General features: G+C 67.2%; 53 protein-coding genes and 2 pseudogenes (1 of these 55 only partly in view). 27 read left to right on the top strand and 28 right to left on the bottom strand.

What is annotated here, in order from left to right; all coding sequences use genetic code 11:
- The first annotated feature begins 783 nt into the window (after window positions 1-783).
- Window positions 784-1,965: a DNA-binding protein gene (locus tag SY91_RS26480; RefSeq protein ID WP_023476147.1), complete on the top strand. Its 1,182-nt coding sequence runs from the start codon at window positions 784-786 to the stop codon at window positions 1,963-1,965.
- Window positions 1,966-2,100: 135 nt separating this feature from the next.
- On the opposite strand, the gene SY91_RS26485 is transcribed toward SY91_RS26480, so the two are convergent.
- The 3 genes from SY91_RS26485 to SY91_RS26495 form a co-directional block, all read right to left on the bottom strand.
- Entirely contained in the window at window positions 2,101-3,120 is a 1,020-nt protein-coding gene (locus SY91_RS26485; RefSeq protein WP_011548750.1) for a tyrosine-type recombinase/integrase, read from the bottom strand.
- Between the two features lie 102 nt (window positions 3,121-3,222).
- The gene (locus tag SY91_RS26490) at window positions 3,223-3,600 is read right to left on the bottom strand and encodes a DUF2471 family protein (RefSeq protein ID WP_023476146.1); all 378 of its coding nucleotides are present in this window, start codon (window positions 3,598-3,600) and stop codon (window positions 3,223-3,225) included.
- Window positions 3,601-3,741: 141 nt separating this feature from the next.
- Window positions 3,742-4,353: a helix-turn-helix domain-containing protein gene (locus SY91_RS26495; RefSeq protein WP_012339069.1), complete on the bottom strand. Its 612-nt coding sequence runs from the start codon at window positions 4,351-4,353 to the stop codon at window positions 3,742-3,744.
- Between the two features lie 158 nt (window positions 4,354-4,511).
- On the opposite strand from SY91_RS26495, the gene SY91_RS26500 reads away from it, so the two are divergent.
- Window positions 4,512-5,711, top strand: a complete 1,200-nt coding sequence (locus tag SY91_RS26500) for a glycine C-acetyltransferase (protein ID WP_023476145.1) — start codon at window positions 4,512-4,514, stop codon at window positions 5,709-5,711.
- A 13-nt stretch (window positions 5,712-5,724) separates the two neighbouring features.
- Window positions 5,725-6,753, top strand: a complete 1,029-nt coding sequence (gene tdh, locus SY91_RS26505; protein ID WP_011548747.1) for an L-threonine 3-dehydrogenase — start codon at window positions 5,725-5,727, stop codon at window positions 6,751-6,753.
- 184 nt (window positions 6,754-6,937) lie between these two features.
- Here tdh and SY91_RS26510 read toward each other — a convergent pair whose 3' ends face one another.
- Window positions 6,938-7,144, bottom strand: a complete 207-nt coding sequence (locus SY91_RS26510) for a hypothetical protein (protein ID WP_260632448.1) — start codon at window positions 7,142-7,144, stop codon at window positions 6,938-6,940.
- A 179-nt stretch (window positions 7,145-7,323) separates the two neighbouring features.
- On the opposite strand from SY91_RS26510, the gene SY91_RS26515 reads away from it, so the two are divergent.
- Window positions 7,324-7,929 (top strand): TetR/AcrR family transcriptional regulator, encoded by a 606-nt coding sequence (locus SY91_RS26515; protein WP_011694925.1) that lies wholly within the window; start codon window positions 7,324-7,326, stop codon window positions 7,927-7,929.
- A gap of 63 nt (window positions 7,930-7,992) precedes the next feature.
- Complete coding sequence (locus SY91_RS26520; RefSeq protein ID WP_023476144.1) at window positions 7,993-8,472, top strand: DUF1348 family protein; 480 nt, start codon at window positions 7,993-7,995, stop codon at window positions 8,470-8,472.
- A gap of 36 nt (window positions 8,473-8,508) precedes the next feature.
- On the opposite strand, the gene SY91_RS26525 is transcribed toward SY91_RS26520, so the two are convergent.
- Both SY91_RS26525 and SY91_RS26530 read right to left on the bottom strand, forming a co-directional pair.
- Window positions 8,509-8,712: a hypothetical protein gene (locus tag SY91_RS26525; protein WP_185921230.1), complete on the bottom strand. Its 204-nt coding sequence runs from the start codon at window positions 8,710-8,712 to the stop codon at window positions 8,509-8,511.
- 236 nt (window positions 8,713-8,948) lie between these two features.
- Entirely contained in the window at window positions 8,949-10,034 is a 1,086-nt protein-coding gene (locus SY91_RS26530; protein WP_006480184.1) for a tartrate dehydrogenase, read from the bottom strand.
- 115 nt (window positions 10,035-10,149) lie between these two features.
- On the opposite strand from SY91_RS26530, the gene SY91_RS26535 reads away from it, so the two are divergent.
- The gene (locus SY91_RS26535) at window positions 10,150-11,073 is read left to right on the top strand and encodes a LysR substrate-binding domain-containing protein (protein WP_023476143.1); all 924 of its coding nucleotides are present in this window, start codon (window positions 10,150-10,152) and stop codon (window positions 11,071-11,073) included.
- 64 nt (window positions 11,074-11,137) lie between these two features.
- Here SY91_RS26535 and argC read toward each other — a convergent pair whose 3' ends face one another.
- The gene (gene argC, locus SY91_RS26540) at window positions 11,138-12,079 is read right to left on the bottom strand and encodes an N-acetyl-gamma-glutamyl-phosphate reductase (protein WP_023476142.1); all 942 of its coding nucleotides are present in this window, start codon (window positions 12,077-12,079) and stop codon (window positions 11,138-11,140) included.
- 121 nt (window positions 12,080-12,200) lie between these two features.
- Between argC and SY91_RS26545 the strand changes: the two genes are divergently transcribed.
- Complete coding sequence (locus tag SY91_RS26545) at window positions 12,201-13,085, top strand: LysR family transcriptional regulator (RefSeq protein ID WP_027808505.1); 885 nt, start codon at window positions 12,201-12,203, stop codon at window positions 13,083-13,085.
- 32 nt (window positions 13,086-13,117) lie between these two features.
- Here SY91_RS26545 and SY91_RS26550 read toward each other — a convergent pair whose 3' ends face one another.
- Genes SY91_RS26550 through SY91_RS26565 form a run of 4 tightly spaced genes read right to left on the bottom strand, consistent with a single transcriptional unit; the run spans window position 13,118 to window position 16,435 of the window.
- A complete protein-coding gene (locus SY91_RS26550) occupies window positions 13,118-13,582 on the bottom strand; it encodes a hypothetical protein (RefSeq protein WP_012339064.1) in 465 nt (154 codons plus the stop codon).
- 60 nt (window positions 13,583-13,642) lie between these two features.
- The gene (locus tag SY91_RS26555; RefSeq protein WP_023476140.1) at window positions 13,643-14,860 is read right to left on the bottom strand and encodes a patatin-like phospholipase family protein; all 1,218 of its coding nucleotides are present in this window, start codon (window positions 14,858-14,860) and stop codon (window positions 13,643-13,645) included.
- A complete protein-coding gene (locus SY91_RS26560) occupies window positions 14,857-15,642 on the bottom strand; it encodes a 3-hydroxybutyrate dehydrogenase (protein ID WP_006480179.1) in 786 nt (261 codons plus the stop codon). The genes SY91_RS26555 and SY91_RS26560 overlap by 4 nt, the downstream gene beginning before the upstream one ends.
- 52 nt (window positions 15,643-15,694) lie before the next feature.
- A complete protein-coding gene (locus SY91_RS26565; RefSeq protein ID WP_011548736.1) occupies window positions 15,695-16,435 on the bottom strand; it encodes an acetoacetate decarboxylase in 741 nt (246 codons plus the stop codon).
- A 432-nt stretch (window positions 16,436-16,867) separates the two neighbouring features.
- Here SY91_RS26565 and SY91_RS26570 point away from each other — a divergent pair, with 432 nt between their 5' ends.
- Window positions 16,868-17,449 carry an undecaprenyl-diphosphatase gene (locus tag SY91_RS26570; protein WP_023478020.1) on the top strand — a complete coding sequence of 194 codons (582 nt, stop codon included), beginning with the start codon at window positions 16,868-16,870 and terminating at the stop codon, window positions 17,447-17,449.
- 35 nt (window positions 17,450-17,484) lie between these two features.
- Here the strand turns inward: SY91_RS26570 and SY91_RS26575 are convergent, their stop codons facing one another.
- The 3 genes from SY91_RS26575 to SY91_RS26585 all read right to left on the bottom strand — a co-directional run bounded on the left by SY91_RS26575 (window position 17,485) and on the right by SY91_RS26585 (window position 19,439).
- A complete protein-coding gene (locus SY91_RS26575; RefSeq protein WP_011548734.1) occupies window positions 17,485-17,718 on the bottom strand; it encodes a hypothetical protein in 234 nt (77 codons plus the stop codon).
- A 147-nt stretch (window positions 17,719-17,865) separates the two neighbouring features.
- Complete coding sequence (locus SY91_RS26580) at window positions 17,866-18,687, bottom strand: siderophore-interacting protein (protein ID WP_011548733.1); 822 nt, start codon at window positions 18,685-18,687, stop codon at window positions 17,866-17,868.
- Between the two features lie 38 nt (window positions 18,688-18,725).
- Window positions 18,726-19,439, bottom strand: coding sequence for a PadR family transcriptional regulator (locus SY91_RS26585; protein WP_023478019.1), 714 nt, complete (start codon window positions 19,437-19,439; stop codon window positions 18,726-18,728).
- Window positions 19,440-20,261: 822 nt separating this feature from the next.
- Here SY91_RS26585 and SY91_RS26590 point away from each other — a divergent pair.
- From SY91_RS26590 to SY91_RS26610, 5 genes are all read left to right on the top strand, one after another.
- Window positions 20,262-21,263 (top strand): FHA domain-containing protein, encoded by a 1,002-nt coding sequence (locus tag SY91_RS26590; RefSeq protein WP_043888653.1) that lies wholly within the window; start codon window positions 20,262-20,264, stop codon window positions 21,261-21,263.
- Entirely contained in the window at window positions 21,260-25,309 is a 4,050-nt protein-coding gene (locus tag SY91_RS26595; RefSeq protein ID WP_185921231.1) for a TOMM system kinase/cyclase fusion protein, read from the top strand. The genes SY91_RS26590 and SY91_RS26595 overlap by 4 nt, the downstream gene beginning before the upstream one ends.
- 33 nt (window positions 25,310-25,342) lie before the next feature.
- Window positions 25,343-25,687: a BMA_0021/BMA_0022 family TOMM bacteriocin gene (locus SY91_RS26600; protein WP_012339049.1), complete on the top strand. Its 345-nt coding sequence runs from the start codon at window positions 25,343-25,345 to the stop codon at window positions 25,685-25,687.
- Window positions 25,688-25,703: 16 nt separating this feature from the next.
- On the top strand, window positions 25,704-26,066 hold the full coding sequence (locus SY91_RS26605) for a BMA_0021/BMA_0022 family TOMM bacteriocin (RefSeq protein ID WP_023474948.1): 363 nt from the start codon (window positions 25,704-25,706) through the stop codon (window positions 26,064-26,066).
- 94 nt (window positions 26,067-26,160) lie between these two features.
- Entirely contained in the window at window positions 26,161-28,401 is a 2,241-nt protein-coding gene (locus SY91_RS26610) for a TOMM precursor leader peptide-binding protein (RefSeq protein ID WP_023474947.1), read from the top strand.
- Window positions 28,402-28,468: 67 nt separating this feature from the next.
- Here the strand turns inward: SY91_RS26610 and SY91_RS26615 are convergent, their stop codons facing one another.
- The 5 genes from SY91_RS26615 to SY91_RS26635 all read right to left on the bottom strand — a co-directional run bounded on the left by SY91_RS26615 (window position 28,469) and on the right by SY91_RS26635 (window position 33,420).
- Window positions 28,469-29,560, bottom strand: a complete 1,092-nt coding sequence (locus SY91_RS26615) for a porin (protein WP_023474946.1) — start codon at window positions 29,558-29,560, stop codon at window positions 28,469-28,471.
- A 182-nt stretch (window positions 29,561-29,742) separates the two neighbouring features.
- The gene (locus SY91_RS26620; protein WP_023474944.1) at window positions 29,743-30,465 is read right to left on the bottom strand and encodes an SDR family NAD(P)-dependent oxidoreductase; all 723 of its coding nucleotides are present in this window, start codon (window positions 30,463-30,465) and stop codon (window positions 29,743-29,745) included.
- Window positions 30,443-31,564, bottom strand: coding sequence for a 2,3-butanediol dehydrogenase (locus tag SY91_RS26625; protein WP_023474943.1), 1,122 nt, complete (start codon window positions 31,562-31,564; stop codon window positions 30,443-30,445). The genes SY91_RS26620 and SY91_RS26625 overlap by 23 nt, the downstream gene beginning before the upstream one ends.
- 1 nt (window position 31,565) lies before the next feature.
- On the bottom strand, window positions 31,566-32,870 hold the full coding sequence (locus SY91_RS26630) for an MFS transporter (RefSeq protein WP_023474942.1): 1,305 nt from the start codon (window positions 32,868-32,870) through the stop codon (window positions 31,566-31,568).
- Between the two features lie 16 nt (window positions 32,871-32,886).
- Window positions 32,887-33,420: a 2,4'-dihydroxyacetophenone dioxygenase family protein gene (locus SY91_RS26635; protein ID WP_006480150.1), complete on the bottom strand. Its 534-nt coding sequence runs from the start codon at window positions 33,418-33,420 to the stop codon at window positions 32,887-32,889.
- Between the two features lie 174 nt (window positions 33,421-33,594).
- On the opposite strand from SY91_RS26635, the gene SY91_RS26640 reads away from it, so the two are divergent.
- Window positions 33,595-34,575, top strand: coding sequence for a helix-turn-helix domain-containing protein (locus SY91_RS26640; RefSeq protein ID WP_023474941.1), 981 nt, complete (start codon window positions 33,595-33,597; stop codon window positions 34,573-34,575).
- Window positions 34,576-34,791: 216 nt separating this feature from the next.
- On the opposite strand, the gene SY91_RS26645 is transcribed toward SY91_RS26640, so the two are convergent.
- Window positions 34,792-35,739 (bottom strand): aldo/keto reductase, encoded by a 948-nt coding sequence (locus SY91_RS26645; RefSeq protein WP_023474940.1) that lies wholly within the window; start codon window positions 35,737-35,739, stop codon window positions 34,792-34,794.
- 355 nt (window positions 35,740-36,094) lie between these two features.
- On the opposite strand from SY91_RS26645, the gene SY91_RS26650 reads away from it, so the two are divergent.
- From SY91_RS26650 to SY91_RS35215, 4 genes and pseudogenes are all read left to right on the top strand, one after another.
- Window positions 36,095-38,599, top strand: coding sequence for a type VI secretion system Vgr family protein (locus tag SY91_RS26650; protein WP_023474939.1), 2,505 nt, complete (start codon window positions 36,095-36,097; stop codon window positions 38,597-38,599).
- A gap of 13 nt (window positions 38,600-38,612) precedes the next feature.
- Entirely contained in the window at window positions 38,613-39,524 is a 912-nt protein-coding gene (locus tag SY91_RS26655) for a DUF4123 domain-containing protein (protein WP_023474938.1), read from the top strand.
- A 122-nt stretch (window positions 39,525-39,646) separates the two neighbouring features.
- The gene (locus SY91_RS26660; RefSeq protein ID WP_226240837.1) at window positions 39,647-40,258 is read left to right on the top strand and encodes a DUF3304 domain-containing protein; all 612 of its coding nucleotides are present in this window, start codon (window positions 39,647-39,649) and stop codon (window positions 40,256-40,258) included.
- 161 nt (window positions 40,259-40,419) lie between these two features.
- Window positions 40,420-41,208, top strand: a pseudogene (locus tag SY91_RS35215) (T6SS phospholipase effector Tle1-like catalytic domain-containing protein); the annotation flags it as partial.
- 65 nt (window positions 41,209-41,273) lie between these two features.
- On the opposite strand, the gene SY91_RS35220 reads toward SY91_RS35215, so the two are convergent.
- Entirely contained in the window at window positions 41,274-41,465 is a 192-nt protein-coding gene (locus SY91_RS35220; protein WP_260632449.1) for a hypothetical protein, read from the bottom strand.
- Between the two features lie 273 nt (window positions 41,466-41,738).
- Between SY91_RS35220 and SY91_RS35225 the strand changes: the two genes are divergently transcribed.
- Window positions 41,739-42,026, top strand: a complete 288-nt coding sequence (locus SY91_RS35225) for a hypothetical protein (protein ID WP_260632450.1) — start codon at window positions 41,739-41,741, stop codon at window positions 42,024-42,026.
- A 79-nt stretch (window positions 42,027-42,105) separates the two neighbouring features.
- Here SY91_RS35225 and SY91_RS26670 read toward each other — a convergent pair whose 3' ends face one another.
- Window positions 42,106-42,726: a LysE/ArgO family amino acid transporter gene (locus SY91_RS26670; RefSeq protein WP_023474935.1), complete on the bottom strand. Its 621-nt coding sequence runs from the start codon at window positions 42,724-42,726 to the stop codon at window positions 42,106-42,108.
- Window positions 42,727-42,835: 109 nt separating this feature from the next.
- Here SY91_RS26670 and SY91_RS26675 point away from each other — a divergent pair, with 109 nt between their 5' ends.
- Window positions 42,836-43,729: a LysR family transcriptional regulator ArgP gene (locus SY91_RS26675; protein WP_006480142.1), complete on the top strand. Its 894-nt coding sequence runs from the start codon at window positions 42,836-42,838 to the stop codon at window positions 43,727-43,729.
- 48 nt (window positions 43,730-43,777) lie between these two features.
- Here the strand turns inward: SY91_RS26675 and fnr are convergent, their stop codons facing one another.
- The 3 genes from fnr to SY91_RS26690 form a co-directional block, all read right to left on the bottom strand.
- Window positions 43,778-44,524, bottom strand: a complete 747-nt coding sequence (fnr, locus tag SY91_RS26680) for a fumarate/nitrate reduction transcriptional regulator Fnr (protein WP_027809557.1) — start codon at window positions 44,522-44,524, stop codon at window positions 43,778-43,780.
- A gap of 103 nt (window positions 44,525-44,627) precedes the next feature.
- Window positions 44,628-45,095 carry a universal stress protein gene (locus SY91_RS26685; RefSeq protein ID WP_006480140.1) on the bottom strand — a complete coding sequence of 156 codons (468 nt, stop codon included), beginning with the start codon at window positions 45,093-45,095 and terminating at the stop codon, window positions 44,628-44,630.
- A 528-nt stretch (window positions 45,096-45,623) separates the two neighbouring features.
- Window positions 45,624-46,031, bottom strand: coding sequence for a DUF3005 domain-containing protein (locus tag SY91_RS26690; RefSeq protein ID WP_043886575.1), 408 nt, complete (start codon window positions 46,029-46,031; stop codon window positions 45,624-45,626).
- 278 nt (window positions 46,032-46,309) lie between these two features.
- Between SY91_RS26690 and SY91_RS26695 the strand changes: the two genes are divergently transcribed.
- Both SY91_RS26695 and epsC read left to right on the top strand, forming a co-directional pair.
- Window positions 46,310-46,543 carry a hypothetical protein gene (locus tag SY91_RS26695; RefSeq protein ID WP_043886573.1) on the top strand — a complete coding sequence of 78 codons (234 nt, stop codon included), beginning with the start codon at window positions 46,310-46,312 and terminating at the stop codon, window positions 46,541-46,543.
- Between the two features lie 137 nt (window positions 46,544-46,680).
- Window positions 46,681-47,601, top strand: a complete 921-nt coding sequence (gene epsC / locus SY91_RS26700) for a serine O-acetyltransferase EpsC (RefSeq protein WP_023474928.1) — start codon at window positions 46,681-46,683, stop codon at window positions 47,599-47,601.
- 163 nt (window positions 47,602-47,764) lie between these two features.
- Here the strand turns inward: epsC and SY91_RS26705 are convergent, their stop codons facing one another.
- The 3 genes from SY91_RS26705 to SY91_RS26715 all read right to left on the bottom strand — a co-directional run bounded on the left by SY91_RS26705 (window position 47,765) and on the right by SY91_RS26715 (window position 50,226).
- Window positions 47,765-48,568: an SDR family oxidoreductase gene (locus SY91_RS26705; RefSeq protein WP_023474927.1), complete on the bottom strand. Its 804-nt coding sequence runs from the start codon at window positions 48,566-48,568 to the stop codon at window positions 47,765-47,767.
- The gene (gene folE / locus SY91_RS26710) at window positions 48,568-49,203 is read right to left on the bottom strand and encodes a GTP cyclohydrolase I FolE (RefSeq protein WP_023474926.1); all 636 of its coding nucleotides are present in this window, start codon (window positions 49,201-49,203) and stop codon (window positions 48,568-48,570) included. The genes SY91_RS26705 and folE overlap by 1 nt, the downstream gene beginning before the upstream one ends.
- Window positions 49,204-49,299: 96 nt before the next feature.
- Window positions 49,300-50,226: a LysR family transcriptional regulator gene (locus SY91_RS26715; RefSeq protein WP_011694929.1), complete on the bottom strand. Its 927-nt coding sequence runs from the start codon at window positions 50,224-50,226 to the stop codon at window positions 49,300-49,302.
- A 116-nt stretch (window positions 50,227-50,342) separates the two neighbouring features.
- Between SY91_RS26715 and pobA the strand changes: the two genes are divergently transcribed.
- The 5 genes and pseudogenes from pobA to pcaD form a co-directional block, all read left to right on the top strand.
- A complete protein-coding gene (pobA, locus tag SY91_RS26720) occupies window positions 50,343-51,575 on the top strand; it encodes a 4-hydroxybenzoate 3-monooxygenase (protein WP_043886568.1) in 1,233 nt (410 codons plus the stop codon).
- Between the two features lie 144 nt (window positions 51,576-51,719).
- Window positions 51,720-52,436: a 3-oxoacid CoA-transferase subunit A gene (locus SY91_RS26725; RefSeq protein ID WP_023474924.1), complete on the top strand. Its 717-nt coding sequence runs from the start codon at window positions 51,720-51,722 to the stop codon at window positions 52,434-52,436.
- Window positions 52,437-52,456: 20 nt separating this feature from the next.
- Window positions 52,457-53,112: pseudogene (locus tag SY91_RS26730) on the top strand (CoA transferase subunit B).
- Window positions 53,113-53,200: 88 nt separating this feature from the next.
- Window positions 53,201-54,559 (top strand): 3-carboxy-cis,cis-muconate cycloisomerase, encoded by a 1,359-nt coding sequence (locus SY91_RS26735; RefSeq protein WP_023474923.1) that lies wholly within the window; start codon window positions 53,201-53,203, stop codon window positions 54,557-54,559.
- A 16-nt stretch (window positions 54,560-54,575) separates the two neighbouring features.
- Window positions 54,576-55,146, top strand: the 5' portion of a protein-coding gene (pcaD, locus tag SY91_RS26740; protein ID WP_011548708.1) for a 3-oxoadipate enol-lactonase. Its footprint extends 215 nt past the window's final position; 571 of the gene's 786 nt are visible here — the first part of the coding sequence; the start codon lies at window positions 54,576-54,578; its stop codon lies off the right edge, out of view.

Genomic DNA, 55,146 nt, shown 5'->3' on the forward strand with positions numbered 1-55,146 from the left:
CTCACCTTTGGGGCATCACAGGCCCAGGAGAGCACTTTTGCTGTGCAAAATGGCGTCCACTTCCCGGAAATCCTCACGGCAAATTCCCGTGGAGTCCCGTGGAACCTCACCTTTCGCCAAATCTGCCCAAAAGATGGGCAGAATCGGGGCGCGAAGCAGGTCCTGCAAATTCTCACCTATGTCTGCACAGGCAGAAAACTGTGAAGTCAGGCACAGCGCGGCTTCTACGGCTGTGTGGCCCCGAAAACCCTCACCTTTAGGAAAACGTGTGTTTTACTGTGATCCCGAATCCGCTCACGACCCTTCCTGCAACGGCTCACGCAGCTCCCTGAACCCCATCACGTCAGCTCCCGCAGAAGATCACCTTGGCTCCCGTAAAACTTCACCTTGTCGGCCGGAGAGCCTTGCACCATAAGGCTGTGCCGTGGCGTTAACGTTTTTAACTAAGGGTTCAAGGGTGTTTACTTCTAATACTCTCAAGACATCGGGCTGACGAGTTTTCCACAGACACCTCAACCCCAGAACACCCACGGGCGAACAGCTCCGCTGTCATGTGAAACAAAGGCCAAAATTCGGGGTCCGCTGAAAAATACTTATGCGACAAGGACTTGGCTAACTTTCTTCGCTTTGTTTCACGGAATTCCGGCTCACCTTCGGCAAGATCGGCTCCCTGATCCGGTTTCTGTGCAAAACGACGTAAATTCACAACGGACCCTCGAAAAAAGTATCAAGTGATACGTATTTCGTTATGATTGCCACAATTCATTGTCTGTGAGCGTGGTCATGACCCTGGACGAAATGCGTCAAGTCATTCGGGAAGAACTGGAATCGCTGCGTGCAAGCGGTGCTCGGCGCCAGGAATTGTCGCTGCACGCATGCAAGCGGCTGTTTTTCGATCTCGGCATTCGGCCGTCGGCCGCCAACGTCCGCGATCTCACCCAGACCGGCAGCGCCAGCGACATCCCGAAAGACATCGACCATTTCTGGGAACGCATCCGTTCCGCCTCCAAGATCCGGCTCGACGGCGCGGCGATCCCGAAAGCCGTCGAGGAAAAAGCCGGCGCGTTGCTCGGCGCACTCTATGAAGAGGCATTGAAAGCCGCGCGCGACAGCCTCGACGCCGACCGCGAACAGGTTCGCGCCGACATGGCCGACGCCGAACAGCGCTTGCGCGACGCGACCATCCGCCAGGAAACGCTTGAAGGTGCGCTCGCGCGCGGTGAAGCGAGAAACGAGCAATTGCAGGCGCGGGTGACCGAACTCGAAGTTCAGCTCGCGTCGCAAACGACCCACGGTTCGGCAAGCGAAGCAACCTTGCTCACCACAGTCACCCGACTCGAAAAGGAGCTGGCCGCGGCCGCCGGCCGCATCGATGCCGAACAGGCACAGAACGCCGCGCTGCGCGACCGCATCGATGCTTTGCAAGCCGAATTGCAACAGCGCACCGAGCACTACGCGCAGCAAATCAAGGATGCGGTGGCCGAAGCCGAACGCCGCGTCAAGCCGATGCTGGTTGAACTGGACTCATTGCGCAGCATGGCGTCGACCTACCAGAGCGGGTTGCGCGACGTTCAGCGCAAGGAATTCGATTTCCTGCAGCAGTTGAGTTCTGCCAAGGCGCGTGCTGATCGGCTCGAGGAACAGTTGCGCAGCCAGAGCGACGAACTGGAACGCGCCACGCGCGACGTGAATTCGTTGCGCGCGAACCGCGGGATGAATCCGGAAATCGCCGCGCTGCTGCGGCGCTTGGCCGATGCCGGACAACTGGACGCGGACGCGTATGCCGCAATCGGCACCTCGCTGGATCAGGAGATTCCGGCGCCGACGCGGTGCCCGCATTGCGACGGCGAACCGGAGCTGTCACATGGCGACGAGGGTTTTGAAGTCGCGTGCCCTGAGTGCGAGCACGCTTCGGGCGCGTGGCCGTCCCGCTTCGAAGCCGTCGCCCGTTTTACGCAAACCTGACCGGGAAGCCGGCGATGCGCACAGGTGAGATGATTCGGGAAGCTTGAGGTGAGGTTTTTCGGGAGCTGTGAAACGGTGAGGCTGCGCCACGCAAGGCTGCTCACGGATCGCGTCGCGCGAGCAGCCGTTTCCTGATCAGTGAGTTTCGTCGCGGTCGGACGCGTCACCGTTGCTGTCGGCCAGCCCGTCGCGCCAGTTTTTCCACGCGCGATGCAGGCGATTCGACGAGATCGGCCGCATGAAGCCGAGCCATTTGCCGACCCGCTCGGGCGGCACGTCGTGCTCGAACAGTTCCGCCGCGTAGGTATTGCGCAAGGTTTGCGGGCTGGTGCGTGCAGTGCGCGACGACGTGAGCCCGGCCGATTCGACGATCGCGTCGATCGCGCGCAGCATCGTCGCCTTGTGCATCGGCCGTCCGGCGTGCGACGCAGGGAAGACGAGCTCCCCCGGAATCTCCTGGCGTTTGCGTTCGGTGAGCCAGGCTTCCAGCAACGCGATCGCGAACGAGGCCAGATGAGTTTCGCGTGCGTAATCCGGATGCGTCGATTCGATCCGCAGCGACGTGTTGCTCGTATTGATGCAACTAATCGTAAGCGCGCGCGCTTCGCCGGTTTTGATGCCGGCGCCGAGAAATGCGGCGACGAGTGCGCGGTCGCGACGCTCCTTCCAGTACGCGGAACCCGACACGCCGATCGGCGAAAACAGATACGCGAGCAACGTCGCGCGTTCCGCCGGTGTGAGGAAACCGGTCGGTTCGTTGTCGCGGGCCTTGCGCCAGGTCGCTTCGCCATCCTGAGCAATGAAGCGGGCCGGATTGGTCGATGCATATTCGGTGCGGCGAATATGGTCGAGCACGCGCTCGATCAGCCGCAGATAGCGCATTCGCTGCGTTTTCTTGATCGGCAACTCGCCGACGAAGTTCGCGATGGTCGGTGTATCGACCGTCGCCAGGTTCTTTTGATGCGCGCGCATCCACGCGAGAAACGCGCCCCATTGCGCGCGATAGACATCGGCCGACGAGCGACGATAGTCCTGCATTGCCAGCCATGCGTCGAACGCGGCTTCGGGCGAAAGAACCCAGTCGGACGCATCGCGGTCGAACAGGTCCTTTTCTTCCGGCGGGGCGGCGGTGTCGGGAGAGGCGGGAAGGGACATGGTATTAATTCCGTTAGTTGCGTATATGGTAGCCCTTTCCGCAACGTCTCGGGCAGCAAAAGGGTGAAGCGGCCGCCCTGCGCGGCGGTCGCGGTTGAGCCGTCAGTCGCCCCACGCCTTGGACGGGCGGTGAGGGCGCGACGGACGCACGGTATCGTGTGTCGTTGCCGCGGCTTCGTACGCGAGAACGGCGAATGAAAAGACCGCGGGCAGCGCGTTCGAGCGCCCGAAGTCGATCGGATCGTCGGTCTCGGGAAACGTCATGTCCGACGGCCGTTCGAACAGTTGACGCATGCCGGCGTCGTGCCGGCTCGCAAAGCCGAGATCGGCGAGCGCCTCGGCTTCGATTGCGTGCAGCAGGCGCCACGTCAGCGGCACGCGCTGACGGATGTAGCGCCCGGCGATATGGCGAACGATCAATTCGAGGTCATGCGCGGCAGCCTTGAAGCTGAGCGCGGCCAAATCTTGTTCTTCTGTCATTGCAGGCTCCTGTCGACCGGAGCGGGCGCCTCGGTGCGCCGGCTCCGGCCCATGCATGGCGGAATGTCCGTATACTGTACAAACATACAGTGCTTTCCGCAACTGGCCTGCAACTGACCTTTTGGCCGACTACCCGTGCCGTCAGCGATGGATCACGATCAACAAGGCCCGCGCTTCTGCCTTGCCGGGGTTGCGGATTGCATGCGGCTCATCGGCCGGGTAACGCGCGGTGTCACCTGCCTTCAGGCGTCTGCTCGCCGCGGCGGCCTCGATTTCCATTGCGCCCTGCAGCACGGTGAGGTGCTCGCGCGTGCCCGGTTCGTGCGCGTTCGATACCAGTGCGCCGCCGCCCGGCAGCGTCAGCTCGTACCACTCGAACTTGCCGGCGAGGTCGATCGGGCCCCATACGCGCAACTGGTACCGGCCGTCGTGGCCGGCGAGCGTCGGAATGTCGTGCGGGCCGTCCACGCGGATCGTCTCGGGCGTCTTCGGCTGCGAGAACAATTCGTCGAGCGTGATGCCGAGCGCGTTCGTCAGCCGCCATGCCACGGCGATGGTCGGGTTGGCCTTGTCGCGTTCGATCTCGGAGAGCATCGATTTCGATACGCCGGCTGCGCGCGACAAGTCATCGAGCGTCAGCTTGCGCTCGTTGCGCAGGCGCTGGATCTGCTCGCCCACACGCGGCGGGGTCGCGGCCGGCGGCTGCGGGGCGGCGTCGGCGGCCGGGCGCCGCGATCCGGAGGAACTTGCCATTTGGATTCCGTTCGCTTAGAGTTGTTCGATATTTCGAATTCTAGTTCGGAATATCGGATAAATGCGGTCAACCGAACGACCGACTATAACAGTAGCAGGCCGTCGCGCCGCCACGAGCGGTGCGCTGCGGAATGCGAAACCCTGTCAGGAGCTTTGCGATGCGTGATGCCTTTCTCGCCCAGGTGCGCGGGACGCTCGACCAGATCCGCGCGGACGGTTTTTACAAGACCGAGCGCGAGATCGCGAGTCCCCAGGCGGCAGCCGTGCGGCTCGCCGGCGGTGCCGGCGTGCTCAATTTCTGCGCGAACAACTATCTGGGTCTGGCGAACGATCCGCGCCTGATCGACGCGGCGAAGGCCGGCCTCGACCAGGACGGCTTCGGCATGGCATCGGTGCGCTTCATCTGCGGCACGCAAACCGTCCACAAGCAACTGGAAAGCGCGCTGGCCACGTTTCTCGGCACCGAGGACAGCATCCTCTATTCGAGCTGCTTCGACGCGAACGGCGGGCTGTTCGAAACATTGCTCGACGAGAACGACGCGGTGATCAGCGACGAACTGAATCACGCGAGCATCATCGACGGCATTCGCCTGTGCAAGGCGAAGCGTTTTCGCTACAAGAACAACGATCTGTCCGACCTCGAGGCGAAGCTCAAGGAAGCCGACGCCGCGGGCGCGCGCCACAAGCTGATCGCGACCGACGGCGTGTTTTCGATGGACGGCATCATCGCCGATCTCAAAGGCATCTGCGATCTCGCCGATCGCTACGGCGCGCTCGTGATGGTCGACGATTCGCATGCGGTCGGCTTCATCGGCACGCACGGCCGCGGCACGCCCGAGCACTGCGGCGTCGAAGGTCGCGTGGACATCATCACGGGCACGCTCGGCAAGGCGCTCGGGGGTGCCTCGGGCGGCTATGTCGCCGCGCGTCGCGAGGTGATCGAGCTGCTGCGCCAGCGCTCGCGTCCGTATCTGTTCTCGAACACGCTCACGCCGAGCATCGCCGCGGCGTCGCTGAAGGTGCTGGAGCTGCTCGGCAGCGACGAAGGCGCGAAGCTGCGCGAGCGCGTGCGCGAGAACGGCGCGCGGTTCCGCAAGCAGATGACCGAAGCCGGCTTCACGCTCGTGCCCGGCGCGCATCCGATCATCCCGGTGATGCTCGGCGACGCGCAGCTCGCGACGAACATGGCCGACAAGCTGCTCGGCGAAGGGGTCTACGTGATCGGCTTCTCGTTCCCCGTCGTGCCGCGCGGCCGTGCGCGCATCCGCACGCAGATGAGCGCCGCGCATACGCCCGAACAGATCGACCAGACGGTCGCCGCATTCGTGCGCGTCGGCAAGTCGCTCGGCATCATCTGACGGAGGCGCGACCATGAAAGCACTGGCAAAGCTCGAACGCGGCCCCGGCCTCACGCTTACGCGCGTGAAGCGTCCCGAAGTCGGCCACAACGACGTGCTGATCAAGATCCGCCGCACGGCGATCTGCGGCACCGACATCCATATCTGGAAGTGGGACGACTGGGCGCAGAAGACGATTCCGGTGCCGATGCACGTCGGCCATGAATACGTCGGCGAGATCGTCGAGATGGGGCAGGAAGTGCGCGGCTTCGCGATCGGCGATCGTGTGTCCGGCGAAGGTCACATCACGTGCGGTTTCTGCCGAAACTGTCGCGCCGGGCGCCGGCATCTGTGCCGCAACACGGTGGGCGTCGGCGTGAACCGCGAAGGCGCATTCGCCGAATACCTGGCGATTCCGGCGTTCAACGCGTTCAAGATCCCGCCGGAGATCTCCGACGATCTCGCGTCGATCTTCGATCCGTTCGGCAACGCGACGCATACGGCGCTGTCGTTCAACCTCGTCGGCGAAGACGTGCTGATCACCGGCGCGGGCCCGATCGGCATCATGGCCGTCGCGATCGCGAAGCACGTCGGCGCGCGCAACGTCGTCATCACCGACATCAACGACTATCGGCTGGAACTCGCACGCAAGATGGGCGCGACGCGCGCGGTCAACGTCGCGCGCGAGTCGCTGCGCGACGTGATGGCCGACCTGCACATGACCGAAGGCTTCGACGTCGGGCTCGAGATGTCGGGCGTGCCGAGCGCGTTCACGAGCCTGCTCGAGGCGATGAACCACGGCGGCAAGGTCGCGCTGCTCGGCATCCCGCCCGCGCAGACGGCGATCGACTGGAACCAGGTGATCTTCAAGGGGCTCGAGATCAAGGGCATCTACGGCCGCGAGATGTTCGAGACCTGGTACAAGATGGTCGCGATGCTGCAGAGCGGCCTCGACCTGTCGCCGATCATCACGCATCGCTTCGCGGCCGATGATTACGAGCAAGGCTTCGCCGCGATGCTGTCCGGCGAAAGCGGCAAGGTGATTCTCGACTGGACGGCCTGAGTCGAGTGAGTGTCGAGACGGGGCAGTGCGGCGCGATCGCCGCCTGCCCTGTTTTCGTTTGCACGCGCGTCGTTGCGTGTCGTTGCGCGTCGGAACGCGTGATTCAGCGCTTGAGGTGAGATTATTCGGGAGCTGTGTGTGCGTGCCGAATCGCCGCGCGATCCCGCATCGGTGAATGGCGATTTCACGTTCGCTTCACCTGTCGGGAGCCACTTCGCTTCTTCTCGTCACGCCATTCGGCGCCTGCTTTTCCCTTCTTCCACGCACTTCCCTGCTTCGCCTGGCAGGCGAGCGTTAGCTTGCCGCCGTATGCGACATCGCGCCGAATCGGGACATCAACCGTGAGCCGCATACAGCGTTGCGCCTCACTGATAGGCGATGCGATCGACATCGATCGCCTCGACCGGTGCGCAGGCCACCACTTGATCCGTTCACCATTCAATCAGCGCGAATCGAGCTGAAGACTCGTCAGGACGAGCCGACGCTTCAGGCACGATTCAACCTTCCCACCGGCAGGGCCTTTTCATCCAGGCATTGACGGCGGAGAACGATCGTTCTACCGTAAACCCCATGAACACACTTCTCGACTCCTCCGGCGAACCGGGCGTTCGCGACCGGCTGCTCGACGCGGCCGAAGCGCTGATCTACTCGGGCGGCATCCATGCGACCGGTGTCGACGCGATCGTCAAGCGATCCGGCGCGGCGCGAAAGAGCTTTTATTCGCATTTCGAATCGAAAGAAGCACTGGTGGTCGCCGCGCTCGAACGGCGCGACGAGCGCTGGATGCGCTGGTTCGTCGACGGCACGCTGGCGCGCGGCAAGGCGCCGCGCGCGCAACTGCTCGGCATGTTCGACGTGCTGCGCGACTGGTTCGGGCAGCCCGACTTTCACGGTTGCGCATTCCTGAACGCGTCGGGCGAGATACCCGACGCCGACGATCCCGTGCGCGTCGTCGCCCGCATGCACAAGGCGCGCCTGCTGGCATTCGTGCGCGAGCGCCTCGACGCCTATGCCGACGAAACCGGCATCGAGCGCCGCGGGCTTGCGCGCCTCGCGCGTCAGTGGCTCGTATTGATCGACGGCGCGATCGGCGTGGCGCTCGTCAGTGGCGATGCAAACGCCGCGCGCGATGCGCGCGCGACGGCTGAACTGCTGCTCGATACCGCCTCGCGGTAGCCGACGCAGCGAATCCGAACCGGCTGCGTGCATTCGCGGCCAGAACCCGAACAGGAGCAACCCATGTCCGCTTCCCCTGAAGTTCGTCCGCCCGTTCCGCCCTTCACGCTCGACACGGCGCGCCAGAAAGTGCGCGCCGCCGAGGACGCGTGGAACACGCGCGACCCGCAACGCGTGTCGCTCGCCTATACGCCGCAAAGCCACTGGCGCAATCGCGCGGAATTCGTGACGGGCCGCGACGAGATCGTCGGGCTGCTGCAGCGGAAGTGGGCGCGCGAACTCGACTACCGGCTGATCAAGGAGCTGTGGGCGTTCGGCGGCAATCGCATCGCGGTGCGCTTTGCGTACGAATGGCACGACGATGCGGGCAACTGGTTCCGTTCGTACGGCAACGAGAACTGGGAGTTCGACGAAAACGGCCTGATGGCGCATCGCCACGCGAGCATCAATGATCTGCCGATTCGCGAGGCGGACCGTCTTTATCACTGGCCGCTCGGCCGTCGTCCGGACGATCATCCGGGGCTGTCCGATCTCGGGCTGTGATGATGCGCGCACGCGTTCAACGGATCGGCGAACGCATCACTCAGGTTCAATGGTGAGGAAATTCGGGAGCTGCCTGCTGAAGGTGAGATTTTTCGGGACGAGGGGAAATGTCGCGTCGAACTGGGTGCGTTGAACGGATCGACGCGACATCGCACGGGTAAAGCGGCGCAGATGTGGACGCGCAGCGGTGTGCTTTCCTGCGTGATGCATCTCACCGATCGCATCGAAGCGATCGTGCATTGCCGATCGGTGTGTGTGAGCGCGACGTGCAACTCACCGATCGAATCATCTTTCGACTTTCAACGAAAAATCGCGCAAGCAGTGCGCGTTGCGATAGGGCGTTGCTCACCGCTCGATGTTCACCGCCGCCGCATCGTCAAAGTCGGCACACGTGCGCAACCGCATCGTGTATCGCTCACCGCAGACCGATTCACGAAGGGCCGCCCGGCGCCAGCGCCGGGCACGACCCTCACCTCTCACCCCGCGATCCGCGCGGCGATCGCCTCGCCCACTTCCTGCGTGCCCGCATTGCCACCGAGATCGCGGGTACGCGGCCCCGTGCGCAGCACGTCCTCGATCGCGGCGACGATCGCATCGTGCGCTTCGCGTTCGCGGCCCGTGCCGTTGCCGAGGAAGTCGAGCATCATCGCCGCCGACCAGATCATCGCGACCGGATTCGCGATGTATTGCCCCGCGATGTCGGGCGCAGAACCGTGCACGGGTTCGAACAGCGACGGGAACGTGCGGTCGGGGTTCAGGTTCGCCGACGGCGCGATGCCGATCGTGCCCGTACAGGCCGGCCCGAGATCCGACAGGATGTCGCCGAACAGGTTGGACGCGACGACGACGTCGAAGCGGTCCGGCTGCAGCACGAAGCGCGCGCACAGGATGTCGATGTGCTGCTTGTCGACCGCGATCTCCGGATAGCGTTCGGCCATCTCGGCCGCGCGCGCATCCCACCACGGCATGCTGATCGCGATGCCGTTGCTCTTGGTCGCGACGGTGACGCGCTTCGCGCGCCGCTGCGCGAGCTCGAACGCGAATTTCAGCACACGCTCGGTGCCGTGCCGCGTGAAGATCGACTGCTGCATCACGACTTCGCGCTCGGTGCCTTCGAACATCGTGCCGCCGACCGACGAATATTCGCCCTCGGTGTTCTCGCGCACGATCATGAAATCGATGTCGCCCGGGCGGCGGCCGGCGAGCGGCGACGGCACGCCGTCGAACAGGCGCGCGGGCCGCAGGTTGATGTACTGGTCGAATTCGCGGCGGAATTTCAGCAGCGAGCCCCACAGCGAAATGTGATCGGGCACCGTCGCCGGCCAGCCGACCGCGCCGAACAGGATCGCGTCCATGCCCGACAGCTGCGCCTTCCAGTCGTCCGGCATCATCGTGCCGTGCTGCGCGTAGTAGTCGCAGCTCGCCCAGTCGATCTCGACGAAGTCGAAGCGCACGCCGAAGCGCGCGGTCACGGCGGCGAGCGCGCGCAGGCCCTCGGGCATCACTTCGCGGCCGATGCCGTCGCCGGGGATCACGGCAATCCTGTAAGTCCTGTCGGTCATGCAAATCTCCTTGGCTGGTTGGCCGGCTGCCGGGAAGGCTGTGGCCCGTCACGTCATTCTATTTGTTTCCATCTGGATTAAAATCGCTCAAAAGTTAATCGACTTTCCACGAATCGTGAATAAATCGCCGAACCTCGACGACCTGCGCGTGTTCAGCCTGGTCGTCCGCCTCGCGAGCTTCAGCGCGGCCGCCGAGCAGCTCGCCGTGTCGCCCGCGTACGTCAGCAAGCGCGTCGCGATGCTCGAGGCGCAGCTCGGCACGCGCCTGCTGCATCGCTCGACACGCCGCATGACGGTTACCGACGCCGGCGAACGCGTGTTCGCGCGCGCCGAAAAGATTCTCGACGACGTCGATCATCTCGTCGAGGACGTATCGACCACGCGCACGGTGCCGCGCGGCACGCTGCGCATGTCGAGCAGCTTCGGCTTCGGCCGGCACGTCGTCGCGCCGGCGCTGCTCGACTTCAGCGCGCGCTATCCGCAACTGAACGTGCGGCTCGATCTGTTCGACCGGCTCGTCGACGTGGCGGGCGAAGGCTACGACCTCGACGTGCGCATCGGCGACGACATCGCCGATCATCTGATCGCGCGCCGCCTTGCCACGAACCATCGCGTGCTGTGCGCGTCGCCCGACTATCTCGCCCGACGCGGCACGCCGCGCTCGCTCGCCGATCTCACATCGCACGACTGTCTCGCGATCAAGGAGCGCGATCATCCGTTCGGCGTATGGCGGCTGAACGTGCGCGGGGAAACGGTCACGGTGAAGGTTGGCGGCGCGCTGTCGACGAACCATGGCGAGGTGGCCGTGCAATGGGCGCTGGCCGGACGCGGCATCGTGCTGCGCTCGATCTGGGAGGCCGGGCCGCTGATCGAACGCGGCGAACTGTGTCGCGTGCTGCCGGACGCGACCCAGCCCGCGAACATCTGGGCCGTGTACCCGGAACGCGTCGCGGCGTCGGCGAAGGTACGCGTGTGCGTGGATTTTCTGGTGGAGACGCTGGCCGGCCTGAATGCCGCGGCGGGTGACGATACGGCCTGAAACCGGCTAAAGGTGAGCTTTTACGGGGGCGTGCGCAGGCATCGTCGACGATGCCTGCGGAGCGTCACGCCGCGTGTCGCGCGCCGAGCATCAGGTCGAGATTCTGCACGGCGGCGCCGGATGCCCCTTTGCCGAGATTGTCGAACACGGCGGACAGCAGCACCTGCCCGCCGTTCGCGTTGACGAACACGCCGAGCCGCAGATCATTGGTGCCGTTCAGCGCTTGCGGATCGAGATGCGTTGCCGCGCGTGCGTCCGCGAGCGGCATCACGTCGACGTGACGGGCGTCCGCGTAGTGGTGCGCGAGACACGCATGCAGCCGCTCACCCGTCACGCCAGCCGGAAGCAGGCGCAGCTCGATCGGAATGGTGAGCACGATGCCTTGCCGATAGGCACCGTAGGCCGGCACGAAGAATGGGCGGTGCGCGAGCCCCGCATGCTGCCGAATCTCGGGCACGTGCTTGTGCTCGAGCGCGAGGCCGTAGACCTGCAGCGGCAACGCGCGTGCCGCGGCGTCGCCGGATTCGAATGCGTCGACGGCGGCTCTCCCGCCACCCGAATAACCGGACACCGCATGGATGCTCACCGGGTAGTCGCGCGGCAGCAGCCCGGCCTGCAGCAGCGGGCGAAGCAGGCCGATCGCGCCCGTCGGATAGCAGCCGGGATTGGTCACGCGTTTCGCAAGCGCAATGTTGTACGCGTGTCCGTCGGCCATCTCGGGAAAGCCGTAGACCCAGTCGGGCTGCGTGCGATGGGCCGAACTCGCGTCGATCACGCGTACCGCCGGGTTCCGGATGAAGTCGACCGCTTCGCGCGCGGCCGCATCGGGCAGGCACAGGATCGCGATATCGCATGCATTAAGTGCATCGGCGCGCCGCGCCGCGTCCTTGCGTTCGGCGGCGGGAAGCGTGAGCAGCCGCACGTCGGTGCGGTCGCGCAGACGCGCGTGAATCTGCAACCCGGTCGTGCCCTGGTCTCCGTCGATGAAGACAGTGGGGAAGCTCATGATGGTCGTACTCGTCGCGTTCGGTTGTCGTGGGAAACCGTATCGTCCACCGAACGCCTAGAATAGGAAAAGTTGAATTTGCTGATCGTCTGATTCAGCTTTCCTGAACGAGAGGTGTGTGATGCGCGAGATCAGTCTGGACCGCCTGCGTACGCTGGTCGCGATCGCGGACCAGGGCTCCTTCGTGGCGGCGGCGCAATGGCTTCATCTCGCGCCGCCGACCGTCAGCCTGCATGTCGCCGAGCTGGAAAGCCGCGTCGGCGCGCCGCTGCTGTCGCGCACGCGCGGCAATGTGCGCCCGTCGGTGATCGGTGAAGTGCTGGTGGAGCGGGCGCGGCGTCTGCTGGCGGAAGTCGAATCGACGCTGGACGACGTGCAGCGGCAGGTGCAGGGGTTGACCGGGCGCGTGCGTCTCGGCGCGTCGACCGGCGCGATCGCGCATCTGCTACCGCAGGCGGTGGCCGGACTGCGCGCGCAGCATCCGGATATCGACGTGCAGATCGCGGTGCTCACGTCGCAGGACACGCTGGCGCGCATTGCACAAGGCACGCTCGACGTCGGGCTGGTCGCGCTGCCGCAAGCGCCGGTCGCGGGGCTGTCGATCCGCCCGTGGCGCCGCGACCCGGTGATGGCTTTCCTGCCCGCAGACTGGCCGCTTCCGGCCCGTGTGACGCCGGCGTATCTGGCCGCGCGGCCGCTGATTCTCAACGATGCGACGACGCGCCTGTCGCGGCTCACGACCGAATGGTTCGCGCTCGGCGGCCACCGGCCCGTGCCGCGGATCGAACTCAACTACAACGATGCGATCAAGAGCCTGGTCGCCGCGGGGTACGGCGCGACGCTGCTGCCGCACGAGGCGGGCGCCCCGCTGCCGGATGCGCGTATCGTCATGCGGCCGCTACGTCCGGCGCTGTGGCGCGAACTGGGGATCGCCCATCGGGCCGGCCCGGTCGAACGGGCGACGCAGCATGTGCTCGATGCGCTGCGGGCGCTCGGCGCGCGATAGCGGGCCGTCGTGCGGCTGGCCCGCACGCGCGTTCAGAGCCGGTTGTCCTTCGCCAGCGTGAGCACGCGCGCCCAGCGCTGCGCATCGCGCTTGTCCATCATCGGCAGCTTCCATTCGTCGCGGACGGCGTCGCGCACGTGAACGACGAGATGCCAGCGGCCGTCGATCGGCGCGGCCTCGCAGCCGTCGAGCTGCGACAGCGTATAGCGGCCGTCCGCGCTGTCATGCGACAGCCACAGCAACCCTTGCGTCGTGGACACGCGCAACTCGCCCCACGCGCGATGCACGATATGCGTCCAGCCTGCTTCCTTCGTGTTGGGTGCGATGTCGCGGCGGCGCTTGAGCCACCACGCGATCAGTGCGATCAGGAGTGCGGCGGCGAGCACGGCGGCCGCGATCGCGACCGGCTGGCCGAACTGCGCGGCGATGACGTGAAACAGGTGAACGGCGCCCCATCCGAGGGCGATGAGCGCGAATAGCGCAATGAAAATCGGCATGTCGAATCGGAAAGGAGGACGGGCCGGCGCAGGCAGCGCACCGGCCCGTTGCACACGGCATTACCGGCGGCGGTGAATGTCGTGCGTGACGAAGCCCGCGTCGTTGGTGGGCAGCGCGAGGCCGTCCTTCACCGCGAGCGTCTTGCGGATGTCGTCGAGACCCGCGGACCAGTGGTCGCGCATCGTCGACAGACCGAACTGATAGTCCTTGTAGTGATGCTCGTACGCCTTCTGCTGATAGATCAGGTGCTGGATGTTGTACTTCTTCCCGCTCGACATCGCTTCGGCTTCGACGCACCACGGGTCGTTCTTGCGTTGCTCTTCCGGCACCTGTTCGAGCACGTGGCGCAGCACGTTGCGGTAGCGCTGTTCGCGCTGCAGCGTGTCGGTCACGAAACGCGTGCGGCTCGAATACTGCACGTCCTTCGTGCGCTCGGCGACGTCGGCCATCGTGCGCGGCAGCGGCCCGCGCGCGCTCCACAGATCGACCTGAAACGCGAGCGTGTCGCTGCGCGGCCGGGCGCGCAGCACTTCCATCAGCGGCGTGTTCGACACGACACCGCCGTCCCAGTAATACTCGCCGTCGATCTCGACGGGCGGGAACGCGGGCGGCAACGCACCGGACGCCATGAAATGCTCGGGCGCGAGACGGATGCGCGAGTTGTCGAAGTACACGAAGTTGCCGGTGCCGACGTTGACCGCGCCGACCGACACGCGCGTCTCGCCCGAATTGATCCGGTCGAAATCGCACAGCTTGAGCAGCGTCGTGCGCAGCGCCGACGTGTCGTACCAGCTGATCTTTTGCGGATGATCGGCCACGCCCGGCAGCGGCGGCGGGAAGCGCGGCACGAAGAACCCTTGCTGGCCCTGCATCATCGCGCTCGCGGCCTGCGACGCGGTGAAGAACGTGCGCACCTGGTCGATGCTGTTGAACAGCGCGAATTCGAACGCGGCCGGAATCGCGGGAAAGAACGCCGGCTGGCAGATCGTTTCCCAGAACTCACGCAGGCGCTCGACGCGATGCTCGGGCGCATTGCCGGCGATCAGCGCGGTGTTGAGCGCGCCGATCGAGATGCCCGCGATCCAGTCGAGCGGAATGCCCGCCTCGTGCAGCCCTTCGAACACGCCGGCCTGGTACGCGCCGAGCGCGCCGCCGCCCTGCAGGACGAGCGCGATCGTTTCGTACGGCAGCGACCGCGCAGCGGCCGGTGCGCCGGCTTCGTGGTGCAGGTCCGCCGCATCCACGGCCTGCTTTTCGGTGCGGGCGTGCGGCTTCATTGCATGAACCAGCCGTGGCTGACGATGAACGACTGGCCCGTGAGCGCGGCGCTCGGGAACGCCGACAGGAACAGCACCGTCTGCGCGACGTCCTGCACCGTCGTGAACACGCCGTCGACCGTGTTGCCGAGCATCACCTTCTTGATCACTTCCTCTTCGCTGATGCCGAGCTCCTTCGCCTGCTCCGGAATCTGCTTGTCGACCAGCGGCGTGCGCACGAAGCCCGGACACACGACGTGCGAGCGCACGTTGTGCTTCGCGCCTTCCTTCGCCAGCACGCGGGCGAGACCGAGCAGGCCATGCTTGGCCGTCACGTACGCCGACTTCAGCGGCGACGCTTCGTGCGAGTGCACCGAACCCATGTAGATCACGACGCCGCCGCGATCGTCCTTGTACATGTGCTTGAGCGCGGCCTTCGTCGTCAGGAACGCGCCGTCCACGTGAATCGCCTGCATCTTCTTCCAGTCGGAGAACGAATAGTTCTCGATCGGATTGACGATCTGGATGCCGGCGTTCGACACGAGGATGTCGACCGAGCCGAACGCTTCGGCCACCTTGTCGATGCCGCTGTTCACGGCGTCCTCGTTGGTCACGTCCATCGCGACGCCGATCGCCTTGCCGCCTGCCTTGTTGATCTCGTCGGCGACCGCGTTCGCGCCGTCCTGGTTCAGGTCGGCGATCGCGACGGCCGCGCCTGCCTTGGCCAACTCGAGTGCGATTTCCTTGCCGATGCCGCTCGCGGCGCCCGTGACGACTGCGGTCTTGCCATTCAGGTTGCTCATGTTCGAATTCCCGTGGTGAAAGGATTGACAGGGAGAAAGGACTGCGGACGTGTTACTGGGCCAGGTAATCGTAGACGACTTCGCCGAGGCCCAGCGTCAAATCCGCGACGAGGTGGCGCGCTTCGACGATTTCGAGCACCGGCAGATCGGCCACCGGCGCGAGCGCGTGCGGCGCCAGCTCGAGCGATGCGGGGCCCGTCCACGCGCCCTTCATCTTGATGTCCTGCATGTAATAGCGCACCAGTTCGCAGACGCGTGCGGTGCCGTCGACGTGCGGGATGATCTTCAGCAGGAAATTGGGGCCGGCGAGCCGCTTCGTCTGCTCGTCGATGTCGAGTTCCTTGTGCTTGTAGCCCATCGTGCCGGTCGCGACGCGCACCTTGCCGTAGTCGAGCGTGCCCAGGATGTGATCGGTGTTCACGTGCAGCGTGGGCGACGCGAGCTTCTTCGGGAAGCCCCACAGCTCGCGGCCGCCGGCGATCGGCGGGTGATCGTCGAGATACATCGCGAGCGTATAGCCGCCCGGCTGGCCTTCGTATTCGACGGGGATCACCTGGCCGCTTTCGGTGTAATCGCCGAAGCCGGTCGAATCGGCCATGCGGATGAATTCGTAGTGGACGAGCGGCTCGGTGACCTGCAGCGGCTCGGGGACGATTTCACGGAGGCGGTCCGGATCGGTGCGGTACGTGATGATCAGAAACTCACGATCGACGAAACGGTACGGGCCCATCGGGAATGCAGGGCTGGTCAACGGCATCGCAAACGCTTTCGATCGGACATCGCTGGGTTTCATGCGGACTCCTTGTTGTTGATCGCTTCGTGGATGAGTGGACGTAATCGTATGCCTGTGCGTTGCCGTTGTGCGATGCCGCATCTGGAATTAATTGTTGCCGATTTCGAATAATTTGCGGCGTAAATATTGAGATGAATGAGACAAACGGTCTGGACGGCGTGCCGGCCCGGGCGATGGTCGCAGGCGTCGATGACGCCCTCATGTGAAACGGGTGAGTCTTTACGGGAAAGGTGGTGAGCTTTTACGGGAGACGGTCGCGCGGGAATATGACAATTGTGTGAACTTGTGTTGCAGTGCAGGTTCTAAGTGCGTTCGCCGCGCGGGCCTCGCCCGGGCGGCGGCCGCATTAAGCACCGCTTAAGCGGCCACGCCCTGGCATCGTTCGACTGCCGGGTAACCGGCCGATCTTTTACGCCCCACGCAACCGGATTCATGCAGAACCTCAATCTCGCCCTCTTTTCCGCCATCAACGCCGGGGGTGCACCGCACCCGGGCGTCGCCCGCCTCGCGATCTTCGCCGCCGACTGGCTCGTCTATGCGCTGCCCGCGATGCTGCTGCTGACCTGGATCTTCGGCGCGCGCCCCGCACGGCGCCAGGCGATCGAAGCCGGCGTCGGCGTCTGCGTGGCGCTCGTGCTCGCGCAGGTACTCGGGCATGTCTGGTTCTCGCCGCGCCCGTTCATGGCCGGCGTCGGCACGCAGCTGATTCCGCACGCGCCGGACAGTTCGTTTCCGAGCGATCACATGACGTTCGCGTGGAGCATGGCGGTCGGCCTGCTGCTCGGCGGCACGACGCGGGTCACCGGTTTCGTGATGGCCGCGATGGCCGTGGCGATCGCATGGGGGCGCATCTATGCGGGCGTGCACTGGCCGTTCGACATGGCGGGCGGCGTGCTGGTCGGCACGGTGGGCGCGCTGGCCGCGCACCTGTACGGGCAACGCGTGACCGCGCTGCTCGAACGGCTCGGCGATTGGGTGCATGCGGTCGTGATGGGACGCCGGCAGGCGCCGTAAGCGGAACGAGGCGGAACGCAGCGGCAGGGACGCCGTCAGCCGGGCGAGCCGGGTGTGCGGGCCGATTCGGCCGAGGCGGACGGGCCGTCGCTCGCGTCGTGCAGTTCGGGCGTATCGGCCGGATGCCGCGCGGCATCGCGGTCGAGGGCGCTTTCCTTCAGGATCGCGCACATCGCGACGAACAGCGCGAGGACGACCGCGGCGAGGCCGCAATAACCGGCGATCTTCAGATGGCGAAGGAAAGGCGAAGCGTGGCTTGCTTTTGTCATCCGGGCGCTCCTGGACGGGCTGCGGCGGCTGTCGCCCGACAGCGGCGTCGCAGACATACATATATACCAGCCGCGATGCCGGTGCCAAGCCCGCCGCTGCGCCGGCGCCACGATTGTTTCAGCCGTCGGTCGAGCGGGCGCTCCCGGTCAGTCTTCCAGCGTTTCGTGCACGGCCGCCGCGCCGCGCTTCCAGTAAGCCGCCGCGCGGATGCGCGACTTGTCGACGCCGCGCTCGCCGGTCAGGTGCTGGCGCACCGCGCGCATCGACAGCGCTTCGCCGGCCGCCCACACGTAGCCGTCGCCGGACGACGGCAAAGGCAGATCGCGCACGGCATTCAGCAGCACGTCGCCGTCCGCCGCGTCGGCTTCGGCGCGAAAGCGCCAGATTTCATGCACGTCGGCGCGCGTATCGAACGAGATCTGCGCGGTGCGATCCGCGACTTCCAGCACGACCGCTGCGCGCGCGCCGGCCGGCAATTCCTCGAGGCGCCGCGCGACGGCCGGCAACGCCGTATCGTCGCCGATCAGCAGATGCCAGTCGAAACCGGTCGGGACGACGAACGAACCGCGCGGGCCGCCGATGCCGAGCCATTGGCCGACGCGTGCCTGCGCGGCCCACTGCGATGCCGGGCCCGGATGGTTCAGCACGAATTCCAGATCGAGTTCGCGGGCGGCGCGGTCGAAGCGGCGCGGCGTGAAGTCGCGCGCGACCGGCTTCGGTTCGCCTGCCGGAAACTCGGGGCCGTTCGCGCCGAGCGTCGGCAGCGCGGGGCGTTCCGCGCCGGGCGGCGGGAAAAAGACCTTCACGTGATCGTCGAACGATGCGGATTCGAAATCCGCGAGATCGGGGCCGCCGAGCGTGACGCGCAGCAGATGCGGCGTCACGGCATGCACGCGCAGCACCTGCAGCAGGCGGAACTTGAGGGTGTGGCGCACGCGGGTCACGGTGCGCTCGGATGTGTTCTGCATCAATCCGTTCTCCTTGGGTGGTGACGGGGCGGCGCGCATCACGCGCCGGCGCCGCCTTCGATTTCGGCCGTCGCGCGGCGCATGATGGCCGCGATGCGGCGCTGTTCGTCGGCATCGGCGGCGCTCTTGTGCAGCAGCGCGCGCTTGAGCGCGAGACGGGCCTCGACGAATTCCGGCAACCAGCCGGCCTGCGCTTCGTCCTGCGCTTCGTTGCCCGCCGATTCCCCGGCGAACGCGCGGCGCATGAACTCCATCTTGCGGGCGAGGTGCGTGAGGCGCGCGAACAGCGTGTCGACGCGTTCGCGCTGGGCGTCGAGATGCGCGCGGCCGGCGTCGGTCAGCGCATAGCGCTTGCGGTTGCCTTCCGCCTGCGATGCGACGAAGCCGACTTCCTCGAGGTACGTGAGCGCCGGATACACCATGCCGGGGCTCGGGCTGTAAAAGCCGTTCGAGCGCGTGTCGAGCGCCTTGATCAGTTCGTAGCCGTGGCTCGGTTGTTCGGCCACCAGTGCGAGCAGCAGCAGCTGGAGATCGTCGGAGCTGAACTGGCGGCCGCGCGGCATGCCGTCGTCGCCGAAATCGCCAAAGCCGCCGCGTCCGCCCCGGCCGCCGAACGGGCCGCTACCGCCAAACGGGTCGTGGCCGCGGCGATGGCGGCCGATCGCGTGCAAGACGCCGGCGAACCAGTCAGGGCCGGCATGCGCACCATGACCGTCGCATCGGGCATGGCCGCGGGAGGGGTTGTGTCGCATGATCGTGTCCTATATGTCGTAAAACATATCTAAAGATATATATCGAAAGATATAGCGTCAAGGGGATTATTGAGGGCGGGATGGTGGTGGGGGCTGTGGTGGAGGGCTTGTGCTGGCGTGGTTCGTGGGCGCGCTCCGTCGAGGGCGTCGGTGGATGGCTCCTCGACAAACAGAGGGCGCGACGCCGCATCACGTGTCGCTGCGGTCGGGTGACCATTCGCGATGCACGATCGTGCCGACACCCCCTGCGTTCGCCGACTATATCGCGGGATATTTGCTGCGGCACGACGTGATTCATGAATAAGTTGAACGGCGGCGATTATAAAAACACCAGAGAAAATTATTTATAAAATCGAAACGGTTTTATTTTATTTTCGACCGGCCAAACAAAACTTCCGCGCGTGCAAAGATCAATTATCCCGCTCCGTCGTTCAATGTCGTCATGCCGGCCTTGCGCATGAATGGCGGCATCTCGCGCGGCGATGAAGAATTTCGACCCTTTATTCGCACCCCGAAAATTCATCGGAAAGGTAAAGCATTGCAATATAAAATCGTTATCCAGGTATGCCGGTTGCGGTGCGTGATTTTATTTGGCAGGATTTTCATCGAGGCGCTCGGTTTTAAAACAACAAAGTAATCGACCATTCAATTTACTGAAATGACGCGCGGCGCGCGGGTAACACCCGGCAAGGCAACTGACCAGAAAAACAGGTAACGAGGCGGCGAACGGGCGGCACTGTTCGCGATCATCGAATCAATCGCTTGCCCGGCAGCGTCGATGCGTCACTCGAACGATCCGGGCGAATCCGACACGGGGCGGCCATGGCGATACTCAAGAACGACGCTTCCGGAGACGCATGCCTGCTCCGCGCGTATCACGTGTTCGGCCGCGACGACGCGCGCTGCGACACGGTCATCCGGGACGGCTCGGTGTCCCGCGTCCATGCCCATATCCGCTGGGTCGGCGGGCTCTGGGAACTCCACGATCACAGCAGCAACGGCACGTCGGTATCGGGCGTATCGTTGCGCGACGGCGAGCATGCGGTGCTGCAGCAAGGCGACGTGATCCGCTTCGGCAGGGCCGGCACCGCGCCGTGGCGGGTCGAGTCGCTCGACGATCCGGCCGATACGCTGTGGCCGATTCGCGGTGCCGCCGCGCCGATCGTGCTGGCGCCGCGCCAGATCCTGCCGGTCCCTGCCGCGCAGCCGGTCACGATCGTCCGTTCGCCGGCCGGCGAATGGCTGTGCGACGACACGTTGCCGCCGCGCGCGCTCCATGACGGCGACGAAGTGTCGACCGGCGACTTCGCGTGGCGCCTCGCCCTCGCGCGCCATGGCTCGACGGTGATGCTTGCCGCCCCCGCCGATCCGGCCGCGCCGGCGCCATTGCTCGAATTCCTCGTCAGCCGCAACGAGGAGCACGTGCGCATGCTGCTGCATGTCCGCGGCGGCGTGGTCGACCTCGGCGAGCGCGCCCATCACTACAGCCTCGTCACGCTCGCCCGCGCCCGCTCGGCCGACATGCAGGCCGGCTACGACGCCGCCACGCAAGGGTGGATCGAACTCGACCGGCTCGCGCGCATGCTCGGCATCGATGCGTCCCATGTCAACGTGCAGATTCATCGCGCGCGGAGCCAGTTCGCGGCGCTGCCGGGGCTCGGTGCGAGCCAGCTCGTCGAGCGCCGACGCGGCAGCGTCCGTTTCGGCGATGTGCCGTTCCGGGTCATGCGCGGCGAGCATCTCGAATGCGAGTCGGTGCCGGCCGCCGGGCCGCGTATCGGCGTGCCGCGCGCGGCGCCGGGCCCGATCGTTCATAGCCCGTGAACGCGGAAGAACCGGCCGTGCTGCCGACCGTATCCCGCGCCCTCGCCCGGCCGGATGCACCTGAACCACCGAAGTACGCGGCGCCTTTTGCGACGCTCGCCGGCAAATGGCATTACCGGCTCGGCCCGCTGCTCGGCGAAGGCGGCAACGGCGTGGTGTTTCGGGCGACCTGCGACGAGACGGGGCACGCCGTCGCCATCAAGCTGATGCGCGACGATGCCGCGCTGACCGCGCCGGAGCGCATGCACCAACGTGCGCGCTTCCGGCGCGAGACGAGCCTGTGCGAGGCGCTGCGGCATCCGAACATCGTGGCGCTGCTGGACCGCGGCGAAGCGCCCGACGGGCGGCTGTTCGCCGTATTCGAACTGGTCGAGGGCCGGACGGTGCGCGACCGGCTCGCGGCGGACGGGCCGCTGTCGGCCATCGACACGGGGCGGCTGATGACGCAGGTGCTCGACGCGCTCGCGGCCGCTCATCGGCGCGGCATCGTGCATCGCGATCTGAAGCCGCAGAACATCGTGATCGCGATCGCCGACGACGGGCCGCACGCGAAGCTGCTCGATTTCGGCATCGGCGCGTTGCTGCCCGGTACCGAAGACATCGCGCGCCGGACCGTGACGCTCGCGACCGAGGTACTCGGCTCGCCGCCGTACTGCGCGCCGGAGCAACTGCGCAACGAGCCGCCGACGCCCGCCAGCGACCTGTATGCGTGGGGCCTGATCGTGCTCGAATGCCTGACGGGCGAGGTCGTCATGCAGGGCGCCAGCGTGGCCGAGATTCTCTATCAGCAACTGAGCCCGGTGGATGTCGCGCTTCCGCCGTCGATCGCGGCGCTGCCGCTCGGCGCGGTACTGCGGCATGCGCTGAACAAGAATCCGCGGCAGCGTGCCGCGTCGGCCGAGGCGCTCGCGGCGCAGTTTCGTGCGCTCAACTTCGCCGCGCTGGTCGGCCAGTTCGACGCCCGTCGCGCCGGCCGGCAGGCGCGTTCGCACCCGCTTGCGCCGCGCGGAGAAACGCTCGCCGAAGTGGGCGAGTACCGGCAGATCACCACGCTGTGCTGCTGCGTGACGATCGCTGGAGAGGGCCGCCAGCGCCATGCCGGCACCGAGCATGGCGTGGCGCTCGACGGCTACGAGGAACAGTGGCTGACGAAGTGCGCCGATATCGCGGTCGGTTACGGCGCACACACGGGCGGACGGCTCGGCGACACGCTGCTGTTCCATTTCGGCCTGCAAGGCGACATCGACCGGCCCGCCCGCCGCGCGGTGCGGGCGGCGCTCGACATGGTGCGCGTCGCCGGGCGCGCGCGGTTGCCGGCGCCGCCGGCCGCCGGCGGCCGTGCTGCCGAGGGCGAAGAGGGCTGGCGGGTCGAAGTGGCCGCCGCGATTCACGTCGGGCAGGTGCTCGCGCATGCGTCGCACATGTCGGGCGTGTCGACGCCCGCCGCGGCGTCGCGGCTGCTGCGGCTGGCCGGCCCAGGACAGATTCTGATCAGCGACGATGCGCGGCTCGTGCTCGAACGGCATGCCGATTCGCGGCCGACCGCGTTGCGGCTCGCGCGGGCGGGCCTGGTGTCGCAGCCGGTTCATGAATTGCTCGGCGAGCGGCACGCCGATACGCCGTTCGATTCGCTCGACGCCGGCCGACGGACGCCCATGGTTGGCCGCGCGCGTGAGTTCGACGCACTGCTGCGCGCGTGGCAGGACACGCTCGGGCGGCATCGTCGCGCGCTGCGCGGCGAGCCGGCGCCGCTCGGCGTGCCGCGGCTCGTCGTCGGCGATGCGGGCTTCGGCAAGTCGCGGCTCGTGCACGAGCTGTGCGAGACCGTGCGGACCCGCGGCCACGCGTTCGCGCAGTGCGGCTGTCTGCCAGAACGCGAGAATCATGCGCTGTTTCCGGTCCTGCGGTTCATCGCCGCGCACTGGCACGTCGATGCCGATCGCGCGCCGGGCGTGGCGCTCGCGGCGATCGACGCGATGATCGCGCCGCTCGATTGCGACCATGCGGCGGCGCGTGTCGCGCTCGCGACCTGGCTCGGGCTGCCCTGCGACGCGAACGGGCTCCTGTGGTCGAGCGCGCGCGAACAGCACGCGCTGTTCGACGTCCTCGAGCAACTGCTCGTATCGCTCGGCAACGGCGCGCCGGTGCTGCTCGTGATCGAGGACGTTCAGTGGCTCGATCGTTCGACCGAGGAGTTTCTCGCGTATCTGCGGCGCTCGCCGCGCGCGGCGGCCCTGTGCATCGTGCTCACGTCGCGCCCCGACAAGCTCGCGCGCTGGCGCGGCGCGGCCGACCGCGTGGTGCTGCGCCGCCTGCCGCGCGACGACGCGCAACGCCTGATGTCGGCGCATCTCGGCCCGGGCGCGTTCGATCCGGCGTGGCTCGACCGGCTCGCGGATCGCACCGCGGGCATCCCGCTGTTCATCGAGGCCGTCGCGCGAGAACTGACGGTGAGCGGCGCGGACGGTCCGCTTGCCGGGCCATCGGCAACGGACCCTTATCCGCTGCCGCTCAGTCTTGGCGGCATGCTCGGTCTGGCCTTCGACCGGATCGACGACGCACGCGACACCGCGCAGCTTGCCGCGACCATCGGGCTCGAAGTGGATGCGCAACTGCTCGCCGATGCATCGCCGCATGATCGTGCCACGCTCGATGCCCATCTGCGGCTGCTGCTCGAAGAGCGGATCGTGTACGCGCAACATCGGCGCGATCGCGTGTTCTATGCGTTCCGCCATGCGCTGATTCGCGACGCCGCATACGAATCGATGCCGCCTGCGGTGCGGCGCGGCAACCACGCGCGCGTCGGCCGTGCGCTGCTCGCGCGGGCCGATCGCGGCGCCGGTGCGCACGCGTTCGGCGTCGCCGGGCACTTCGCGCGCGCCGGCGCGTGCGCGGACGCGATCGCCCAGGGCATCGATGCGGCGCGTCGCGCGCTCGAACGTTCGCGATACGACGACGCGATCCGCTACGGGCAGGCCGTATTCGACTGGCTCGCGACCGCCGATCACGCGCAGCGCGAGCACGACAGTGCGCGCATTCGCGCCACGTTGACGCACGCGACGATGGCGCGATTCGGCTGGGCCGATCCGCAGGTACGCGAGCATGCGGAGCAGTTGTTGCGGCAGACCCGGACGCTCGACGACCCGGAGCTCGAGATCAGCGCGTTGTGGACGCTGTCGACCTACTACCACATCGCCGGCGACCGCTCGACCGTGCGCCGGATCGGCAAGCGGCTCGACACGCTCGCGACCGAGCGCGGCGAGGCGGGCGTGCAGGTCGCGGCGGACGCGATGCGCGGCATGAGCCTGTGGGTCGACGGCGACTATGCGCGCGCCCGTGCCGCGTTCGACGCGGTGCTGGCCGGCTACGACGCGCGACGCGACGCGGGCCACCGGCGCATCCTGGGGCTCGATACGCGCGCGTGGACGATGGCGTCGCTCGCCAGCGTGCGCTGGTGCATGGACGACGATCCGCAACCGTCGCTCGCGATGGCGCGCGAAGCCGTGTATTGCGCGACCTGCCTCGACCATCTGCCGACGCTCGGCGTCACGATGATGTACCTCGCGCGCACGCATCAGCTCGCGGGCGACCGCGACGCGGCGCGAGCCGTGTCGGAGGCGATTCTCCGGCTGGCGGATGCGCACCGGCTGCGCGCGGTCGGGCACTACGCCGCGATCATTCATGCATGGACGCAACGCGATCGCGCGGGCGTCGTCGCGCATCTCGACGCACAGCGGCAGTCGGGCGGCCTGCTCGGACTCACCTACTACGCGTCGCTGCTTGCCGAGCTGGATGCCGAACGCGGCGACTACGACGCGGCGCTCGCGCAGGTCGGGCAGTGCCTCGCCTGGTGCGAAACGAGCGGCGAACGGTATTACGAAGCCCAGCTGTTGCTCAAGCAGGGCGAGTACTTGCGCCGCGCCGATCCGCGTTGCGGCGGCGTGGCCGCGCTGGACGCATGCCGGCGCGCAGTCGAAATTGCAACGACGGCGGGCATGGGCCGGATCGCCAGGCTCGCCGAAGCGACGTTGCAGTCGTTGCCGTAAGCAGTTCAAACCGTCATTCAGGAGAGCATAAAGATGAGCAAGGATCTTCGATTACCGACGTACGAACAGTTTCTCGAATACCGCGCGACCGTCATCCGGGCAATCGCCCTCGCCTGGCATTCGCCGGCGTTTCTCGACAAGCTCGAAGCCGATCCGGTCCACGCATTGCGCGAGCAGTTCGACTATCACTTTCCGTTCAAGCTCGACCTGAAGGTGCAGCTCAAATCGTCGGAGTGGACACCGACCGTCAACGGCGACTGGACAGCCGGCCAGAAAAACAGGCTCACGCTGTACCTGCCGCCCGCGCCGGCGGACGACGCGCAGTTCGCGCAGGCGCTGGCCGCGTACAACGCGGACCACATCACCATCATGGAATGACTCCGGGGAAACCGACATGGCAAAGGACAACGCTAATCCGACGCTCGAATCGATGCTGGAGTTTCAGAAGGTCTATCTGCGTGCGATCGCGCTCTCGTGGCGCGACCCGGCGTTCAAGGCCGAACTGCTGGACCGGCCGCTGGATACGCTCGCGAAATACTTCGGCTATCAGTGCCCGTGGATCATCGACATCGATATCGAGAAGACGGGCGGCGATCATGGCTGGACGAGCGACGGGAAAGGCGGCGGGAGCTGGAACCTGCCGCGCAACGTGATGACGGTCGGCATACCGGAGCAGCCGGCGCACCTGGACGAGGAGGCCGTGGCGCTCGCGGCCTACTGCGACGCGGGGCCGTGTTACCTCTTCACCTGCTGTTGAGCGGGCGCGGCCGACCCGCGCACCGTCGCGCGGCCCCGGGGCGGTTGCCCGGGCCGCGCGACGTTCGTCCGACCCGTCGCACGGAACCCGATGCATGCTCGATGACCTTTCGCGCGTATTGCGCTTCAAGCCGCACCTGCTCGTGCTCGATGCCGGGCCCGAGACGCTGTTCGTCGTCGACGAATTCAGGCGCGCGATGCTGTCCGGCGCGATCTTCGTGCGGATCGCCGCGTGCCTGCGGGCGCGCATGACGATTGCCGAGATCGTGACGTCGCTGGCCGGCACGTTCGGCGAATGGGACGTGCTCGCGCGGCTCGATCACCTGGTGCGGCGCGGCTACGTGCGCGCCGATCCGCCGCACGGCGACGATGCGGCGCGCGGCTTCTTCGAACGGGCCGGGCTCGACGGCGACGCCGCGTGCGCGCGCATGGCCCAACTGCGGGTCGCGGTGGAGACGTTCGGTGCGGACGGTACGGCGCTCCGGCGCGCGCTCGACGCGGCCGGTATCGGCATCGCAAAGGAGGCCGAACTGACGGTCGCGATCGTCGATACGCACGACCGCGACGATCTCGCCGCGTGCGCCGCCCGCGTGGCGGCGCGCGGCGGTGCGCTGCTCGTCGTGGCGACCGGCGGCGTGCAGACGCTGATCGGACCGTTGCTGGCCGGCGGCGCCGACGCGCTTGCCGAGGCGCCGTGCATCGAATGCGTGCGCTACTGGATGCGCGTCAACCGGCCGGTCGAGGCGTTGCTGGCGCGCCATCACGGCAGCGACGCGACGCGTGTACCGGTGGCCGCCTCGCGTGCGGCCGCCGCCGCCGCGGCCGCGCTCGTGGCCGCGACGGTCGAGCAGCTCGCGGTCAACCGCGTGGTCGCGGAACGTGCGCAAACGCACATCGTCGCGCATCGACTCGACACGCTGGCCGTCGAACGTCACCGTGTGGTCAGGCGGCCGCAATGCCCGTGCTGCGGGAATCCCGCGTGGATGCGCGAGCAGGCGGCGCGTGCGCCGCGGCTCGCCGGGGATGCGCCGCTGGCGCGGGCGGACGGCGGCTACCGGAGCGCCGATCCGCAACGGGTGTTCGCGCGTCACGCGCATCTGATTTCGCCGGTCAGCGGCGCGATCGCGTATCTGCATCCGATGCCGAAGCGGCACGCGGGCCTGCGCAAGGTCTACGCGTCGGGCTTTCTCGTATGCCCGGCCGCCGTGCCGGACAGCAACCGGTTCGACCGGCTCTGCTCCGGCAAGGGCCGCACCGACGAGCAGGCCCGCACCAGCGCGCTGTGCGAGGCGCTCGAACGCTTCAGCAGCGTGTATCAGGGCGACGAGGCGACGGTGACCGGCAGCCTCGACAGCCTGCGCGCCGATCCGGCCTGCGACGCCGAGCCGATCCATGTGAACGCGCTTCAGCAGTTCAGCGAACGGCAATTCGACGCGCGCGACGCGATCAACGCGTTGACCCGCGATGTCCGCAAGCAGGTGCCGCCGCGCTTCACGTCGCGCGACGTCATCGACTGGACGCCTGCGTGGTCGCTCGTGAACGGCCGGCGTCGCCTCGTGCCGCTGAGCTACTGCTACGCGGAAACGCCCGACAGCGCGCAGGCCATGGCCGCCTGCGTGCACAACCCGAACGGCTGCGCCGCCGGCTCGAGCCTCGACGAGGCGATTCTGCAAGGCATGCTCGAGCTGATCGAGCGCGATGCGGTCGCGATCTGGTGGTACAACCGGATCGCGCGCCCCGGCATCGATCTCGCGGCTTTCGACGATCCGTATTTCGACGCGCTCGTGCACGAATACGCGACGTTCGGATGGCGCGTATGGGCGCTCGACATCACGACCGATCTCGCGGTGCCGACCGTGGTCGCGCTCGCGGAGAATCCGCGGGACGGGCGTTTCTCGATTGGCTTCGGCTGTCATCCCGATGGCCGGATCGCGGTGCAGCGGGCGCTGACCGAAGTCAACCAGTTGCTCGATATCGCGGCGGATGCGCCGCATCCGTGGGATCGCGACACGCTTTCGTCGACCGGATTTCTGTATCCGGCGGCAGGTATGCCGGCAACGACGCCTTCGACGTGGCGGCGGGCCGATGCCGCGTCGTTACCGGCGGTGATCGCGGAGTGTGTCGGGCGCATCGCGGCAGCCGGCATGGACGTGCTCGTCGTCGACAAGACGCGGCCCGACATCGGCTTGTCCGTGGTGCAGGTGATCGCACCGGGGCTGTGCCATTTCTGGCCGCGTTTCGGCGCGCGGCGGCTGTATTCGGTGCCGGTGGCGCTGGGTTGGCGCGCGCAGCCGTGCGACGAAACGGCGTTGAATCCGGCGCTGCTGTTTCTGTGACCTGCGCGCGCAATCGCGTTGTCGGCGAACAGCGCGGGCTGCCGGAACGCCGACAGCCCGCGCCGCATCAGAACCGTGTACTGAACCCCACCCGCGCGATCGACTGCAACGCGCCGCTCGACGCGCCGTTCGCGTCCATCACGCCGTTGATTTGCGCGTTGCTGCCGTGGCTCGCGCGTTGATGCACACCCGCCACGTACACCATCGTGCGCTTCGACAGCCAGTACTGGATGGCGGCGAGCAACTGGTGCGCGTGCGCGTCGTCGAGCGTGTCGTTGCCTTTCATGTACGTGTAGCTCGCGCCGATCACCCATACCGGCGACGGCCGCCACGCCGCACCGGCTTCCGCCGACCACGCGCCCGCGCCGTTGCGCGCGTTGTGCACGGTCGTGAAGAGCGCCTTGCCCGTGACCGTACCGACCGTGTAGTGCACGCCCGCGCCCCAGTTGCGCACGCTGGTGGGCGGCAGTCCGTCGGCCGAGCCGTATTTCTGGTTCGTATAGGCGGCGCCCGCGCCGAACGGGCCGTGGTCGTAGCTGGCGCCGACGCTGACCGTGTTGTTCGCGCCGATCGACCCCGCGACGTTGCCGAAGCCGTACAGCGCGCCGATGGTCAGGCCCGACAGCGACGGGCTCGTGTACTTGACCGAATTCGCGACGCGATTGCTGCCCGCGACGCGGTCCCAGTCGAATGCGCCGGTCGGGTTGTTCGGCAGCGCGAGCCGATCGAACGGCCCGTTGCGAAAGCCGTACAGGCCGACGAGATCCTGCGCGATCTCGTTGCCGCTGGCGGCCAGCGCATCGACCATGAATTCGTACTGGTTGCCGAGCGTCAGCGTGCCGTACCGGTCGTTCTGCAACCCGACATAGGCGGTGCGCGAGAACAGTCCGCCGCCGATGATCGAGCCGTTGCCGAGCGAATACTGGTTGACGAGCCGGAAGATCGCACGCGTGCCCGCGCCGAGATCCTCCTTGCCCTCGAAGCCGAGCAGGTTCGGAAAGAAGATGTTGTCGTCGAATTTAGCGGCGCCGTGGCCGCCTTGATTGCTGACGTAGCTGATGCCGGTATCCATCAGCCCGAACATCGTCACGCTGCTCTGCGCAAACGCCGCGGCCGGAAGCGCGCAGGCCGCGAACGCCAGAAAGGTCTTTTTCGTCATCTCCAAAGTGCTCCTCACATGATCCGGTCGAGCCGGATATTTTTAATTGGACTACTGATTGATATGAAGAAACATGAACCGGGCGAACCCGGTTCGGCGACGGTCAAAGGGAGCGGTGGCGCGCAACGGGCATCGGCAGGTCGCGTCGATCCGGCGACCTTCCGCGGCCCGCGCGCCGCGCGCTAGACCGTCGAATACCCGCCATCCACCGGCACGACCGCGCCGGTGACGAACGACGCGCCGGGCGAGCACAGGAACAGAATCACTTCCGCGATTTCGTCGGCCGTGCCCCAGCGCCCGAGCGGCGTGCGCTCGAGGATGCGGCGCGATGCCAGTGTGTCGGCCATCAGAGCGCTGCTGAGCGGCGTGTCGATCCAGCCCGGCGCGACCGCGTTCACGCGGATACCGTGATCGGCCCACGCTTGCGCGAGCGAACGCGTGAGCTGTGCGATACCGCCCTTGCTCGCGCTGTACGCGGGCCGGTCCTTGCTGCCGAAGTACGTGTACATCGACGCGATATTGACGATGCTGCCGCCGTTGGCCGCCAGCGCGGGCAGCGCCGCGTCGGATGCCCGCATCACCGACGTCAGGTTCACGTTCAGCACGTGCTCGAACTGGTCCATCCGGTATTCGCCCGCGTGCCGGCTGATGCCGACGCCGTTGACGAGCACGTCGAGCCGCGGCAGCGCGGCGATCGTGCGCGTCAGCGCCGCGCCGTCGGCCACGTCGAGTTCCACGCATCGGACACCGGCATGCACGGGCGCATGCGGGCCGGTGGCGTCGAGCCCGAGCGCGACGACCGATGCGCCGGCCTGCGCGAACCGCAGCGCGGTGCGCGCGCCGATGCCCGATGTGCCGCCCGTCACCACGACGGACTGCCCGTCAAACGCCCACTGACGACTCATGCTCGACGCTCCCGGTGGCGGACGCGCGACGGGCCGGCCGTTGCGTGGGCGAAACGAGGATCTTGATCTGCGCGCGATCGGCGAGCAGCGCGTCGAAGCCGTCGGCGACGGCATCCTCGAGCGACACGGTGCGCGTGACGATCGACGTGAGGTCGAGCGCGCCCGACGCGACGATGCGCAGCAGATCTTCGTACGCATGCCGGTAGCCGACGCTCGTGGTGACGGTCAGCTCGTCGTTGACCGCGCGGAACGCGTCGAAACCCGCGTGCGGCATCAGGCCGACCATCACGACGCGGCCGCCCTTGCGCAGTGCCCGCATCGCCGATTCGAACGTAGCCTGCAACCCGGCCGCCTCGAAACTCGTATCGACGCCGAGCCCGCCCGTGGCCGCGCGAATCGCGTCGTGCAACGCGGCGGCATCGAGCGTGCAGGCATCCAACGCATGCGTCGCACCGAACCGCGTGGCGGCCGCAAGCCGTTCGGGCGACACGTCGACGGCTACGATCGTGGTCGCGCCCTGCAGCTTCGCGAGCATGATCAGCAGCAGGCCGATCGGCCCGAGCCCGAACACCGCGCAGGTCTCGCCGAGCCGCAGTTCGCCGCGCCGCAGCGCGTGCAGTGCAACGGCGGCCGGCTCCATCACCGCGGCCTGTTCGAGGCTCACGCCGTCGGGCAGCCGATGCAGCATGTAGGCCGGCACGACCGCGAAGTCGGCCATCCCGCCGTCGCCCATCAGCCCGGCGAAGCCCATCGACACGCACAGGTTGTACGACCCCGAACGGCAGTACGCGCACTGGCTGCAGCGATACTCGGGCTCGACCGCGACGCGGTCGCCCGCGCGCAGCGTCATCACGCCCGCGCCGACTTCGACGACGGTGCCGCAGAACTCGTGGCCAAGCGTCAGCGGCGCAGTGCGGCGCGACAGCGGATGCGGCGCATCGACCGGAATCGCGTGCGGGCCGTCCGCGTATTCATGCAGGTCGCTGCCGCAGATCCCGCAATACGCGACCGCGATGCGCACGTCACCGGGGCCGACGCGCGGCGTGTCGATTTCCACGAGACGGACGTCGCGCGGGCCATGCCATTGAAGTGCGCGCATGTCAGCGTCCTCCGAGGTTGGGCGTATCGAGGCGGCCGGCCGCGGCGCCTGCGAGCGCGCGCTTGCGCAGCACGGCCGGCGCGGTTTCGACGAGGCCGAACGACAGCACGCATGCGAGGATCGCGCCGGTAGTCGAGGTCCACATCGCGAATTGCAGGCCGTACCTGTCCGCCGCGAAGCCGGCGACGGTCGGCGCGACGAAGCCGCCGATCAGCTCGCCGGCGCCCATGATCAGCCCGAGCGCGCTCGCGATCGCTCGCGGCGGCACCGTTTCGGCCGGGATCGTCGCCATGAACAGCGTGAAGCAGCCGAGGCCCGTGTACGTGACGAACACGAGCGCGCCGAGCGCCCAGACCGAGCCGACGTGGATCAGCGCGACCGGGCACATGGCCGCGATCAGCGCGAACCCGATCATCGTCGGCTTGCGGCCGATCCGGTCGGAGATCGCCGGCACCGCGAAGCCCCAGAATACCCACGCGGCGCCGAGGCAGGTCATCACGACGCCCATGTCGGACGGCGCCAGGTGGCGGCTTTCCACAAGGAACACCGGCGCGAACGAGATGATCACGACGAACCACGTGAGGAAGAAGCAGCTGATCAGCACGCAGAGCAGGATGTTGCGCTCCTTCAGCAATGTCCAGCGGCTGAACTCGGCGCCGCTTGCGGCCGGTACCGCGGCGGTATCGGCCTGCACGTGGCGCACGCCGCCGGGCGGCACTTCGCGCACCCAGCGCCAGATGCAGAACGCGATCAGGAAGCCCGGAATGCACGACACGTAGAACGCCTCGCGCCAGCCGTACGCGGTGGCGATGCCGATCACGACCGGCGGGCCGATCATCGCGCCGAGCAGGCCGGCGGCCGAGCCTTGCAGCAGGCCCATGTTCAGCCCGCGGCGGCTCGGCGTCGAACTCTCGACCATCAGCGATTGCGACAGCGGCAGCACGGGGCCTTCGGCGATGCCCATCAGCGCGCGAAACGCGAGCAGGCTCGCGAAGCCGCCGACGAGCCCCGACAGCGCCGAGCACACGGAAAAGCCGAGCACGGCCGCGACCAGCAGCGGCTTGCGGGTGCCGCGTGCGTCGGACCACGCGCCGGTCGCGGCGCCCGACAGCGCCCACGTGAGCGCGAGCGCGGACGACACCATGCCGAGCTGCGTGTGCGTCAGGTGCAGCTCGGCCGACATGAACGGGAACAGGAACGACAGCGCGAGGCGGTCGAAGAACACGAAGCCGAACGTCATGAACAGGATCAGCAGCAGCCTGTTCTCGTACGTCCAGGCGCGCCGGAAGGAGGAAGGGGACGTCATCGTGAGCCTCGCCGCGTCAGCGGAACAGCTTCTCGACTGCTTGCGCGCCGAGGCCGACCTTCTCGTAATGCGCCTTGCACATCGCGATGTACGAATGCACGTCGAAGTAGCCGTCGGGATTGCCTGCGTCGTCGAGCCAGATCAGCGGGCCCTTGACGATGAAGAACGCGCGCATCGGCTCGGGGTGATCGAACGCGACGAGCGTGTGGCCCTCGCCCGGCGTCTCGTACACGAAATCGCCGCGCGTCGCTGTCCATTCGTGTTCGAGGTAACCCCATTTCCCCGACAGCGTGTACGCGAACACCTCGTGCGGGTGATAGTGCCGGTTCACCAGCCCGGCTTCCTTCGCCATCAGGATGTCGCACCATTTGTTCTGCGACGGCGAGATCCACAGCGGCCGCGACGAAACCGTTTCGGTGAACGGAACGTAATAGCGCTCGTCGTCGGTGGCCGCGTTCGGGATGTAGGCCTCGGGCAGCGCATCGGGCTTGAACGGATTGGCAATCGCCGGAATGTTTTGCCAGAATTCGGATACGGCTTTGTCGACCACGGGGTGTCTCCTTCATGGGTTGTCGTGGGCTCGACTTTAGCCAGCCGGCGCGCGCCGCTCTTGACTGGGCGGGACGCATTGCTTGACCGCGCCGGACATTGCATCGCACCAGAATCCAGACGAACCATCCCCAATCCGTGCCGCTCCGCACGACAGGCGCCAGCAGGAGGCGACGTGACGAATTCGACCGTTTTTTCACGCACGCGAGGCTCGACGGCCGACGTGCCGGCGCGCGACCGGATGGCGTACTGGGATGCGTTCAACGCGGCGACGCTGGTCGGCCTGCGCTGCTCGTCGCTGTCGCCGGCCGGGCTGGAAGCCGAGAAGACCGATATCGCGCTGCCGGGCCTCGGCATCGCCGACATCAGCGGGCAGGATCACGTGATCGAGCGCAGCCCCGCGCTGGTGCGCCAGTTGCCGAAGGAGTCGCTGTTCGCTTGCCAGATCCTGAGCGGGCGCGCGTATTTCATCCAGCACGACCGGTGCCTGCTCGCGGAGGCCGGCGATCTCGTCGTGTACGACACCCGCGTGCCGTATCTGTTCGGATTCCTCACGCCGATGCGGCAGTTGCTGATCGATATCCCGATCACGACGTTCGACGACCGTCTCGATGCCGAACTGGCCGCGCTGCCGCTGCGGATCGCGCCGAAGCCGGGCGCGGGCGCGATGCTCGGCGCAACGTTGCGCGCGAGCGTCGAGCGGTTCATGAAGGCGCCGGTGGAGCGCGACGCCGCGCGGTTCGCCGAGCACACGCGCACGCTGATCGCGGAACTCATCGACGCGGAAGTGAACGGTGCGGGCGCGTCGCGCGCGTCGTTGTCGTACCTGCTGACCGCGAAGCAGTACATCGCGACGCATCTGGGCGAGCCGGAGCTCGGGCCGCAGGCCGTCGCCGACGCGGTCGGGCTGTCGCTGCGGCATCTGGGCCGCCTCTTCGCGGCCGAAGGCGAGTCGATCACGCAGCACATCTGGTCGGAACGGCTGTCGCACGCGCATCGCGAGCTGACGGATGCGCGGCTGCGCAAGACGAGCATCGGCGAGATCGCATTTCGCTGGGGGTTTTCGAGCCAGGCGCACTTCAGTCGCGCGATCCGCGAGCGCTACGGCGCGTCGCCGATGGCGCTGCGCGATGCGGCGCGCGAGGCCGCGGGCTGACGACGGTTCGCGGATGGTTCGGCGGCGGCGCGTGCATCACGCGCCGTTTTCGTTTGCGGTGCGGCGAGGGTGTGGTCAGGTTCGGCGCGAGGAAGCGCGGTCGAACCGCGCGGCCATCGGCTGCCCGCCATTGCATTCATTCACCTGGCGCGCATCGCAGGCAGGCCGTGGAACCGCGATGCGGTTCCACGGCCTGCGCTGCCAGTGCCACGGACTTCAGGGCGCGCTGGCTTCGTCGATCTGGCGGACGTCGTCCTGATCGAGCGTGACGCGGATCGCTTCACCGAGCAGCGCGAGCTGCTCGAGCGACGTCGCGCTCGCGATCGGCGCGGTGATCGTCGGCCGCGCGATCTGCCAGGCGAGCGCGATCGCGGCCGGCTGCGTGCCGTGCTTCGCCGATACGGCGTCGAGCGCCGCGAGAATGCGCAGCCCGCGTTCGTTCAGATAGCCGGCGACGCGATCGCCGCGCACGCTCTTCTTCAGGTCGGCTTCACTGCGGTACTTGCCCGACAGGAACCCGCTCGCGAGCGCGTAGTAGTTGACGACGCCGAGCTTCAGCTCGCGCACGACCGGCTCGAGATCGCGTTCGTAGTCGGCGCGGTCGAGCTGGTTGTATTCGGGCTGGATGACCTGATAGGCGGGCAGTCCGTCGCGCGCGCTGATGGCGGCGGCTTCGCGCAGGCGTGCGCCGCTGTAGTTCGACGCGCCGATGATGCGCACCTTGCCCGCGTCGATCAGCGTTTGATACGCGCCGAGCGTTTCTTCGAGCGGGGCCGTGTCGGCGAGATCGCGGTGCGAGAAATACAGGTCGATGTAGTCGGTCTGCAGGCGGCGCAGCGAATCGTCGACGGCCTTCAGGATGTTGTCTTTCGACAGCCCGGCGCGCGTGCCGAGGAGCCCGACCTTGGTCGCGATCACGACCTGCTCGCGCTTGCCGGAGCGCTTCAGCCACTGGCCGATGATCGTTTCCGATTCGCCGCCGTGGTTGCCGGGAACCCAGGCCGAATAGACGTCGGCCGTGTCGATGAAGTTGATGCCGGTATCGGCGAGCGCGTCGAGCAACGCGAACGATGCGTTTTCGTCGACGGTCCAGCCGAAGACGTTGCCGCCGAACGCGAGCGGCGAAACCTGGATGCTGGATGTACCGAGGGTGCGATGTGCCATGTTCTGCTCCGTAAGCTGCGGGTGACGGGAGGGGACTGCGGAACGTGAAGCCGGTCGCGTTGAGACGGCGAGCACGTGGCGAGGTTCCGCCGCCGGTGCACCAACCGGCGGGTTTCGCGCGCGTGCGCCGGCATGCCGGACGCGGTGACGTCATCACGGCGGCGACCTCCGTTCGAGCGCCGGTCCCGCCGCGCGCAAGGCACTGTATTTATTACCGATTTTCCGTGCCAGGTTAGGGAAATGACGCATGGCGTCAACGTTGTCGCGGCGCGTTGTCTACGATATCCTTTCATCCCAAAATTAAGGGAGGCAGCGGGCCGCTGCCACACGAACGAAAAATCATTCTGAGGCGGTCATGGCTGACCTGGCGGCATTCATTCGAACCCCGTTTTTCCTGCAGGACAAACGCCTGCTCGCGCTGTCCTTTCCTCACGACGACGCGCCATCGGTGACCGACGCGTACGGGCGGCAACGTCCGGCGCGGCTGGTCGCCGAGCGACTCGTCGCGCACGAAGGGCTCGGGATCGATTTCACGTTCGAGGTGACGCTGTTGTCGGGCGAGGCGGGCGTCACGCTGGCCGACATGCTGGGCAAGCTGCTCGCGGTGTCGATGGTGCGCCCCGACGGCGGCCTGCGTTATTTCACCGGTTACTGCACCGAGTTTTCGCTGGTCCGCAACGACGATTCGATTGCGGAATATCGCGCGGTGCTGCGCCCGTGGAGTCACTTCCTGCGGACCCGCGTGAACAACCGCCTGTTCCTCGGCCAATCGCTGCAGCAGCAAATCGGCACGCTGCTCGCCGACTACCAGGGGCTCGCGCCGTCGTGGGAGTGGCGCGTGCGCGGCGACGATCCGGCGCGCACGATGAACGTCCAGGGCGGCGGGCTCGGCGAAAGCGACTGGAACTACATCGTTCGCCATCTGGAAGCCGTCGGGTTCCTGTACTGGTGGGAGCACGACGAGAAAGGCCTGAAGCTGATCGTCGGCGACGACAGCACGGTGCAGTGCCCGGCCGTCGACGGCCGCTCGCCGCAGATCCGCTTCCAGACGCACGACGGCCCGATGGCCGCCGACGCCATTTCGCAATGGTCCGCGGTACGGTCACTGTCCGCCGGCAGTTACAGCGCGACGGCGTTCGACTTCAAGGCGCCGCATGCGGCCAACGCGCAGATTCCGACGCTGCATCCGCCGGGCGTCGCGCCGCAGGTCGAGCATCACGAATACGTGGGGCACTACGGCTTCGCGAAGCAGGCGCGCGCCGGCGACGCGCTCGCGCGCGTGCGGATGGAAGAGATCGAGGCGGCCGCGACGCGTTTCGACGCGGCCGGCAATCATCACGGCATCCTGCCCGGGCGCTGGTTCCAGCTGTCCGATCACTTCAGCGTGGCGTCGGGCAGCCCGCAGGATCACGAGTACCTGATTCTCGAAGCCCGTCACGAAGCGGCGAACAATTACCTGCAGGCCGACGGCAAGCCCGAGTATCGCAACCGCTTCGTCGCGGGCCATCGACGTACGCCGTGGCGACCGGGGCGCGGGTTCAACAGCGAACCGGTGCGCGTGCTGGCGCCGCAAACCGCGACCGTTGCCGGCGCGAAGGGAGCCGGCAGCGTCGACGTCGACGAGTACGGCCGCGTCTGCATCGTCTATCACTGGGATCGGGCGGCGCAGATCAGCGCGCGGATTCGCGTGGCCGCCGGCTGGGCGGGCGGCGAGAAGGGCATGATCGCGCATCCGCGCGTGGGCAGCGAGGTGCTCGTGATGTGCCTCGACGGCAATCCCGACCGGCCCGTCGTGTCGGGCACCACGTACAACGCGGAACGGATGCCGCCGTGGGCGCTGCCCGACCAGCACGTGCTGACCGGCCTGCGCAGTCGCGAGCTGTCGGGCGACAGCGGCAATGCGGCGGGCGGACGCTCGAACCACGTGCTGCTCGACGACACGCCGCAGCAGCTCCAGCTGAAGCTGCGCAGCGATACCGACGCGAGCGAACTGACGCTCGGGCACAACGTCCGCATCGACGCGACCCAAGGGCGCACCGATCAGCGCGCCCGCGGCTTCGAATTGCGGACCGACGCGCATGGCGCGGTACGGGCGGCCAAGGGCCTGCTCGTGACCAGCGAGGCGCGCTACGACGCGCGTGCCCATGCGACCGACATCGGCGAGACCGTCGCGCGCCTCGACAAGGCGCACGACCTGCACGAATCATTGTCGGGGTCCGCGCATGATGTGAAGGCGCAGGAGTCCGGCGATCAGGATGCCGTTCATCAGGCGCTCAGGACGCAGAACGACGGCCTGAGGGGCAGCGGCGGCAATCCGCAGCAGGGCGAGTTTCCGGAGTTCGCGCAGCCGTTCCTCGCGCTCGCGAGCCCGGCGGGGATTCTGGCGACGACGACGGGGTCGACCCATGTCGCGAGCGACCAGCACGTCGCGTTGACGAGCGGCGCCCACACGAGCATCGGCGCGGGCAAGAGCATGCTGGTCAGCGCGCAGGAGGCGGTGCGCGTCGCCGCGTTCGAGAAGGGCATCCGGCTCGTGGCCGCTGCCGCCGATATCGACATCCAGGCGCTCAAGGACAGCGTCAACGTGCTCGCCAAGCTGGACGTAAAGGTCGATGCGAACCGCATCACCATCACCGCGAAGGAAGAAGTCCTCATCAACGGCGGGACCAGCTATACGCGCTGGAACGGCAGCGGCATCGTGCACGGGACCAAGGGTGAATTCACCGCGCATGCCGCGTCGCATACGTTCATCGGGCCGGACAGCCTGCCCGTGCCCGCGCGCGCGTTCCCCGGCACGGCGTGCGCGCCGTGCATGGTCAACGCGGCATCGATGGCGTCGCCGTTCGCGGCCAAGGCGTGAGGCAGGGCCGCGCATGACGAATGACCTGATCGCCGCGCAGGCGGCCGACGCGCTGCAGGCGGCGCTGTCGTCGCAGGACGGGCTGCGCGCTTACGTCCTGATCGACGGCGCATTGCTGGATACCTTGCCGGACGATGACAAGGCGGCGTGGCCCGCGTTCGTCGCGGCCTCGCTGCTCGCCGACGACACCGACGACGAGGCGAGAGTCGTCGGGCCGCTGCTGTTCGAATGGCAGCCCGCCGCCGACAGCGCCGAGGCCGAGGCTGCGGACGCGATCGAGCCGCCCGGCATTCCGTGGCCGGCGGCGAGCGTGCTCGTGTCGCCGCTGTCGCTCGAGCGACTGGCCGCGCATCTGGCGCCGATGGTCGATGTCCAGCTCGAGCAGATGGAGAGCGTGATGCTGATGCGCTTCTTCGATCCGCGCGTGCTGCCGTTCTGGCTCGACATGCTGCCCGCCGCCCATCGCGCGTATCTGGCGCAGGGCGTGCGGCACTGGATTCACCGCGATACCGCGCTGCAGCTCCGGACGGCGGACATCGCCGCGCCCGCCAACGTCAGGCAGGCCGCCGAGTTTCCGCTGCAGTTGACCCAGGCGCAGGAAGACGATCTGCTCGCCGCCTGCTATCCGTACACGATGCTCGAGCGGCTGCGTGTCGAAAAGCCCGCGCTGCTGGCGTCATTGCCGGCCGCGCAGCACTACGGCTTCGTGCGTGATCAACTGGCGCGCTGCCAGGCGCACGGCGCCGAAAGTGCGGCGTCGCTGCTGATCTATTGCGAACTGGCGTTACGCTACGGCGCGCGCTTCGACGAGGATCCGGCGATGGCCGCCGTGTTCGACGCGGTGGCGCAGGGAGAGGCGTTCCCGGAGGCGCTGGCTCGGGTGCCGGCGGAGGACTGGCGGCGGATGCAGGAAGCAGCCGGGTGATGGCGCGTGCGCGACGCGACTCGAATGAAATCGACTGGAAGAGAAGGAAGTTCAATATGAACCGCTGCTGGATCACTTTGCTGTCCGTGATGGTTTTTTCCACGGCTGCGTGCAGCAAGAGCGTGAACGATGCCGAAAAGGACAGCCTGGCGCCGGGCGAAGTGAATAAATGGAACGACCCGAACTACGACGTCATCACGGCCGGGTCCTTCAACTATACGGATTACGACATCTACGGCGTCTATCTGCTGCCGCCCGACAAGAACAGCCTCGACGATGCGGCGAGCGCCGACGGCGCGCACGCCACGCCGCGGAGCGCGAAATACTGGTCCGGCGGCGGCGGCTCGCGCCCGAGTCTCGCGTGGGATTTCCGCTGGAAGACCCCGAAGACGTTCAAGGTGTGGTGGGAGCGTGTGGTCGACAAACGCGCGATGGAAGCGTCGTCCGCGAACTACGACCCGTACACGCACCGGGAAACCCAGCCGGGGATGGCGTGGTGCGAAGGCGAGATCACGGTCACGCGCCCGCCCGTCAAGGACAAGAGCGGCGGTATCGTGCTGCACTTCTTCCCCGATGGCCGCGTGGAAGGCGACATGGATTTCGGCGCCGACGGCCCGGACCCGAAGGTGGCCCTGTCGAAGCGCGACGCGCAGCGCAAGCTGACCGACCGCGCGTGCCTGAAGGAAATTCCCAATCCGTTCTATGGGCGCAAGAAGCCGGCCCAGTGGAATTGACGCTGGACGCGTGACCGGAACAGGAGCGTAACCGCCATGAGCAATCCCCCCTCATTCGACGCATCACCGATATCACGCCGGTCGAGGACTCGATCCGCAACGGGCATCGCGAGGCGCTCGATCCGCTGCGGGTCGAGCAATGCAAGGAGTGTCCGAAACCCGTGTGGTTCACGGCCTTCTTCGACGGCACGGGCAACAACTACGGCGAGGACGGCAACGGTTCGACGGACGTCGCGAAGACCAAGTACAGCAACATCGCCAAGCTTGCGATGTTTGCCCATGTCCCGTTCAACAAGGCCAATCCGCGCACGATGGGCCGGTACGTCGAGGGCGTCGGCACCCCCTGCAGCAAGGTCGGCGATTCGGGCAAGGGTATCGACGGTGCGCTCGGCATGGCGGCCGCGAGCAAGGGCGAGGCGCGCATCCGCTGGATGCTCCGCGAGCTCGAAAAGCACGTGGCGAACCACATGCCGGCCGTGAGCCAGATCAACGTGGCCGCGTTCGGCTTCTCGCGCGGCGCCACGGAGGCGCGGGCGTTCGTCCGCATGCTGACCGAGCAGCTGGCCGAGAACATCGGCGGCCGGCTCTGGTGGAACAAGAAGAACATGAAGGGGATGCGTCCCGAAGTGGTCGTCTACTTCATGGGCATCCTCGATACGGTGGCGTCGACAGGCTTCGGCGGCAGCCGCCTGGAGAAGGCGGCGCCCTACATCGTCGGCGCGATCCTCGGGCCGGTCTATGGCGGCATGCTCCACAGCATCGACAAGGGCGGCCATGCGGAATGGGCGAACGACATCCGCATTCCGGACTACGTGCGGGAGTGTGTTCACTATGTCGCATCGCATGAAGTCCGGGAGAAATTCCCCGGCGACTCGGTGCGTGAGGATCAGAAGCTTCCCTCGAACTGTCGCGAGGTGTATTACCCCGGCATGCACTCGGACGTGGGCGGCGGCTACGAGCGCAACTATCAGGAAGGGCGCACCAACGAGCTGGCCAACGTCGCGTTGAACAATCTCTATATCGACGCGTGGAAGGCCGGCGTGCCGTTTCGCGAGCCGAAGGAGATCGTGGAATCGGCCGGCGGGCTGTTCGCGATTTCCGCCGAGCTGGAGACGGCCTGGAACGTGTACATGGGGCAGGGCAACGAGCGGCGCGCGGGCGTGGCGTCGAACAGCGGCCGGCTCGAGTCGCAGATCATCTGGCACATGAACCGCTACTACCAGTGGCGCGCCAGCCGCAGCCGGCGCCTGCACGACGGCCGGCTGAAGCCGCCGGGCGGCGTGAATTCCTACATGGCGATTACCGACCGCGAATGGAACGAGGATGCGGATCTCATCCGTCGCGCCAACGGGGGCGTCCTGACGCGGACCATCTCGGAGCAGTACAAGGCGATCGACGCGGCCACGCGGGTCACCGGCAACTGGCTGGGGGCATCGATCCGGCGGCGCGCGCGACGTTCGACCGATTCTTCGATCACTACGTGCACGACTCGATCGCGGGTTTCAAGAAGCAGATGGAAGACGGTCACGTCGGCTTCGCCGAATCGAGCCGCTGGTCGGTCAACCGTCAGTACTTCATGGGCAAGCGCGGCAAGAAGTTCCTGTACTGGCGCTACGAGGGCGACAAGGCCGAGCAGGCCGCCACGCAACTCGCCAAGGTCGATCCGGCGAAGCAGCAGGACCCGACGGCAGCCAACGAACCGCAACTGGCGAGCAACCAGCCCGCGGCGATCGGCGGCGCGCTGCCCGACGCGACCTCGACGGCCTGACGCCGACCCCATACCGGTCGCGACCGCGGCCGACTGCCTGACGTCGCGGCAGACAGGATCTGCCGCGACACATCCCTCTCTACCGCAACTGCACGGCCGCGAGAAACAGCACCATGCTGCCGATCGCGCCGTCCAGCACGCGCCACGCGACCGCCTTGCGGAACCACGGCGCCAGCAATCGCGCGCCATAGCCGAGCCCGAGGAACCACACGACGCTGACCGTCATCGCGCCGATCGCGAACGCGAGCCGCGCGCCTTCCGGCTCGCGCGCGCCGGCCGTGCCGATCAGCAGGAACGTGTCGAGATACACGTGCGGGTTGAGCCACGTGAATGCGAGCGTCATCAGCACGATCGCGAGTGCGCTCTGCGGCGGCGGGGCGACCGCGTCGCCGCGGACGTCAAGCGTGTCGTGGCCCGGCTTGAACGCACGGCGCAGCGCGTTGATGCCGAACCACGCGAGATACGCCAAGCCCACGTACAGCACCGCATGGACGAAGGTCGGATAGCGCTCGACCAGTACCGATGCGCCGCCGACGCCCGCGCCGATCAGGATCATGTCGGACACCGCGCACAGCAGCACGATCTTGCCGACGTGCGAGCGCATGATGCCCTGGCGCAGCACGAATGCGTTCTGTGCGCCGATGGTGACGATGAGCGACGCGCACAGTGCGGCGCCGTGGGAAAAAGCGAGCCAGTTCATGATGGGGACAGCCGTGGAAGCAGTAGACGGATGAATCGGGTAGCGCTAGTCTGCGATCGGGGCGGGAATAAGAGAAGCTAAATCACCTAATGCGGATTAAGGAAATCTAATGCTCGACTACGCGTTGCTCGATGCCCTCGCGGCCGTGATCCGGCACGGCTCGTTCGAGCGGGCAGCCAAGGAGCTGAACGTCACGCCGTCGGCGGTGTCGCAGCGCGTGAAGCTGCTGGAGGAGCGGGTCGGCAGCGTGCTCGTCAAGCGCGGACAGCCGTGCGTCGCGACCACGTCGGGCGCGCTGCTGTGCCGGCATACCGAACGCGTGCAGCTGCTGGAGGCCGAACTGGGCGGCCGGATGCCCGCGTTGCCCGGCCAGATCGCGAGCGCCTGGCCGACGCTGCGCGTGGCCGTCAACGACGACAGCGTCGCGACGTGGTTCATCGACGCGGTCGGGCCGTTCTGCACGGAGCGCGAGACGCTGCTCGACCTCGTGATCGACGATCAGGATTACACGGCCTCGCGCATTCGCGACGGCAGCGTGCAGGGCGCGGTGACCGCGCAGGCCGAGCCGATCCAGGGATGCCGGTCGGAGCGGCTCGGGCGAATCCGCTATCGCGCGGTGTGCTCGCCGGCGTTTTACGCGCGTTATTTCGATGCGGGGATCACGCGCGATGCGCTGCGCCGCGCGCCGTGCGTGATGTTCAATCCGAAGGACGGGTTGCAGGCGCGTTTCATCCGGCGCGTGACGCGCGCGGATCTCGATCCGCCGCAGCACTGGATACCGCACGTCGCAGGCTATCTGCGCGCGTGCGAAACGGGATTGGGATGGGGGATGTGCCCTGACCGGATGGTCGACCGGCAACTGGCGGCGGGCGAGCTGATCGACATGTCGCGCGGCCGGACCATCGACATCGATCTGTACTGGCAGAGCTGGCGTCTGTCGATCGGCTGGCTCGACGATTTCAGCGCGGCGCTGAAGGCGCGTGCCGCGCTGTTTCTCGATTGACCGGCGACGCCACGCGGGCGGCGCGCACGCGGTGCGCGCCGTGCGACGTCAGAGGTGTTGCAGGCCGTCGAAGTCGACGATCTGCACGTGGCGGCCCTGCATTTCGATCAGGCCGCGCTTCTGGAATTTCGACAGCGTGCGGCTGACCGTTTCGAGCGTCATGCCGAGATAGCTGCCGATGTCCTCGCGCGTCATCCGCAGGTTGAATTCCGACGGCGAGTAGCCGCGTTTCAGGTAGCGCGACGAGACGTCCAGCAGGAAAGCGGCGACGCGCTCCTCCGCATTCAGCGAGCCGAGCAGCATCGTTTGCGACGTTTCGCGCACGATCTGTTCGCTCATCAGCTTGTGCATGCGCAACTGCATCGAGCCGGCTTCCGAGCACAGCGCCTTGAGCGCGCTGTACGGAATCACGCAGACGGAGCTGTCTTCCAGCGCGACCGCGGTGCGCGGGTGCGTATCGTCGCAGATGCCGTCGAGGCCGAGCGCTTCGCCGGCGAGGTGCAGGCCCGTGACCTGTTCGCGGCCGTCGTGGCGTGTCGCGACGGTCTTCAGCGAACCCGAGCGCACCGCGTACAGGTTGTCGAATGCGTCGCCTTCGCGGAACAGCGCTTCGCCGCGCTTGACCGGGCGTGCCGCGCAGATGACCGACTCGAGGCGACTGAGCGCTTCGGGCGCCAGGCCCTGCGGCATGCACAGGTGCCGCATCGCGCACGACGAGCAGTGCGGGGCCTGACGGGGAGCCCAGCTACCGGCATGGGGCGTGGCGGCGGGGCGGGTGGCGACGGGCGTCAGCATGATCGTTTACTCCGGCGTTGAATCGACGAAATCATTGTCCCACCGCAAGTTGCCGCTGTCGGGTGACAAAACGTCGCGACCGGGCGCACGTGCCGAACGCCGCTCAGGCAGCCGGTTCGTCCGCGTTGGCGGCGGCCGGAATCAGCAGCACCGGCAGCGTTGCGTGGCGCACGCATTGTTCGGCGATGCTGCCGAGCACGAGGCGGCGGAAGCCGCGGCGGCCGTGCGTGCCGAGTACGAGCAGATCGGCGCCGAACGCTTTCGCGCCGTCGAGGATCAGTGACGACACGTCGTTGAGCGACGTCGCTTCGTTCAGCTGCGTTTCGCCCTTCACGCCGGCGGCCTGCATCAGCTTCGCGAAATCCTGCGCGAGCGCGTTGCCCTGCGCGAGGAGCTGATCGCGCAGCACGGACGGATCGTAGCCGGGCACGTTGTAGTAGATCGCGGCGTTCTCGACGACGTAGAACGGCTGCAGCTCCGCGCCGTGCGCTTTCGCGAGCGCCAGTGCGGCATCGAACGCATGGCGGGACGTGTCGCTGCCGTCGACGGCAACCAGAATACGCTTGTACATAGTGTCTCCGAGTGGCGGGTTGAAACGAAGTCGGCCGGATGGCCGAGCGGGCCGGGCAATGCTGCGAGGCAGAGTAAACCAACGGGCACGATCGTGCAGCGAGGTGCCCGCCGTGCCGCGCGGCCGCGTGGTTCCTGTCGCTGTCGCGCATGGCCATGCGCGCGACGCATGCTGCGCCGCGCGACGCGTGTCGTGGGATGCGGCATGCGTCGCGCCGCACCGCCGGCGCAAACGCATGCGCACGCATCGATCCGGCGCGGCTGCAACCCTGCCGATGCGCTGCACGCACCACCATTCAATCGCAATCGCGCCGTGGCGCCATGACTTCGGTCAATGCCTGTGCGTCGATGCGATGCGCGGCATGCATGACTGCGAAGCCGATGCCAGGGCGCGGAGTCGTTCGTTGTGACAACGTGCGAGCGGGTATCGGCGTGCAGTTCGATCGCACGCGCCGGTTCATCGCCATCGATCATCGTGACCGGCCGATAGCGCCTCTCAAACGAACGACCGATTCAAACGCCGCGCCGGCTATCTCGGCACGACCGTCAGCTCGATGACGCGCTCCGGCCGGCGGCTGTGGCCGGGCCAGTATGCGCTGCCGTACATCCGGTGAACGGGGCCGAACGGCGCGTCGCCCGCGGGCGGCGTGTCGAAGCCTTTCTCGATCACCGTGTAGCCGGCGCGCAGCGCAAACGCCGGATGGTTGCCGTCGGGGCGGCTGTCGAAACCGGCGAAGCCGTCGCCGGCCTCCGGCATCGCATTGACGAGCGACGCATTGCTGCGCGTGATCTCGTCGGGCGAGATCGGCCCGACCCCGGCGAGCCGCGACGCTTCGCGGTGCTTGCCGTCGGTGTCGACCGTGCTGTCGTGCGTGTCGTCGTTGTCGAGTTCGATGCTGCGCGGATGCGCACGACCTGTTTGAGCGGAGGATTCCATCGCGGCTCTCCTGGCGGCGACACGCTCCGGATCGAAGCAAATCCCGTTCCGGGCACGACGGGAAAAGGCGCGCGGGCGATCGCCGCGGTCGCGCGACGCGCACTGATTTGTCATGATTTATTTCAGCTAGAAGACGCGTTTTCTACAGAGTATGATTCTTTTCCTGCGAAGCGGCGACAGGGGATGAAGTCTCGCCGCCTCTGCCCGCGCCGGGGCGCCGCAGCACCCTTAAAGACGGGTAGCGAACAACAAAGCAAGGGACTAGAGGTGGCGGATTCATGCAAGCGACTACTGCTTTCACGCACCGCGGTTATCTGTTGAATTGCGCGCCCGCACGCGCCAGTGACGGTTCATTCAAGCCCTACGTCGTGATCTCCCGATCGAGCGACGGGGAGCTCGTGGCGAACCGGTTTTTTCCGATCGAGCTCCAGTTCAACGACGAAGGCGACGCGATCGCGCACGCGCGCGACTGGGCCGTGCGCTGGATCGACGCGAGCAGCGTCTCGATGTGACGCCGTCGCACGCGTGCGGCGCTGGCCGTCCGGCCGATCCCCGGGGTGCCGCTCCCGGACAAAAAACGCGGTAATCTTGCGGAACCCGTCACTTTATTAGCGGCCGCGCATCCGCGCGCGGCTGCCCGCATTGGCTTATGTCGACATCACCCGCCCGTCAGTGGGGCCTCGAAGAAATCGTCGCCGGCTTGCGCGAGTCGCGCGAGGAACTCCATCGCACGCGCCATCCGCGCGGCATCCGCGAACTGCCGTCGCGCGATGCGATCTGCAAGATTGTGACCGGCCTGCGCGCGTCGATGTTTCCGACGCACTACGGCGCGCCCGACCTGACCGACGAAAGCGTCGACTTCTACGTCGGCCACACGCTCGAAAGCACGCTGCGCATCCTGTCCGAGCAGATCCGCCGCGCGCTGCCGTTCCTGCCCGAGCACGTCGATACGCCGTTCGCCGAGCTCGACGAACGCGCGTTCGAGATCGCGCGCGAGTTCGGCCGGCAGTTGCCGGCGATCCGCGCGCTGCTCGTCAGCGACATCCAGGCCGCGTACGCGGGCGATCCGGCCGCGCAGCACATCACCGAGATCCTGCTGTGCTACCCCGGCGTGTTCGCGATGATGCACCATCGGCTCGCACACGCGCTGCACCAGCTCGGCGTGCCGCTGCTCGCGCGGTTCATCAATGAAATCGCGCACTCGGCCACCGGCATCGACATCCACCCCGGCGCGCAGATCGGCCCGAGCTTCTTCATCGATCACGGCACCGGCGTCGTGATCGGCGAAACCGCGATCATCGGCGAGCGCGTGCGCGTGTACCAGGCCGTCACGCTCGGCGCGAAGAGTTTCCCGGCCGATGGCGAAGGCGCGCTGGTGAAGGGCAATGCACGGCACCCGATCGTCGAGGACGACGTGGTGATCTATGCGGGCGCGACGATCCTCGGTCGCGTGACGATCGGGCGCGGCTCGGTGATCGGCGGCAACGTGTGGCTCACCCACAGCGTGCCGCCCGGCACGAGCGTCGCGCAGGGCAAGGTCCGCGAAGGCGGGAGCGCCGAGAAGCCGTAACGCGGAGGGCGAATGCGCGGGCGTCGTTCCGCGCAACGCCGCGGATGACGCGCAATGGTTCGGCGGCCGGGCCGCCGTCGCGCGCGCTCGGGCGTGAGCGGCGCGAAGCCGGCTCGGCCCGGCGCACGAAGGCGGCGCGCAGCCGCCTGCGTTCATCGAAGCCTCAGTGCTTGCCGTCCGGCGAGCGGTGCTTGTACAGCACGTCCTGATCGACGCGGATCAGGTTCTGGCCCGCATCGACGACGAAATCCACGCCGTTGTACGCATTGCCCGTGAGCAGCAGGATCGCGCTGGCGACGTCGTCGGGGCCCGCGATGCGCGCGAGCGGCGTCGATGCGCGGCTCGCGTGTTCGAAGTCGGCCTGCGTCTGGTCGTCGCTCGGCAGCATCAGCCCCGGGAACACCGCATTCACGCGCAGCACCGGCGCGGACGACAGCGCGAGCATCTGCGTCAGGTTGCCGAGCGCGGCCTTCGCGACCGTGTAGCTGAAATGGTCGCGGTGGAAGTTTTCCTTGATCTTCTGGTCGACCACGTTCACGACGACGCCTTGCGTGCCGGCCGCGCGGGCCCGCTCGTAGAACGCGCGCGTGAGCAGGATCGGCGCGCGGCAGTTGACGGCCCACGCCTGGTCGAACGCGGCGAGATCGAAGCTCGGGAAATGGTCCTGCCAGAATACCGACGCGTTGTTGACCAGCACGTCGAGGCGGCCGAAGCGCGCATAGACCGCATCGATCAGCGCGGTGATCTGCGCGGCATCGGACAGGTCGGCCTGCAGCGCCACCGAATCGTGCCCGCGTTCGGCAATCGCGCGGGCGGCGGCGTGCGCGGCATCGGCCGAACGGTCGTAATGCACCGCGGTGCAATAGCCGTGCGCGGCGAAATACTCGGCGAACGCGCGCCCGGCCCGGCGCGCGGCGCCGGTCACGAGCACGACGGGCGCGTGCGCCGTTTGCTTCGTCTGCTCCATCAGGTATTCGTCAGGTTGACCGAGGAAGGATTCGCGACGATCGACAGGAATTCGCGGCGCGTCGACGGATCGGTGCGGAACGTGCCGAGCATGCGCGACGTGACCATCTCGACGCCCGGCTTGTGCACGCCGCGCGTGGAGATGCACTGGTGTGCGGCGTCGAGGATCACGCCGACGCCCTTCGGCTGCAGTACGTCGAACAGCGTGTCGGCGATCTGCACGGTCATCTTTTCCTGGATCTGCAGGCGCTTCGCGAACGCGTCGACGAGGCGCGCGAGCTTCGAGATGCCGACGACGCGATGGTTCGGCAGATACGCGACGTGCGCGCGGCCGATGATCGGCACCATATGGTGCTCGCAGTAGCTCTCGAAGCGGATGTCCTTCAGCACGATCATTTCGTCGTAGCCGTCGACTTCGCTGAACGTGCGCGCGAGGATGTCGCGCGGCTCCAGCGCATAGCCGGCGAAGAACTGCTCGTATGCGCGCACCACGCGCGCGGGCGTGTCGAGCAGGCCTTCGCGCGCGGGATCGTCGCCGGCCCAGCGCAACAGCACGCGGACGGCGTCTTCGGCTTCTTCACGGCTCGGCCGCGAGGCGACCGGCTGGGGCTGTGTGGTTTTCTTTCCCTTACCCATGTAGTGGCTCCATCGAAGGCCGCCTGCGGCGGCCGATATCCGGCCATTGTTTCATGCTTTCGCCGCTCGTGCGTGCGGGCCGCCGCGCCTCCTTCCTCACTTCGGCCATTCGTCCTGTTCGTCGTTGAACAGCGACGCGACGACGCCACGCAGCCACGCGGTGCGCGGGTCGTTGTGGTACTTGCGATGCCAGTGCTGTTTCAGGTCGAAGCGCGGCAACGCGAGCGGCGGCTCGACGGGCACGATGAACGCGTGCTCGGCCGCATACGCATAGCCGATCGCGTGCGGCACCGTCGCGATCAGGTCGGTGCGGCTCAGGATGAACGGCAGGCTCATGAAGTGCGGCGTTTCGAGCACCGCGCGGCGCTGCATGCGCTGCTTGGCCAGATATTTCTCGAGCACCTCCTGGCTGCGGCCTTCGGCGCGCACCACCGCGTGCCCGCACGCGAGGAACTGCTCGACCGTGAACGGCGGCGTCTGCTCGAACGGATGGCCGCGTCGCATCAGGCAGACGAACCGGTGCGTGAACAGCCGCTGCTGGAAGAAGTTGTTGCCGTCGAGATCGGGGAAGTAGCCGACTGCAAGATCGATCGACCCGGCTTCGAGGCCGCGTCCGACTTCGTCGTGCGCGAGCGAGACCGAACGCAGGTTCGCGTGCGGCGCGTGCATCGCGAACGCCTGCAACAGCTTCGGCAGGAACACGATCTCGCCGACGTCCGACAGCGCGATCGAGAACGTATGCGTGCTCGCGGCCGGATCGAAGTCGTGCGGCGCGACGAGGCCGCGCTCGATCTGCGCGAGCGCGTCGCGGGCGGCCGGCAGCAGCGCCAGCGCGCGCGGCGTCGGTTCCATGCCGCGCGACGTGCGCACGAACAGCGGATCGCCGAAGTATTCGCGCAGCCGGCCGAGCGCCGTGCTCACGCGCGGCTGGCTCACGCCGAGCAGGTCGCCCGCCCGGCTCACGTTGCGCGTGTCGTCGAGCGCGACGAGGTAGGGAATCAGGTTCAGATCGAGCGTTTCCATGGCCGGGCCGGTATCTCCAAAACGTATACAACATATCTCCTGAATCGCGTTGCCGCATAGTCGGGAAAGCGCTCAAATGTATTCCACGATTCGAATTAATGTTCTGGAGACGAACAATGCGCACCCAAGTCGCGATCATCGGCGCCGGTCCGTCCGGCCTTCTGCTTTCCCACCTGCTGCGCCTGCAAGGCGTCGATTCCATCCTCGTCGAGGCGCGTTCCCGCGAATACTGCGAGAACCGCATCCGCGCCGGCGTGCTCGAGCAGGGCACGGTCGACACGCTGAACGACGCCGGCCTCGGCGACCGGATGCGCCGCGAGGGGCTCGAACATCACGGTATCGAGCTGCTGTTCGACGGCCAGCGCCACCGTATCGACCTGTCCGAACTGACCGGCGGGCGCGCGATCACCGTCTATAGCCAGCACGAAGTCGTGCGCGACCTGATCGCGGCCGGCATCGAGCACGGCCATCAGATGCACTTCGAAGTCAGCGACGTCGCGCTGCACGACGTCGAAAGCGAGCATCCGTTCGTCACGTTCAAGCACGCGGATGGCCGCGCGGACCGCATCGACTGCGATTACATCGCCGGCTGCGACGGCTTCCACGGCATCGCGCGCCAGACGATTCCCGCCGAGCGGCTGAACACGTTCGAGCGCGTCTACCCGTTCGCATGGCTCGGCATCCTCGCGGACGCGGCGCCGTCGCTCGACGAGCTCGTGTACGCACATCACGACAACGGTTTCGCGCTGTTCTCGATGCGCTCGCCGACGGTCACGCGCCTGTACCTGCAATGCAAGCCGGATGAAGACCTCGCCGAATGGTCCGACGCACGGATCTGGGACGAACTGCACACGCGCTTCTCGAACGACACCGGCTGGACGCCGACCGAGGGCCGGATCACGCAGAAGAGCGTGACGCCGATGCGCAGCTTCGTGTCGGAGACGATGCAGCACGGCCGCCTGTTCCTCGCCGGCGATGCCGCGCACATCGTGCCGCCGACCGGCGCGAAGGGGATGAACCTCGCGGTGGCCGACGTCCGCGCGCTGTCCCGCGCGCTCGGCGCGCGCTACCGGACGGGCGACGCGACGCCGCTCGAGCGCTATTCGGCGACCTGCCTCGAACGCGTGTGGCGCGCCGAGCACTTCTCGTACTTCATGACGAACATGCTGCATGCGTCGCCGGACGACTCGCCGTTCGTCAATCGCCTGAAGTTTGCCGAGCTGAAATACGTGACGCGTTCGCGAGCGGCCGCGCAGTCGCTCGCCGAAAACTACGTCGGTTTGCCGTTCGACGACGCGACGGCCCCCGAGGGAACCCGCCTTGACAATGCGCTGTGCGCGACTCTATGATCGGCTCATCGTTCGCTAATCGAATCTAGGTTCGAATAGCGAACAAAAGCCGAGGGTCGGCGACGGCCTCCGGCGCGGCACGCGACACGCGCGTGTCCCCTCGACAGGCCGCGCACGAGCCGCGGGTTCGCATCAGGAAGAGACATGGTCAACAAGATTTTCGAATCGCTTCAGTCGGCGGTTGCCGACGTCCACGATGGCGCGACAATCATGATCGGCGGCTTCGGCACGGCCGGCATGCCGTCCGAGCTGATCGACGCGCTGATCGAACAGGGCGCGCGCGACCTGACGATCGTCAACAACAACGCGGGCAACGGCGAGACGGGTCTCGCAGCGCTGCTGAAGGCGAAAAAGGTGCGCAAGATCATCTGTTCGTTCCCGCGCCAGAGCGACTCGCAGGTGTTCGACGCGCTGTACCGCGCGGGCGAGATCGAGCTGGAGCTCGTGCCGCAGGGCAACCTCGCCGAGCGCATCCGCGCGGCGGGCGCCGGCATCGGCGGCTTTTTCACGCCGACCGGCTACGGCACCAAGCTCGCCGAAGGCAAGGAAACGCGCGTGATCGACGGCAAGCCGTATGTGTTCGAGACGCCGATCCACGCCGATTTCGCGCTGGTGAAGGCGTACAAGGGCGATCGCTGGGGCAATCTCGTGTATCGCAAGACCGCGCGCAACTTCGGGCCGATCATGGCCAGCGCCGCGAAGGTCGCGATCGTCCAGGTGTCGGAAGTCGTGCCGCTCGGCGGGCTGAACCCGGAACACATCGTGACGCCGGGCATTTTCGTGCAGCGCATCGTCGAGGTGCCGCAGGCCGCGCACGCGACCGAGCTGGCCGCCGAGCACGCTGCATCGCAAGCCGCCTGACCCACCTGGAGCAAACCGACATGAAACGACTGACTCGCGATGAAATGGCCAAGCGCGTCGCCCAGGACATCCCGAAGGCGCGTACGTGAACCTCGGCATCGGCGTGCCGACGCTTGTGGCGAACCACCTCGACCCGAGCAAGGAGATCTTCCTGCACAGCGAGAACGGCCTGCTCGGCATGGGCCCGGCGCCCGCGCCCGGCGAGGAAGACGACGAACTGATCAACGCCGGCAAGCAGCACGTGACGCTGCTCACCGGCGGCGCGTATTTCCACCACTCGGATTCGTTCGCGATGATGCGCGGCGGCCACCTCGACTACTGCGTGCTCGGTGCGTTCCAGGTGTCGGCGAACGGCGACCTCGCGAACTGGCATACGGGCGCGCCCGATGCGATTCCGGCCGTCGGCGGCGCGATGGACCTCGCGATCGGCGCGAAGCAGGTGTTCGTGATGATGGAGCACCTGACGAAGCAGGGCGAGAGCAAGATCGTCGCGCAGTGCTCGTATCCGGTCACCGGCGTGCAATGCGTGAGCCGCATCTATACGGATCTCGCCGTGCTCGACGTGACGGCCGACGGCCTCGCGGTGAGCGAGATCTTCACCGACCTGTCGTTCGACGAGCTGCAGAAGCTGACCGGCGTGCCGCTGATCGACGCGACGCAAAAGGCCGCCGCCTGAACGGCAAGCATGCCGGTGCGCGCATTCGAGCGCACGCCGGCACGCTTGGGTAGACAATAGGCGCACGCCGTTTCCCCATTCCGATGCCATGCTCGAAGACAGCGCCCGCCTGACCTCCCTGATTTGCGGCACCGAGCCGCTCAACCGGATCTGGTCGCCCCGCGCGACGATCCAGCGGATGCTCGACGTCGAGGCCGCCCTCGCGCGCGCGCTCGCCGCGCAGCAGGTGATTCCCGCCGCCGCGGTCGCGCCGATCGAACGTGCGTGCGACGCCGGTCGGCTCGACGCCGAGGCCCTCGCGCACGGCGCGGCGCTCGGCGGCAATCTCGCGATTCCGCTCGTCAAGCAACTCACCGCGCAAGTGAAGGCCGACGACCCCGAGGCCGCGAAGTTCGTGCACTGGGGCGCGACGAGCCAGGACATCATCGATACCGCGACCGTGCTGCAGTTGCGCGACACGCTCGACGTGCTCGAGCCGCTGCTCGACGAAGCCTGTGCATCGCTCGCGGCGCTCGCGCGCACCCATCGCGCGACGCCGATGATCGGCCGCACGTGGCTGCAACAAGCGCTGCCGATCACGCTCGGCCTCAAATTCGCCCAATGGCTCGATGCGCTGCTGCGCCATCGCGCGCGTTTTGCCGAGCTGCGCGAGCGCGCGCTCGTGCTGCAGTTCGGCGGCGCGGCCGGCACGCTCGCGAGCCTGCGCGAGCATGCGGCCGGCGTGAGCGCCGCGCTCGCGGCCGACCTGAAGCTCGCGCTGCCGGCCGTACCGTGGCATACGCAGCGCGACCGCATCGCGGAAGCCGCGTCGTGCTTCGGGATGCTGACCGGCACGCTCGGCAAGATCGCGCGCGACGTGTCGCTGCAGATGCAGACCGAAGTCGGCGAGCTCGGCGAACCGGCGGCTGCCGGCAAGGGTGGCTCGTCGACGATGCCGCACAAGCGCAACCCGGTCGGCTGCGCGGCCGTGCTGACGGCCGCCGTGCGTGCGCCAAACCTCGTCGCGACCGTGTTCGCGGGGATGGTGCAGGAGCATGAGCGCGCACTCGGCGGCTGGCAGGCCGAATGGGATGCGTTGCCCGATCTCGCGCGCCTGACCGGCGGCGCGCTCGCGCAGATCGCGCAGATCGTCGCGGGCCTCGACGTGAACACCGACCGCCTCGCCGCGAACCTCGACCTCACGCACGGGCTGATCCTCGGCGAAGCGGTGATGCTCGCGCTCGGTGATCGTATCGGCCGGCTTGATGCGCATCACGTCGTCGAGCATGCGTCGAAGGAAGCCGTGCGCACCGGGGCGACGCTGTTCGACGTACTCGCCGCCGATGCGACCGTGTCGGCGCACCTGTCGCGCGACGCGCTGGCGCGGCTGCTCGATCCCGCACATTACGTCGGCGAGGCGCAGGCCTATGTCGACGCCGTGCTCGCGCTGCACGCGGGTGCGAAATAACCAGGAGAACCTTGAGATGCCTTTCGCCACTGTCAACGGCGTGAAACTGCATTACCGGATCGACCGTGCCGCACGCGACGACGCGCCGTGGCTCGTTTTCTCGAACTCGCTCGGCGCCGATCTGCAGATGTGGGCGCCGCAGATCCGCCCGCTCACGCAGCACTTCAACATCCTGCGCTACGACACGCGTGGCCACGGCCATTCCGACGCGCCGGCCGGTTCGTACACGATCGAGCAACTGGCGGGTGACGTGATCGGCCTGCTCGACCACGTCGGCATCGACTGCGCGCATTTCTGCGGCATCTCGATGGGCGGGTTGACGGGCGCCGCGCTCGCCGCGCGCTACCCGTCGCGCATCGTGCGCGCGGTGCTGTCGAATACCGCCGCGAAGATCGGCTCGCCGGAAGTGTGGGCGCCGCGTGCGCAGAAGGCGCGCGCCGAAGGGATGGCCGCGCTCGCCGACGCCGTGCTGCCGCGCTGGTTCACCGACGCATTCGTCGAACGCGAACCGCGCCTGTTCGATGCGATCCGCGATACCTTCGTGCATACCGACAAGGACGGCTATGCGGCGAACTGCGACGCGCTCA

The organism is Burkholderia cenocepacia (assembly GCF_014211915.1).
GTDB lineage: Bacteria > Pseudomonadota > Gammaproteobacteria > Burkholderiales > Burkholderiaceae > Burkholderia > Burkholderia orbicola.

What these genes read in the sequence shown, in the direction of transcription:
- SY91_RS26480 (WP_023476147.1), top strand. Translation starts at nt 784, where the DNA reads ATGACCCTGGACGAAATGCGTCAAGTCATTCGGGAAGAACTGGAATCG.
- SY91_RS26485 (WP_011548750.1), bottom strand. Translation starts at nt 3,120, where the DNA reads ATGTCCCTTCCCGCCTCTCCCGACACCGCCGCCCCGCCGGAAGAAAAG.
- SY91_RS26490 (WP_023476146.1), bottom strand. Translation starts at nt 3,600, where the DNA reads ATGACAGAAGAACAAGATTTGGCCGCGCTCAGCTTCAAGGCTGCCGCG.
- SY91_RS26495 (WP_012339069.1), bottom strand. Translation starts at nt 4,353, where the DNA reads ATGGCAAGTTCCTCCGGATCGCGGCGCCCGGCCGCCGACGCCGCCCCG.
- SY91_RS26500 (WP_023476145.1), top strand. Translation starts at nt 4,512, where the DNA reads ATGCGTGATGCCTTTCTCGCCCAGGTGCGCGGGACGCTCGACCAGATC.
- tdh (WP_011548747.1), top strand. Translation starts at nt 5,725, where the DNA reads ATGAAAGCACTGGCAAAGCTCGAACGCGGCCCCGGCCTCACGCTTACG.
- SY91_RS26510 (WP_260632448.1), bottom strand. Translation starts at nt 7,144, where the DNA reads ATGTCGATCGCATCGCCTATCAGTGAGGCGCAACGCTGTATGCGGCTC.
- SY91_RS26515 (WP_011694925.1), top strand. Translation starts at nt 7,324, where the DNA reads ATGAACACACTTCTCGACTCCTCCGGCGAACCGGGCGTTCGCGACCGG.
- SY91_RS26520 (WP_023476144.1), top strand. Translation starts at nt 7,993, where the DNA reads ATGTCCGCTTCCCCTGAAGTTCGTCCGCCCGTTCCGCCCTTCACGCTC.
- SY91_RS26525 (WP_185921230.1), bottom strand. Translation starts at nt 8,712, where the DNA reads ATGCACGATCGCTTCGATGCGATCGGTGAGATGCATCACGCAGGAAAG.
- SY91_RS26530 (WP_006480184.1), bottom strand. Translation starts at nt 10,034, where the DNA reads ATGACCGACAGGACTTACAGGATTGCCGTGATCCCCGGCGACGGCATC.
- argC (WP_023476142.1), bottom strand. Translation starts at nt 12,079, where the DNA reads ATGAGCTTCCCCACTGTCTTCATCGACGGAGACCAGGGCACGACCGGG.
- SY91_RS26545 (WP_027808505.1), top strand. Translation starts at nt 12,201, where the DNA reads ATGCGCGAGATCAGTCTGGACCGCCTGCGTACGCTGGTCGCGATCGCG.
- SY91_RS26550 (WP_012339064.1), bottom strand. Translation starts at nt 13,582, where the DNA reads ATGCCGATTTTCATTGCGCTATTCGCGCTCATCGCCCTCGGATGGGGC.
- SY91_RS26555 (WP_023476140.1), bottom strand. Translation starts at nt 14,860, where the DNA reads ATGAAGCCGCACGCCCGCACCGAAAAGCAGGCCGTGGATGCGGCGGAC.
- SY91_RS26560 (WP_006480179.1), bottom strand. Translation starts at nt 15,642, where the DNA reads ATGAGCAACCTGAATGGCAAGACCGCAGTCGTCACGGGCGCCGCGAGC.
- SY91_RS26565 (WP_011548736.1), bottom strand. Translation starts at nt 16,435, where the DNA reads ATGAAACCCAGCGATGTCCGATCGAAAGCGTTTGCGATGCCGTTGACC.
- SY91_RS26570 (WP_023478020.1), top strand. Translation starts at nt 16,868, where the DNA reads ATGCAGAACCTCAATCTCGCCCTCTTTTCCGCCATCAACGCCGGGGGT.
- SY91_RS26575 (WP_011548734.1), bottom strand. Translation starts at nt 17,718, where the DNA reads ATGACAAAAGCAAGCCACGCTTCGCCTTTCCTTCGCCATCTGAAGATC.
- SY91_RS26580 (WP_011548733.1), bottom strand. Translation starts at nt 18,687, where the DNA reads ATGCAGAACACATCCGAGCGCACCGTGACCCGCGTGCGCCACACCCTC.
- SY91_RS26585 (WP_023478019.1), bottom strand. Translation starts at nt 19,439, where the DNA reads ATGCGACACAACCCCTCCCGCGGCCATGCCCGATGCGACGGTCATGGT.
- SY91_RS26590 (WP_043888653.1), top strand. Translation starts at nt 20,262, where the DNA reads ATGGCGATACTCAAGAACGACGCTTCCGGAGACGCATGCCTGCTCCGC.
- SY91_RS26600 (WP_012339049.1), top strand. Translation starts at nt 25,343, where the DNA reads ATGAGCAAGGATCTTCGATTACCGACGTACGAACAGTTTCTCGAATAC.
- SY91_RS26605 (WP_023474948.1), top strand. Translation starts at nt 25,704, where the DNA reads ATGGCAAAGGACAACGCTAATCCGACGCTCGAATCGATGCTGGAGTTT.
- SY91_RS26610 (WP_023474947.1), top strand. Translation starts at nt 26,161, where the DNA reads ATGCTCGATGACCTTTCGCGCGTATTGCGCTTCAAGCCGCACCTGCTC.
- SY91_RS26615 (WP_023474946.1), bottom strand. Translation starts at nt 29,560, where the DNA reads ATGACGAAAAAGACCTTTCTGGCGTTCGCGGCCTGCGCGCTTCCGGCC.
- SY91_RS26620 (WP_023474944.1), bottom strand. Translation starts at nt 30,465, where the DNA reads ATGAGTCGTCAGTGGGCGTTTGACGGGCAGTCCGTCGTGGTGACGGGC.
- SY91_RS26625 (WP_023474943.1), bottom strand. Translation starts at nt 31,564, where the DNA reads ATGCGCGCACTTCAATGGCATGGCCCGCGCGACGTCCGTCTCGTGGAA.
- SY91_RS26630 (WP_023474942.1), bottom strand. Translation starts at nt 32,870, where the DNA reads ATGACGTCCCCTTCCTCCTTCCGGCGCGCCTGGACGTACGAGAACAGG.
- SY91_RS26645 (WP_023474940.1), bottom strand. Translation starts at nt 35,739, where the DNA reads ATGGCACATCGCACCCTCGGTACATCCAGCATCCAGGTTTCGCCGCTC.
- SY91_RS26650 (WP_023474939.1), top strand. Translation starts at nt 36,095, where the DNA reads ATGGCTGACCTGGCGGCATTCATTCGAACCCCGTTTTTCCTGCAGGAC.
- SY91_RS26655 (WP_023474938.1), top strand. Translation starts at nt 38,613, where the DNA reads ATGACGAATGACCTGATCGCCGCGCAGGCGGCCGACGCGCTGCAGGCG.
- SY91_RS35220 (WP_260632449.1), bottom strand. Translation starts at nt 41,465, where the DNA reads ATGTGCCAGATGATCTGCGACTCGAGCCGGCCGCTGTTCGACGCCACG.
- SY91_RS26670 (WP_023474935.1), bottom strand. Translation starts at nt 42,726, where the DNA reads ATGAACTGGCTCGCTTTTTCCCACGGCGCCGCACTGTGCGCGTCGCTC.
- SY91_RS26675 (WP_006480142.1), top strand. Translation starts at nt 42,836, where the DNA reads ATGCTCGACTACGCGTTGCTCGATGCCCTCGCGGCCGTGATCCGGCAC.
- fnr (WP_027809557.1), bottom strand. Translation starts at nt 44,524, where the DNA reads ATGCTGACGCCCGTCGCCACCCGCCCCGCCGCCACGCCCCATGCCGGT.
- SY91_RS26685 (WP_006480140.1), bottom strand. Translation starts at nt 45,095, where the DNA reads ATGTACAAGCGTATTCTGGTTGCCGTCGACGGCAGCGACACGTCCCGC.
- SY91_RS26690 (WP_043886575.1), bottom strand. Translation starts at nt 46,031, where the DNA reads ATGGAATCCTCCGCTCAAACAGGTCGTGCGCATCCGCGCAGCATCGAA.
- SY91_RS26695 (WP_043886573.1), top strand. Translation starts at nt 46,310, where the DNA reads ATGCAAGCGACTACTGCTTTCACGCACCGCGGTTATCTGTTGAATTGC.
- epsC (WP_023474928.1), top strand. Translation starts at nt 46,681, where the DNA reads ATGTCGACATCACCCGCCCGTCAGTGGGGCCTCGAAGAAATCGTCGCC.
- SY91_RS26705 (WP_023474927.1), bottom strand. Translation starts at nt 48,568, where the DNA reads ATGGAGCAGACGAAGCAAACGGCGCACGCGCCCGTCGTGCTCGTGACC.
- folE (WP_023474926.1), bottom strand. Translation starts at nt 49,203, where the DNA reads ATGGGTAAGGGAAAGAAAACCACACAGCCCCAGCCGGTCGCCTCGCGG.
- SY91_RS26715 (WP_011694929.1), bottom strand. Translation starts at nt 50,226, where the DNA reads ATGGAAACGCTCGATCTGAACCTGATTCCCTACCTCGTCGCGCTCGAC.
- pobA (WP_043886568.1), top strand. Translation starts at nt 50,343, where the DNA reads ATGCGCACCCAAGTCGCGATCATCGGCGCCGGTCCGTCCGGCCTTCTG.
- SY91_RS26725 (WP_023474924.1), top strand. Translation starts at nt 51,720, where the DNA reads ATGGTCAACAAGATTTTCGAATCGCTTCAGTCGGCGGTTGCCGACGTC.
- SY91_RS26735 (WP_023474923.1), top strand. Translation starts at nt 53,201, where the DNA reads ATGCTCGAAGACAGCGCCCGCCTGACCTCCCTGATTTGCGGCACCGAG.